Origin of the sequence: Streptomyces sp. WP-1, from assembly GCF_030450125.1 — a bacterium.
GTDB classification, from domain to species: Bacteria; Actinomycetota; Actinomycetes; order Streptomycetales; family Streptomycetaceae; genus Streptomyces; species Streptomyces incarnatus.
The window spans coordinates 1-56,727 of the sequence record NZ_CP123923.1 but is presented as its reverse complement, the minus strand read 5'-3'; the positions used below and the strand labels follow the sequence as shown (position 1 = coordinate 56,727).

Genomic DNA, 56,727 nt, shown 5'->3' with positions numbered 1-56,727 from the left:
GAGCTGGATTCGGGGGTCCCGCGAGCGGCGCCGGCTGTTGAAGGCGCGCAGTTCGGCGTAGCCGCCGGGCGGCCGGACGACGAGGGCGGGGTCCTGGCGGCTGACGTGGCTGGTCAGGACGGTGCTCCGGATGCCGGGGAAGACGCGTTCGGCGGCGGCGACGGCCTGTTCGGTGACGATGTCGTCGGGTGCGTCCCACCAGCGGTCCGTGAAGTCCTGGCGGGGATGGAGGGTCATGAGCCCGCGCCCGTCGTCGACCCGCCCGGTGATCTTGTTGTGGTGGAGTTCGACACCGACGAGTGCGGGGTGCTCCCGCTGGGAGAGGAACAGCGCGAACGCCCTCTCCGCGGGCGGGCGTTCCGTCGCGAGAGAGATGATCAGGGCTCGGGAGTAGGGGACGGAGGCGAGATAGGCGCCGTCCGCGCGGGGAAGGCCGGGCAGCAGAGCCGGAACCTGGGGAGCGGGTACCGCCACGACGGCGGCTTCGGCCTGTTCCGTGTGCGCGCGGCCGTCGGCGTCCTGCCATGTGACGCGGACGCCCTCGCCCTCCGGGCGGACGCGGCGGACGCGGGCGTCGAGCTGTACGGGAACCCGGTGGGCCAGTGTGCGGGTGAGGAGCCCGACCCCCTGGGGGCTGTTGATGTGCGGGACGAGGAGTTTCGCGGTGTAGAACAGCATGTCGGCGGCGGCCAGCCGGTCCGGTGAGGCGAGGACGATGCCCCCGCCGAAGAGCGGCTCGATCAGATAGTCGATCGCTTCCTGGGTGAGATGGCGGTGCGCGTACTCGGTGGCGCTGAGGCCGTCCAGGTAGGTGTTGCGGTCCATGCTGTCCCAGTCGAGACACCGGCGGTGGGCGAGAAACGTCGGCAGCGCGCGGAACACCGCCGCCTTGGTCCGCGCGCCGATCAGACGGGTGCGCAGCAGGTCGGTCCGCGCATGGGTGTGCAGCCGGTGGACGGCGTCACCGCGCTGGAACGCGCAGAGGGTGTTGGCGGGCCCGAACTGGCGGGTGAGGCCGAGTTCTTCGATGAGGCGGAGCATGCCGGTGTAGTTGCGGCCGAGGATGCTGGCACCGGTCTCGATCCGGAACCCGTGGTGGTCGATGGTGCGCATACGGCCGCCGGGCGCGCTGTCGCGTTCGAGGACGCGTACCGACACCCCGGCCTGCTGAAGGCGCCAGGCGGCGGTCAGCCCGGCGATGCCGGCTCCCACGACGATGACGGTGGGCGAAGTGGGCACAGTGATCAACCTGTTCTGTCGTATGGGTGGTCGGCGAGGAGGTGGTGCCAGTACGGCTCGACGGCCGCCGCGCTGCCCCGCACCCAGCCCGTGACGGCCTGGACGAAGCGGTGCTGGGCCTCGGTGAGCGTCATGTCGTCCGCCAGACGGGCCCGTTCGGTCTCGAAGCGGTGCTGGTGTGCCGCGTGGAGCACGACGGTGGCCCGGTACGCCTCGGGCAGGGGCAGCGCGTAGGCGCGGGCGAGGACCGTGACGGCGTTCACGGGGTCTCCGCGTTCGTGCTCGGCGGCGTGACCGAGGAGGTCGTTGGCGAGCGCGCCGAGCAGGAAGGCGAGTTCCGCGAGACCGGTGAGGGAGGCGGGCAGCGGCTCCGCGGCCGGTGGCATTCCGGGGGCGAGCAGGTGCAGGTACATCGGATGGCCGCCCGAGGTGTGGACCCGCTCGGCCAGATAGGTCTCCAGATCCGGGGGAGTACCCGTCGCACGCCACGGAGCCTCCCGCGCACAGCTCTCCACGTACCGGCGCAGTCCGTCCGCGAGCCGCGGGAGCAGCGCGGTGCCGCCCGCGGCCGTGATGCCGGCGCGCAAGGACTTCAGCGCGTTCAGGTGCGCACACGAGCGTGCCCCGGCCGGCAGCCGCCCGGTCAGCAGCACCCCGGGCGGGTCCCAGGAGCGGTGCGCCGCCAGCCGCCGCGTGTCCTCGGCGACCGTGTCGTCGAAGTGGAACACCCAGGCCAGCTGGCGTGCCGTCAACCGGGCCACCCCGAAGGGCACGTCCGGCATGCAGCGGCCGACGAGACGGCCGATCCTCCGGCGCTCCAGCCCCGCTCGCCCGCCGTCGGCCGTCAGACCCGCGCGTTCGGCCCAGGACCGTACGTCCGTCTCCAGCTCCCGGGCCATGGGGTGGTCCCCGGCCGGGGGAGACAGCCTGAGCAGATGGTGCCGGGCGAACGCGGCCAGCGCCCGCGCGTCGTTCCCTGCCGGACCGGTCATGCCCCGAACCTGCGCTGTCGGCGGGCGAACGAGGCGAGCATGGTGTCGAAGGACCTGCGGTCGAAGTCCGGCCACAGCTCCGGGCTGAAGTACAGCTCCGCGGGCGCGCTCTGCCACAGTAGGAAGCCCGACAGCCGCTGTTCGCCCGAGGCGCGCAGGATCAGGTCGCAGTCGGGCAGCCCCCACCGGGCGAGGCGGTCGCCGATCGCCGCGCTGTCGAGGCTCCCGGGCCCGGACTCGGCCAGTACGGCGCGTGCGGCCGCCACGACCTCCTCCCGGCCGTCGTACGCCACGGCCAGGTTGACCGTGAGCCGCCGTGCCGCTCCCGCCGGTCCGGGACTCCGGTCGAAGGAGTCGGGGGAGGGCAGCCCGGCGGCGGCCAGCCGCTCCGGTGATCCGACGACCCGGACGTCCCATGCGCCCGCGGCCCGAACCCGCTCCACGAGCGCGCCGATCGCGTCCAGCATGACGGGCAGTTCGGGACGCTTCACCATGTTCTCCAGCGACAGGGCCCAGACGGTGACCGTCTCCACCCCCGCCTCCTCGCACCACCGCAGCACCTGGACGGTCCGCTCCGCCCCGCGCGCGTACCCCGCCCGGACCGGAACGCCGCGCGCACGCGCCCAGCGCCGGTTGCCGTCCGGCACGATGCCCAGATGCCGGGGGACCGGCCCGCTCAACGCGCCACCGCCAGACGCCGGCCGGGCCCGAGCGGCGCCGGGGCCGTCCGGCCCGCCAGATGCCCCAGCGCCAGGACGGTGAAGACGTCGGCCAGGACGGGCACGGTGAAGACGAACGGCCGGGGCCCGATCGAATCGGAGAGCGCGCCCCGGACCCCGCCGTCGTGCTCGGCCGCCATCAGGAAGGAGACGGCGCCGCGCGCGGGCCCTGGATCGTCCTGCCCGCACACGGCGATCAGACCGTAGGCCGTGGACAGGACATCGCTCTCGTCGCCCTCCCGCATCCCCCAGCCCCCGTCGGGATTCTGGCGCGACAGGACGGCGCCCAGGGCGCGTTGCGCCATCCGCTCGACCCCGGGCGATCTTCCGCCGGGACCGCGGGAGGCGGCCAGCAGGACCCGGAAGACCGTGTGCAGGGTGCTGCTGCTCCAGTCGGGCGGGAAGAACCCGTCGGGGCACTGGAGTTCCGCCAGATAGTCGAGCCCCGCGCGGATCCGGACCTCGTGTCCGGCGGGCCGGAGGGTCAGGGCGTCGACGACGGCGGCGGTCATGCAGGGCTCCGACGGCGCCCCATGGCGGTACGTGGGGAAGCCGCCGTCCGGTCCCGCGACCGACGTCATCGACCGGATCCCCCGCGTGATCGCCTCCTCGTACCGGGCGGCGTCCAGGACATGGAGGAACTGCACGGCGACGGAGGTGTCGTCCACGTCCGCCTGACAGGACGCGTCGGTGTACGACCACCCCCCTCCGGGAAGCTGACGGCCCACCAGGTGGGAGGCCAGCCGGTGCAGCACGTCCCGTGGAGCGCCCGCGCTCGCCAGCGCGATCCCCGCCGTCGCGGTCACCCAGGTGTCGGTGTCGGTCACGAACGGGAGGCCGCCGTCGGCGCGTTGCTGCTCCAGCGCCGCGCGGACGCCATCGGTCACCACCCGGCCCGTACCGGGTAGACGGGACAGGGCGTGCAGCGCGGAGAGGTGCAGCAGCACATTGCCCTCCCACACACCGGTGCCGCGCTGGGTGTCGAGCAGGATCCGTACGTCCTCGTCGTCGACCGCGTGCGTGTTCCCGGTCGCGTGCGCCAGGATCACCTTGCTCGCGGTCATCTGGACGACGGCCCAGGCATGCAGGCCCGAACGGTCGAACGCCGCGCCGTCCCACCCGGGCAAAAACCTTTCGTCCACGGCCGTTGCGAACGCCTGCACGAGCGCCCGCTTGCGTCCGGCCGTGAAGTGCGGGGCGGCCGCCGCCACTTCCTCGACCAGCGCGTCCGTCACGGCGACCGTCCCGCCTTCCAGTACGGCGCGAGCCAGCGCCCGTTCCACCCCGGTGAGCGTGCCGGCTCGTGGCCCCTGCCGCAGGAACCCCCGCATCGCCCCCGACTCCGCCGGGTAGCCGCCGACGCGGTCCAACAGGGCCACGGCCAAGGCCGTTTCGAGCACACGGCTCTCACACGGGTCCCGCAAGGCTCCGTCCGGCCCCACCCGTGCGGCCAGGGCGGCGACCATACGGCCACGCGCCGACGCGCTTCCCGGAGGCATCTCAGAGGCAGGCCAGGTTCTCGCTCCCGACCGGTCCCTCATCCGCATCGACTGGTCCTTCCGTTGATCATTCCGACGGCGGTTCTCCAGTAGAGATCAAGAACAAGGACCGCGAACCGAAGTCGATCCGGTTCACCCGAAAGCGGTACTTGCGGAGGGAGAACGTGGGCCGGAGGGTGCATGATCTGAGGCGCCACGCGGAGAACGGCCGCCGCGGGGAGGCGGAGCCGAGCGGCCGGGACGGAGGCACCGGCACCGTGCGCCGCCGCTGATCCGTGCGGGACGGGGCCGGTGGCTGGAACTCGCTGGGCTCCAACAAGGAGTCGTCCAAGCAGTCGGGACCTGGGCTCATGCCCTGGCCGACAGCGCGCCGAGGACGCCCATGGCGAGGTTCAGGCCGGTGCCGCCGGACCGGGCACAGTGTGTTCGGCGCCGAGTCGATCAGGTCGTACGAGCCCTCCCAGCGGGAGCGCGCCTCGCCCCAGGCGGTGGGGATCTGCTCGGCCGACAGTCACCACCGCCGTCACCGAACCCCGACGCGTGTTGGCCACGGGCGTGGCCGCACCACAGGCGGCGAGGGCTCGGGCGGGGTTGTGCATGGCGGAGGAGGCGATCCCTCATCCGCTCGCGGTCAGGGTGCGGGGATGTACGCCAGGCCGTGGGCGCCGGATTCACCCTCGTGTTCGACCTCCAGGGTGGTGACGACCTTCATCTCCGCCAGGTCGACCACCGTCACCGTGCTGTCGAGGATGGCGGCGACGTAGCCGAGCCGGCCGTCCGGCGAGGAGGTGATGGTGAGGGGGAAGGCTCCGACGGGGAGTCGCCCGCGCGGCTCTCCCTCGGCGTCGGAGATGTGGAGCACGCCGCCTTGCTGCGCGCCGAGGGAGGCTCCGTCGGATCCGGCGGTCACCCGGAGTTCACCGGCCAGCAGCAGGCCCTGGGACGTCGTGTGCACGGGGAAGACCACGTTGTCGGTGGCGAGGGTCCGTACGGTCCGGCCGGTTGCCGTGTCGATGATCCGGACCCCCGCTCCGGGCACCGTCCCCGGGTGGTAGTCCCCCTTGGGCGCGGCGACGTACACGTGACGGCCGTCGGGTGAGATGTCGATGCCCTCGCTGCCCGGTACCGCGATCGGCTCCAGCGACTCGCCGGTCTCCAGGTCCGCGACGGAGACGAAGGGCGCTTCCTTGTTGGCGGAGTAGGCCCGGCGGCCGTCCGGGGTGAGCGCGAACCAGTGGGGCCCCGGGGCGTGCACCGGGACCCGCCGTACCCGCTCGCGCGTGTCGGCGTCCAGGGCGAGCAGGCCGCCCGTCTCCTCGGCGGTGGCCTCGACGCTGATCCAGATCAGGTCGCGCACCGGGTCCAGCCGGATGTCGTGCGGGGCGTGGTCGGGGGCGAGGTCCACCGTGTCCACGATCCGGCGGGCGTCCGCGTCGATGACCACCAGTTCCCGGGCCCGGCCGGCGTTCGCGTGGTAGTAGCCGGAACGGTAGGTGATGCTGGCGTAGAGCAGTCGCCTGGCCGGGTCGTAGCACAGCTCGTGCGGCTGGCTGGGGAGGGCAAGCGCGCCGAGCCGGCCGTGGCCGACGGCGTCGAAGAAGGTGACGGTGGAGCTGCCCTGGCTCACCACCGCGAGCATGTCGCCCGTCCTCGGCGACCGGGTCTCAGCGGCGGTGGCGGCGGCCGTGGCGGCCGAAGAGCGGGCTGTGTCAGGTGTGTTGGTCATGAACCCAAGCCTGGCAACGGACGTCGATTGACTCCAGTGCAAGGTACGCAAGGATGGCTTGCGTCAGACGCAAACGAGCTGGCGGGGGGCCGAGCCGACCCGCCGTTCAGTGAGAGGAGTCACACCGTGATCTCGGTCGTCCACTCGTCCGCCGACGTGCCGCATCCGGGTTCGCTCGACCTGAACCTCCTGGTCACGCTGGACGCGCTGCTGGAGGAGGGAAGCGTCACCGGCGCCGCCGAGCGGCTGCGGCTGTCGGCGCCCGCCGTGAGCCGTACGCTCGGCAGGATCCGCACGGTCCTGGGCGACGCCGTCCTGGTGCGGGCCGGCCGCAACCTGGTCCCCACGCCGTACGCCCTGGAACTGCGCCCGCGCGTACGGGTGTTGGTGGAGCAGGCCCGGACGGTCCTGGCACCGCAGCCGGCCGCCGACCCCGCCGAACTCACCCGGCGCTTCACTCTCCAGGCCAACGAGATGATCCTGACCGCCTTCGCCGCACAGCTGATCGGAACCGTCTCGCGCCACGCGCCCGGCGTCGTGCTGCGTTTCCTCCCCGAGGCATCGGAGGAGACCCCGGCGCTGCGGGACGGCCGTCTGGACCTGGAGATCGGAGTGCTCGCGCGCCCCGAGCCCGAGATCCTGGTCGAACCTCTCGGTGGGACGCGGCTGGTGGGCGTGGTCCGGCCCGGCCATCCCGTGCTGGAAGCGGTCGGGCAGGGCAAGCGCGCCTTGGCACGGGCGTTCGCCGCCGCCGACCACATCGGTGTGTCCCGGAAGGGCCGGGTGCACGGCCCGGTGGACGAGCGCCTGGCCGAACTGGGCCTGCGGCGGCGCGTGGTGGCGACCCTGCCGAGCTACACCGCCGCGCTGTTCCTGTGCCGGGAGACCGATCTGGTCTGCCTCACCCCCGTCGGCGCCGCCGAACACTGCCCGGCCGCATTGGGGCTGTGCACCTTCGAAGTCCCGGTGTCACTACCGCCCTTGGACATCGGTATGGCCTGGCACCCGCGTGACGACGCCGACCCGGCCCATCGGTGGCTGCGTGACCGGGTACGAGAGGTATGGCGGTCGGCGCCGGACCCCGCCGGGCGGCCGTAGGACCGCAGCCCACCGGGCCCGGGTACCTGCCACGGTTACGCCGTCATGCCGTCATGCCGTCATGCCGTTACGGCCGTACCGCCACGGCATCCACCTCGAACAGCATCCCCGGCAGAGCGAGCGAGGCCGCCCCGCTCAGTGTCTGGGCCGGCGGCCTGTCCCCGAACCGGGCGTGCAGTTCCTTGCCGAGGACGTTCAGCTTGTCCAGGTCGTGCTCCATCACGAAGGTGCCGAGGCGACCACATGCTGGTATCCGAGCCCCGTACCGGCCGGCGCCGACCGCAACCGGTCGAAGGCCAGGGCGACCTGAGCGGCGAAGTCCCCGCGGACAGGCACGGCCAAGGCCGACCACCAGTGCTTCGCCTACGACGGCAACCGGCGCCCGAGCGAGACTTGGTCCCCGAAGACGGGCGCGTCAGCCCAGGCCCCGTCTGATGGACCGGTCCGGCAGCGGCGGGGGACCCGCCGCGTGAGCACCGTGAGCCTGCCGAGGTGCTGGACCTCATGGCCGTACTCAATGGGGCCGAGCACGCCTCGCCCTCCCCGAATCAGTCACCGTGACCGCCCTGACGCGCGCGGCGCCGGATGCCATGTCCAGGTGCTCCCCGCGATACCGGCGTCTCACCTCTCACCTCTCACCAGAACTGCCGCAGATTGAAGCTCCGCAGAGAGACATGGCTCGCGGGCTCGGTCGAGCTTCTGGCGTACAGGAGCGGCATCGGCGCTCGGGCGGAGCCGTACGCGGCGCTCCAGGCCAGCCACTGGTACGCGTCCCATCCCCGTTCCATGCCGATCCCCACGCCGTCCTTCTCCAGCGTGGTCAGGGCCAGGCGGTGGTGGAAGGCGACGTCGTAACGGGCCCGGACGTCGAGCGATTGGCGTTGGTGCCGGTCGAACCAGTGGAGCGCCGACACACCGCGCTCACTGGGGGTCTCGGAGTCCTTGTGCCGCCTGAGCAGATGGTCGATGTCCAGCGGCGCGTCCCGCATGAACCGCGCCATCTTCCCCTTCGCGTCCTCGACGGCCGAGTCCAGCGTCCCCCCGCTTCTCCAGCGCGGATCGGTGGGCGCACCGGTCCAGCCCGGTCCGAACGCCTCCTCCATGTCCCGCTCCACCACCTCGCTGAACGGGTCGAGCGGGGTGAACCGGAAACACGTCGCCGAGACGGCGTTGTGCCGCGCCAGGACCGCCCGTATGTCGTCCGCGTGCTGGTCGAGGGTGCGGAGGAAGTGTTCCAGCTTTCCTTCGCGCGCGTAGTGCAGGAAGACGAGGGAGTTGACGGTGCCGGCGGCCCGGTCGGTCGCCGTCTGCTGGGAGACGCTGACCGTACGCCGCGTCGCCCGCGAGTTGTCCAGCAGCGCGGCCACGAACGCGACCATGCGGGTCGCGCCCGTCGGGCTGACGTGCTCCGGAAGGACCGGATTGCTCACGCCGGCCCGGTGCGCGCACAGTCCGATCTCCACATCGAGGGCCGGCCGCTCCTCCAGCAGCGCCGACAGGAAACGCGCGCCTTCCGGATAGCGGTTCGCCTCCGGGTTGAACGTCTGGCTCTGCCGGCTGAAGCGGAAGCCGGCGGTCATGGCGGGGACCAGCGCCAGCATGCGTGACACGGTGAGAGCGCTTCGATCGGGCTTCGGCAGCCGGTCCAGCAGCTCCCGCCCCTTGATGATCTCCTCCCGCAGGGCGATCTGCCCGCTGGAGGCGTAGATCATCGCGGCGATCGCCGCCTCCCACCGGCGCGGCCGCTTCAGTGCCAGGGGGTGGATTCCCACCATCTCGTCCGCGGACGGGAGTTCGGGATCGACGGCTTCGGTCTGGGCGCGGAGAGCGCACAACTCCGCGATCTCCCGCACGTCGATGCTCGAACCGTTGTAGCGGCTGAGCGCCTGCGACCTGGAGAAGTCCCAGAACGTGATCTCATCAGCCATCCCTGTGCATCCTTCTGCTCGTCGATCGTCCTGCTCGTCGATCGTCCTGGTCGTCGATCGTGCTGCTCGTCCATGCTGTTCGTCGGTCGTCCCGGCCGTCAGCCGTCGCGCCGTCCGCGCAGGACGAGGAAGTACCCTGCGGCCGCCAGCGCGCCAAGCGCCGCGCTCACGCCCCACAGGGTGGCCGGGCCCACGGTGTCCAAGGCGTATCCCGAGGCCGCCGGCGCGACGCACGCCGCCGCGGACCAGGCGAAGCTGTACATCCCCTGGTAGCGCCCGTGCGCGTGGCCCGGCACGAGGTCGGCCACGGCGGCCATGGCGGTCGGGGCCACCAGGATCTCGCCGACCGTCCACACCACGACGGTCAGGGCGTACGTCCACAGGGAGGCCGCCATGGCCGTCATCCCCAGCCCCCCGCCCAGCAGCAGCGTCCCGACGGCCAGGGGGCCCGCCGGACCGAGCCGCCCGAGGATCCGCCCCGCGGGCAGTTGCAGCGCCACCACGAGAAGGCCGTTGAGACTGATGACCAGGCCGTAGTCGCGTGCGCTGAGGCCCGCCCGTGTCATGGTGAGCGGCAGCGCGGTGCTGACCTCCTGCATCAGCAGCCCGACCAGGAAGGTCACGGCCACGAAGGCGAGGAAGCGTCGCCCTCGCGACAGTTCCCCCGCCTCCGTGCCCCGGTGGGTGTCCTCTCGGTGCCGGGCCGGATCGGGACGCGTCTCGGGCACCGCGAGGTACACGGTCAGCGCGCACACCACGGTCAGGGCCGCCTCACCGAGGAACAGCAGGGTGTATCCGCGCTGCGCCAGCACTCCGGCGAGCGCGGCGGAGACCGCCACGCCGATGTTGACGGCCCAGTAGACGAGGGAGAAGGCCCTGACACGTGCCTTCGCGGTGACCATGTCGGCCACCACGGCTTGGACGACCGGCCGGGAGGCGTTCCCCGCCAGGCCGACCAGGCACGCGGTGACCGCGAGCGCGGCCCGCCCCTGGGTGAACGCCAGCGTCCCGGTGCCGAGGGCGCTCAGGAGCTGAGCACCCAACAGCGTCTGCCGCCGGCCGAACCGGTCGGCGAGCAGGCCGCCGACGATCGAGCCGACGGCGCCGCCGACACCGTACAAAGTGGTGACGAGCCCCGCGAAGGACGCCGAGTAGCCCCGGTCGAGCGTGACGTACAGCGACAGGAACACGACGACGAAGCCGCCGAGCCGGTTGACGAGCGTGGCGGTCCACAGCCACCAGAACGCGCGCGGCAGCACCGGCCCGGCGGCAGTCGCCTCGCGTGCCGCACTCTGGGCATTCGCGGTCACGGTACGACGGACTCCTGCCGTCCGCCGCCGGGCCCGGCGACCCGCACCGGTCCGGCGGCGGATACGAGGTGGCCGGTGCTCATACGGCGGCCATCGCGTTGCCGATGTAGTTCGGCAGCTTGACGAGCCGCTGCCACAGGTCGTCGAGGCTGACCGGATAACGCTCCCGGTAGCGCCGCGTCACCGCCTCCACCTCGGCCCACGAAGCGGGCATGGCACCGCCGTTGTAGTCGGCCGCCAATTCGTCGTAGAGCGGGGTGCCGGGGCGCAGGAAGAGCTGGTTGAGCCCGAAGTATCCGGGCAGCGAGGCGGCCCAGTCGACCACTTCGCCGCTCAGGCAGGCCGGGTCACCGGGCAGGCCCAGCAGGATGAAGGCGAACGGTGTGATCCCGGCCGTCGAGAGCCGGCGGATCGCCGCGTCGATCTTCTCCGCCGGGACACGTTTGCCGACGCCGGTCTCCGCGACGGCCGGCGACTCGGCGCCCAGCCACATCCCGTTGCATCCCGCGGCGGCCCACAGGTCCACGTCCTGGCGCAGGACCACCTCGGCCCGGCTCTGCCCGCTCCAGCCCAGATCCAGACCCCGTCCGACGAGTCCGGTGCACAGCTCCTTGTAGAAGGTCGGGTGCAGACCGAAGACGTAGTCGAGGAAGAACAGCGAGTCGACGCCGCGTTCGCGCATCGCCGTGATCTCCGCGAGCGTGCGCTCCACGGGCTCCGGGCGCATCCGTGTGCCGAACGGAAGATGGCAGAACGTGCATCCATAGGTGCAGCCGCGCACGCCCAGCACCATGCCGCACGGCCCGCGCCTGACCCGCCCGCCGGTGAACGTCTCGGCCGTGTAGGCCGTCAGGTCCAGCAGGTCGTAGGCGGGCAGGGGCGCTGCGTCGAAGTCCAGCGGCGGATACGTCCCGCTCAGCGGCAGCTCGCCCAGCACCGGTTTGCCGCTCAGCAGCTCCCGTACGCCGTGCACCGCCGCCGCGTCCGCCTCGCCGCGTGCCACGTGGTCCACGCCCAGCTCGCGGAGCGTGGCCGTGGGCAGTTGGGTGGCGTGCGGGCCGACGGCGAGGACGGTGGCCCCCGGCCAGGTCCGCCGCACCTGTTCCACGGCGGTGCGCACCGGGCCCAGATCGAGGGGGTAGCACTGGGCGCGGTCCGCGATCGCCGTGACGACGACGGCCACGTCGACCGCGTCGACGCGGGGCGCCTCGCCGCTCAGACGACGGTCCCAGACGACGACGTCCACCCCGTCCCGTGCGAGGAAGGCGGCCGCGTTGGCCACATCCAGGGGAAGCTGCAGGAAGTCACGCTCGAACTCGTCGTCGGCGACGACGAAACTCACACTGGTCATGCCGGCTCCGGGGTCATGGGGGCGGATGGGGTGGGTGACGACTCAAAGACCGATGCCACCTGGGTGACGGCGCCGGTGCGCGCCGCCTCGTACACCGCGAGCACGGTCAGCAGGGCCCTGCGGCCCTCCTCGCCGTCGACGGCGGGAGTGCGGCCCTCGGCGATCGCGTCGCAGAGATCGAGGAGTTGGTCGCCGTGCGGCGAGGGGAGCAGTCCGCTGGCGTCCCGCTGCTCGGCGGGAGCGGCCGGTCGGCGCTCGGCGGCCTGGTTGCCCGCTCCGTAGGCACCGTAGGCGGAGGTGTCGTCCTGCGGTCCGGCGGCGTGGAACCAGGTGAGTTCGTCGTTGTCGATCAGGGCGCTTCCCCGGTCGCCGTGGACCGTCAGGCGCGTGGTGCGCCCCGGATACGCCGCGGTCGTCGCCAGCAGGGACGTCAGGGCACCGCTGGCATGCCGCAGACTCGCGGTGACGACGTCCTCGACCTCGATGCCGCGGTGCCCCTTGAGGGCGGTGTGCGCGGCCACCTCGACGACCGGGCCCATCAGCCACTGGACGAGGTCGACGGCGTGCACCCCTTGGTTGAGGAGCGCGCCACCGCCGTCCAGCGCCCGGCTGCCGCGCCAGCCGCCCGAGTCGTAGTACGACTGGCCCCGCCACAGGGGGACTTCCACCAGCCCGGACGTCAGCGTCCCGAACTCCCCGGCGTCCAGGGCGGTACGCAGCGTCCGGGAGGCGGGGTCGAAGCGGCGCTGGCTGATGACGGCCAGGGCGCGCCCGGCCTGTCGTGCGCCGGCGATCAGCCGGTCCGCCGCTCGGGCGGACACGTCGATGGGCTTCTCCACGACGACGTGCTTGCCCGCGGCCAGTGCCCGCAGCCCCAGCTCGGCGTGGAGGCCACTGGGGGTGCACACGCTGATGACATCGATATCAGAGCGCTCGATCAGGGCGGCGATGTCCGTCGCCTCGCTGCCGGTCTCCTCGGCCAGCCGGTGTGCGCGCTCGGGTGAGGGCGATGCGACGGCGACGAGCCGCGCCCGTTCGGCGAGCGGGGCGTAGGAGTTGAGCACCCGGGCGTGCAGACCGCCGATGACACCGCAGCCGATGACGCCGAAACGAAGCCTGCTCATACGGCGCCTCCGCTCAGCCGTCCGGCCGCCGCGGCGGCGGTCGCAGGAACGTGCCGGAAGTGGCCCGCCAAGGCGCTGATGCGGTGCACGGGCCGCAGGTCGACCGGGGGCAGCGGCAGGTCGCCCAGCAGCCGGGCCACCGCGGTGCGCAGGGCGTTGTCCATGGGGGAGTCGTTCACCAGCGTCTCCTGGCAGCCGCCCGGCAGCTCGGCCGTCAGCCGGTGGGTGTTACTGGGCAGCCGGCTGCCGTCCGGGAGCGCTACGGGGTCCATCTCCGCCGTGAACAGCGCCGGGCCGACCTGGAGTTGGGCGAGCCGTCGGCGGCCGCCGGTGGAGTGGCCGAAGGGACGGGCCCAGTCGGGGACGTCGGTGTCCTCCAGCGCGTCGCCGACGACCGACGAGTACAGCTCCAGCTCCACGCCGTCCGCCACCACGGCGCGTTCCCGGGCGGCCGTGACGAAGTAGTCCTCGTGGACGACGCCCCGTACGTCCTCGACCGGGCTCTCCACGTAGGCGCGGTAGACGTCGGACGGCAGCAGCCGGCTCGCCACCGCCAGCATGTGCGGCCACTCGTAGCCGAAGACGCCGTGGTCGCGGTCGACGAACCGGCCCGCCTCCATGTCGGGCCGCCGGTCCTTGCTGAAGGCGACGCGCACAGCCGTCACCGGGTGGTCCGGCATGTGATGGCGCCGCAGGTCGTCCAGCAGGCGCAGCGCGTGGGCGTGCCGGTACTGGTTCATCACGACCACGCGCGCCCCGGGATGCCGCTCCAGCAGGTCCAGGAGGCGGGGCACGTCCTGTACCCGGCAGGCCGGTTTCTCCATGATGACGCGGGCCCGCGGGTCACGCTCCAGGACCTGTGCCAGGACGTCGACGTGTGCCTGGGTGGGTGTGCAGAGCGACCACAGGTGCACGGGGCCCGCCATGTCCCGCACGGTGGCGCTGTGTTCGACGGGCTGCCGGCGGTGGACGCCGAGGGGCGTGCCGGTCAGGGCCGGGTCCACGGCGCACACGCGCAGACCGGCGGCTTCCAGGAGGCGGTGGTGCAGTTTGCCGGCCACTCCGTAGCCGACGACGCACACGCGGGGCAGGTCACTCATGCGCGTCCCCACCGTCCTCGACGCCGCCTTCGGCCGGCTGGGCGGTGTCGGCGAGATACGTGTCGTAGTACGCGTCGAACAGCCCCGCGCCGCGCACCACTTCGTCCACGATCCCGAGGTGGATGCCGGGCGCCAGGTCCGCGGCGGTCCGGCACAGGTGCTTGGCGGTGACCAGGGTGGCGGCGCGGTAGGCGTCATAGCCCCGGTTGGGGATGCCCTCGTAGGTGTAGAGGTTCAGGGACCGGCCGTCGCCGAGGAGGACGGCCGAGCGGCCCTCGGGCAACGTGTAGCGGACCCCCACGCCGGGGACGTCCGACGCCGTCGTGGCGACGCGGCGCTCGCTGAGCAGGCTGAAGTCCCGGGTGGCGAATCCGGCGAGGAGCACGCCGTCGGGCAGCAGTGCCAGGTCGGCCTCGGTGAGCGCGTCCTCGCCGGTGGTCCCGATGATCAGGAAGGGGCGGGCGCGCCGCAGCGCCTCATGGGCCGAGCGGCTGGTGTCGAAGCCCTCCTCGGCGGCGCGTACGAGGGCGAGGAGGTCGGTGTCCACGACGGTGACGCGGCATCCGGTCGCACGCAGGGCCCTTGCGACCCGGGCGCCCAGAGTGCCGAAGCCCAGGGTCAGCACCCGCCGGCCGACGAACTTTTCCCCCGGCACGATGGCGCGCAGCCGCCGCACGCAGGAATCGGCGATCTCGTTGTAGGCCAGGTGCGTCTTGACCTCGGAGCGCGCCATGTTGAGGACGGGCAGGCTCATGTCGGTGGCCGCCGATATGCGTTTGAGGCCGCTGACGGTCAACTCCAGTGCGGCGTCCGGCTGTTCGGTGACCAGTCGTTCGCTTGCGGAGCCGAGGGCGATGATGCCGCCGTCGTCGACCATGAGCACGCGCCGGCCCTCGGCGTGTGCCGCCCGGATGAAGGCGTCCACGTCGGAGCCCACCTCGCGCGCCCGGCGGACTTCCTCGTCGGTGGCGGTGCCGTTCACGACGGAGTTGTCGAGGGTCGCGCTGCGGTAGCCCCGGGACAGGAACCAACCGTGCACACGGTCCCGGCGCAACGTCTTGTCGCCCTTGTCCAGGGCGTAGATCCACTGCGGTGCGAACCCGGCGCGTTCGGCGGCCAGCAGGAAGCCGACGCTGTTCTCCACGTAATGGTCGCGGAATATCAGCGCCCAGTCGGCGAGAGCGCTCTCCTCGGTGGCATACCGGCGCAGCAGCGGCATCGCCTCCCACAGTCTCGCCACCTCGGCCTCGCTGAAGGCGGCGCCTTCGCTCCGCAGGGCCTCGGCCAGCGCCCGGGCGACCGCGGCCGGCGTCGGATCGTCCGGCCGGACGCTCTCCGTCAGCACGGCCGCGCGCCAGCGCGGGGTGGGCGGATCGCTGTGCTCCAGCGAGTGCGGCGCGGAGTCCGGCTCGGGCGTGAACTGCACCGTGACGAAGCCGGTGCCGGTGTCCACGGTGTGCGCGTAGCCGCCGTCGTCGAGGGCGACCACCTCATGGCCCTCCGGACGCGGCTCCGCCGAATCCGGCCATCGCCTCAGGTGCAGGCGCAGCAGGACGTCCGAGGACCAGTGGCCGCTGATCACGGCGTGGAGCCGCGCGGTGGCGCCGGCCCGCGGCAGTTCGTCGCCGTTCGGGGACGTGCCCATCAGAGCGTTGAACGTCATGTGCACACTCCTTCGTCACCCGCGTCCGGGCACACGGAATCGCGGGTGTCATAAGTGGGTAACGGATATGACGGCGAAATGAATTTCTTCAGCAGGTTCGCCCGAACACCACCTCTGCCGGGCAGAGGAGGGCCAACGGCCCGAAAGCCGCAGCTGGACGCGGAGCGCTGTCGGGTACCTTCCTTGAGCCTGGAATTCCCTCCCGGGCGGAGCTGATCTGGATGACGGGGCGGGCGAGGAAGACAGTCGCCGTACGCCCCTTGTTTCGGGACCGGGTGGGATCATGCGCCGTGATCCGCACTGCATGTTCACGACCTGATGCCGTGCGTGTCAACCACGAGACTGCACCGATCTCGCGTTCGTTTGGGGAAGGCAATTCAGGTATGTCCGGATGTAAGGGGTCGGTGCACCCCGGATTTCACCGCACCGAGGGAACGAAGTGTTCCGTTCCATGGAATGGCCGATTCTCATTCTCGCTGGCTCGTTCCAGTCCATCGAGTGCCCTCGCATGGTGAGTTCATTGAGGGCGCACCCCGCTCGGTCGCCACACGAAACGCCGGTTTCTCCGGTGCGCTGACGCTTCTCGTAGGGGTGGACGATCCCGGCGAATTAAATAACCTGTAACACAGTCGGCAACCACGGCTAAGACGCCGTTTCACTTGGCCAGGCGGACGCCGGTGTCTGCCACGTCTCCCACGAGCCTCGCTCGGAGAGGGTGCCCCGTTCGCGCGAAGGTGGTCCAGGGCCCGCCCGGGCCGCAGAGCCGAGGATGTCGTCGCGAGTGCGAGTGGGTGCCCCGAGTGCCAGCGGCCGGGTGAGGACGGCGATCGCATACCGCCGGCTGTCGGGAAGGTGGCCACGCCGACGTCGTTGCCGATGCCGCCCGGCACGGTGCCCGACTTGGATGGGACCAGCACTCCTGGCCCGAAGCCGGTGGAGATTCTCCGGGTGAGATGCTGCTGCCCTATCACCCGGCGCGGGTCCGGGCATGCTTCGTCCAGCCCGGCGGCCGGGACCATGAGCGTGGACGGCGGAGGAGAGGGGATGATGGCGGAGGACGTCGACGCCGCCGTCCGTTGCTCATGCTCGAAGGCCTCACCCCCGAGCGCGGCGCCGTGATTTGCGTCGGCTATCACTCGCGGGTCAGCGCGCTCGGCGTGCTGAGTCACAGCTCCATGGGGCAGGGGATCGAGGACAAGTAGCTGGACGGCCGGCCCGCGGGCGAGATCGGACTGGCCCACGCCGCCGCGGCCGCGATCGGTGTTCCGGTGGCCGTCCTCACCGGTGACGACTTCGCCTGCGCGGAGATGACGGAGCGGGACGCCTCGGTGAGGGCCGGGGCCGTGAAGTACGGGGATTCCCTGGGGCACCTCGTCGGTCACGCGGACCGTCCAGGCGCGGGCGACCTGCCCAGCCTTCATCGGCTGTTCGGCGTGTGGATACGAGTGGCAGCCTCCCTGGCCGACCAGCCACCGTACTGCTGACCGCCGTGGCATCGGCTGGTCGCTGACGCGACTCGCCCCATAACGGGGTTCGCGTCCTATCGTCCGCGAAGCGGAGAAAAAGTCTCCTTTTGTGGTTCATCGTGAGGGGAGCACGCCATGACGAGCGCGCTGGCTGTCCGGACCGTGATCGACGGCACGGAGTACACGCAGGACGACATCCGCCGATGGGAACTGGGCCGCTCCCGCGCGGCGCTCACCCTGCTCAAGGCGCGGGTCGGGGACGACCTGATGAGGGAGCTGCTCACCGGACATTCGTGAGTCGGACCAAGCGATGGCACCACTGCTCGACACCTCGGGCGGCGAGTGGCGATCCGCTGTAACCGAGATGGAGATCGACGGCATCGACGCGGACGAATTTCCTACCTGGTGGCAGGGCCGGCTCGCAGGCGCTGACCGAGCCGCTCTGCTCGCGGCCAACCCGGAGCACTACCTCGCCGACTCCACCGACGACACGGTCGAGATCATCGAGACCATCGGCTTCGGGCCACTGCGCTTCTTTCTCGCCTTCCACGACGGCGTGCCGATCGAGGGCGAGGGGCACGAAACCTACCCCGTCCGGATCGGCGGTACCGGTCGGCTCGCCGACGGCACCGAAGTCGCCCGTGTCATGCATGAGTTCGTGACGGCCGGCACGGGTTGCGTATCCGCCTGACGATCCAGATTCCCGCGAGTACCCCGGAGCACGTCTTCACCGGCCACAAGTGGCACTTCGCATGCGAGTTCCTGAACTGGCTGGAGGCCGCCGCACGCGGCTCAGTGACGACGACCGGACAGCGGTGGGGGTGTCCTCACATTCGGCTCCCACCGCCGCACTCCCTCCGGCGCGCACCACACACGACCGGGGCCATCCCCCCCCGGCGGCAGCGAGGGCATACCCTCCTTCGCTCCGACGCGGCGGCTGGCGGGGGAGGGGAGGGGAGATCCTGGCGTGCCCCTCTCCGCCGCCGTGAATGTGCGGTGTGATGGCGGCGGTTGGGTATCAGCGGGTATCTGTGCGCTGCCGACGGCGTCGGGGCGAAGCCGTACGAGCTCCTGCGCCTGGCCGCGCAGCGCGCAATCCCGGCATCGAGCCGTCGTCCCGGAGAAGACCGACCAGGCCGCCAATCGGAGGAGGAAGGGCTCAGGAGGCGGTCGGCCTGCGAGTCATGACGCCGAGCTCTACAAGGTGAGGAGCACCGTCTAGGGTCTGTTGTGAAAGTGCTGGTCACAGCCACTCGTTGATGGCTGCGACCAGCACGGTCGCTTCGTAGCGGACGGCGAGTTTGTCGTACCTTGTGGCGACGGCCCGGTGGCGCTTGAGCCGGTTGATCCCGCACTCGACCGCGTGCCGCTGCTTGTAGTCGTCCTTGTCGAACTTCGGCGGCCGCCCGCCATGCGATCCGCGCTTGAGGCGGTTGCGGACCCGGTCCGCCGGCACCGGGATGGTGGCCTTGATCCCGCGTCTGCGCAGGTAGGAGCGATTGCCGCGCGAGTCGTACGCCTTGTCGGCCCGGACCCGGTCCGGGCGCTTGCGCGGCCTGCCGGGCCCCAGGCGAGGGACCCGGATGGCCTCCAGGACCGGCTCGAACTGCGGGGAGTCACCCCGCTGCCCTGCCGTGATCACCACCGACAAGGGCTTCTGCCCCTGCTCGACCGCGAGATGGATTTTGCTGCTCAGTCCGCCGCGGGACCGTCCGAGACCGTGGTCGGCCGGCTCGACGAAGACCCCACCGGGCGACTCCTTCTGCAAGTCCCCCTTTTCACCGCCCCGGCGGCGTGCTGATGGGCCCGGCAGACCGTCGAGTCGACGTTCACGTCCCAGGTGATCAGGCCCTTCGCGTCCGCCTCGGCCTGGAGCTGAGTGAGGATCCTCGCCCAGGTGCCGTCCCGCTGCCAGCGCCGGAACAGGTCATAGACCCGGTCCCACGGCCCATAACGTTCGGGCACGTCCCGCCACGGAGCACCGGCCCGGGTCCGCCACCGTATGCCGTCTATCAGCTGCGGCCTCGACCACACCTGCGGCCGGCCCGGCTTGATGCCCGCGGCAGCAACGGCTCAAGCCGGGCCCACTGCCCATTCGTCAGATCCCCACGTCCCACAGAACGTGATCATCAACAAACAAGATCCACTTTCGCAACAGACCCTAAGCGTCTCAATGATCTGGACCAAAGACCGCACCCGAGCCGCCCATTGATCACAATCAGACAGGCGCCCTGGGGGTTGTCCGGCGACTTCAAGAAGTCGTCCCCGCGGGGGCGGGGGTCGCTCTCCGGTACCGCGGCCCGCACCTGCCGGCCCTCGGCGATCGCCTGCTGGTACATGTCGGGCACCGCGTTAGTTGTCGTCACCCAACCTGGGTCTCGGGCCTGTGGCTGACCCAGGAGGTCAAGGTCACTCGTAGTCAGGCAGTGTGAGCGCGCTGTATGTGGCGTGCTCGGGCTCGGCGGGGAGGGCCGAGAGCGTGCGGAGGGCCGCGTTGCGTTCCTGGAGGGACTCCTCGGTGGCGGGGAAGAGGGCCGTGTCGCCGCCGTTCGCGAGTTCCTGGTTGAGGGTCACGAACGGCCGCAGCACCCTGTCGTAGGCGTCGAACGCCTCGGCGTGGTCGGTGTGCGTGGCCAGCTCTCCGGCCAGGACATACGCGCCGACCAGGGCGAGGCTGGTGCCCTGCCCCGTCAGGAACGACGGGGCGTAGGCGGCGTCGCCGACCAGCGCGACCCGGCCCTGGGACCAGCTCGTCATCCGTATCTGGCTGATGGCGTCGAAGAACAGGTCCTCGGCGGCACGCATCCCGGCGACCATCCGCGGAATCTCCCAGCACTCGTCCGGGAAAGCGGCGGCGACCAGTTCGCGTTGCGCGTCCAGGTTGCGGAAGATGTCGAAGGGCAGGTCGGGGCGCCTGAAGGAGAGCAGCCCGAACACCTGCCCGCCGGAACCGGCGGCGTAGAGGGCGGCGCGCTGGCTGGGGGTGTTCCACAGCATGCCCTCGTGGGAGAGACCGAGGTGGTTGGGCACGGTGAAACCGGCGAAGCACGCGCCGAGGTAGTGGTGGAAGGGCTCCTCGGGGCCGAAGATCAGTCGGCGGGTGTGGGAGTGGATTCCGTCCGCCCCGATGACGATGTCGAAGGTGTGGCGGGCGCCGCTGCGGAAGGTCACCGCGATGCCGTCGGGGCGGTCGTCGAGGGTGGCGATGGAGTCGTTGAACATGAACGTGACGGATTCGCGGACGGCGTCGTAGATGGTCTCGGTCAGGTCACCGCGCTGTACCTCGAGGTCTCCGTCCGCGCCGATCGCCATACTCTCGGCGCTCAGGGCGGCGATGGTGCTGCCGTCGGTGTCCACGAACGTGATGCGATGCGTGTTGACATGGGCCTTCTGCAGCTGGGGCAGGATGTCCATGCGCCGCACGACCTCCAGGGCGGTGCCGCGGATGTCGATGGGGTAGCCGCCGCCGCGCACGGTGCCTGCCTTTTCGACGACGGTGACGTCGAAGCCGTGACGGTGCAGCCAGTAGGCGATCGCAGGGCCGGCGATACTCGCGCCGGAGACGAGGACGGAGCGGTTGCGGCGGGGGCGGTGTGTCTCGGTCACGTTCAGTCTTTCGGGTTTGTCGGTGTTTTCTGGAGGTGCGCCTTCGGCGGGACAAGCTTTTCGGGGTACTGCTCCGCGCGGGTCGTGTCGGCGAGCACTACAGCCCTGCCCTGCCGGTGGCCCAGTACGGCCTCGTGGTGATGGCGCGGCGCGACAGGTTCAGGCTGTCGGTGAGCACCCGCCGCTGGCGCTGGATCGACTGGGCGTGGCCCAGCAGCACGGCGCCGTCGAGGTTCCTGAACTCATCGTCGCCGACGGCCCGTTCGAGCCAGGACTGCAGTGCGTCGCCCGGCGCTCCCGCGGCGGCCAGGAAGCGGAACCGGGGCCGGCGGTCGGCGAGGGGCTCGACGGCGTCCGCCGGTACCTCGACGGCCACGATCGGTGCATCACTGCCTTGGGCGTAGGCGTCGAGGGTGCCGAGGGCGCAGCCGTCGCCGAGGTAGAGGCGGCGGGTTCCGTGCTCACGTAACGGCCGGTGGCGCCCGGCCAGCACCGTCGTGCGACTTCCGACGCGCAGTCGGCGTATCCACGCCGTGCCGGGCCCTTCGGCCTCGGTGGCGGCGAGGATGCCGATGCGCTCGGAGTCCGTGCCGCCCACTGTTTGCACGGTGTAGCGGCGCCCTTGGGTGGGGGTGGCGCGGACCTGTATCTCGTGGCCGGGATGCCAGCCGCCGGGCGGCGGCTCGGCGTGCAGTTCCAGCTTGAGGAAGCCGGGGGCGGGCTCACTGGCGTCGAGCAGATGAGCCGGCCGCCCCAGGACGGATTCGACGAGGTTGGCGATGACGGCGGGCGCTTGTGGCATGGGGGATTCCTCTTCAGGAGGTCCTGGCGGTGGTGCCGCGTCGAAACTACACCGTGCAGTGCAGTAAGTAAACTGTGCAGTGTAGAATGCCCTTCGGAGGTGGAAGTGAAATCTGTCGGTATGGAGAAGACGGTGCGCGAGGGGTCCTCGGAAAAGCGGAAGGCGATCCTCGCCGCCGCCCGGGACCTGTTCGTCCACGAGGGTGTGGACCGCGTCAGCATGGATGCCGTCGCGGCCCGGGCTGCCGTCTCGAAACGCACCGTGTACGACTACTTCGGCGACAAGCGGCGCCTCTTCCTGGCCATCCTCTCCGACGTGTCCGAATCACTACTGGCCACGGGGCGCCGGGCACTTGAGGAGCACCTCCCGGAAGACGCGCCGATCACGACGGTGCCGCAACTGGAGGCGGCGTTCACCGCGTTGGCGATCGACCTCGGCGTGACGGTCGTCGGCTCTGCCGACTACTCCGCCGGGTTCGCCCTCGTCGCCCAGGAGCGTCTGCGGACGCCGACGACCGAGGACGACATCGAGACGGCGCCGATGCAGGCAGCGCTCGCGGAACGCATCGCCCACTTTGTCGATGCCGGGCTCTTGGACACGGACAACCCGCGCCTGGCCGCCGATCACTTCGGCGCCCTGACTCTCCTGTTGGCCTATGAACGCCAACCGGTCCCCGCCAACGCCGACCCCGATCAGATCCGCCAGACCATGATCGACGGAGCCCACGCGTTCATCCGCGCGTACGCCACGCGCTGATTCGGCTAGGGGGGCGGAGTGTCGGCACTCGTGCAGGTCCCAGCCGGTGCCCGGCCCCCCGTGCGGCGGTGTGCTCATCGAGGAGGGCGCGGGCCTGGCCGTAGGAGAGGCGGCCCAGGCCGGTATCCGGGCACATGCCACGCGGGCTGACCACCTTCCCCGGTCCGGGGCGGTGGTGGGTGACGAAGACCGGGCTGCGGGCGCGGCCGCACAGGAGCCGGGCAGGGTCGGCGTCCCAGCAGACGGTCTCCAGGACGAAGTCCTCGCGCGCTCGACCGCGGCGGCAGACCTTGCTCCGCGCGCCCTTGGCCTTCACCGGGCGGCGAGGTCCAGGTCCTCGATGTTCACGTGGCCTGGGCCGTTTCGGTGGACTCCACGATCATGCGCGCTCACCAGCACGCGGCCGGAGCGCGCAAAAGGGGCGCCGATCTGTGAGCCGGACGACCACGCCATCGGCCGCTCCCGCGGCGGACTGACCACGAAGATCCACCTCGCGGCCGCCGGCCGGTGCCCGGCTACTCACGTTCGTCCTCACCGCCGGACAGGCCGGCGACGCACTCGCCTTCACGGACGTCATGGCCCGGCCGCGCGTTCCCCGCCGCCGTGGACGCCCCCGTACCAGGCCGGACATGATCCTGGCTGACAAGGGCGTACTCCTCTTGCGAGATCCGGTACCACCACCTGCGCAGACGCGGTATCAGCGCGGTGATCCCGGAACGGGCCGATCAGCGGATCAACCGGATGCGGCGCGGACGGGCCGGCGGCAGCCCGTCTGCCTTCGACCAAGCGGCGTACGAACACGCAGCACCGTGGAGCGGTGCATCAACCGCTTGAAGCAGTGGCGCGGCGTCGCCACCCGCTACGAGAAGACCGCGACCGTTTACCTGGCCGGACTCCATATCGCTGGCACCTTCCTCTGGTCCGCGCGCTGACCCAAACGAAACCGCCTATAGGCCTGGCCCCCAGACCGCCACCATTTTCTGCGGATCGGAGCGTGCGATCGTCAGTTGCGCTGTCATATCCAGGCCCGGAGCTTCCCAGAGAGGTCTGACAGACGGCCCACTGTTCGTAACAGGCCCTCAGGCGTCGACTGGGCAGCGTCGATGGCCATGCCTGCCCTGCAGGCTCCGGCTTGGGCCGTCGCTGACTCCGCCACCGAGTTGCCCTGTCGGCCGGACAGATCCCGCAGCTTCGCAGGCCCTCCGTACGACCCACCGTGCCGTGTTGCGGTGTGAGTGGTTCTTTGGAGTGATGAAACCGGGCGTGTGAGGTCTTACTGATCGTTTCAAGATGAAGCTTGGAGTCGTCTCAAACAGGTGATGCTGCAGGCGAGTTGGAGCAGGTTGAGGTGGATGTCCGCGCGTACGGATGACGCTCGCTCGCGCCGTGCCCGCGCTGGTCGACCGCGACGACCCGATACCGGGCAATCAGCCGCGAGGCCACCACCTCCCGCTCACCCGCATGACCGGCCAAGCCGTGCAACAGCACGACGGGCTCCCCCGGCCCGCCCCGGTCCCGGCGGACAAGCCGTACCCCGTCGCGCACCACCACACGCTCGGACCACACCACGACCGCCCCCAGGAATCGTCTCGCCCCGATCAGCCCCGCTAGCCACGAGCCGCGCTCAAGGCCGCTCTTCTCCAAGGAGCGTCGCCATGACAAACCGGACACGTCTGCGGCGACGGTGCCCTGCAACCGCAGCGGGCCGACTGCCACTGTCAGACCCAGGTGGCAGCATCACCGAAGTGAACGCCCTGAGGCGTCCTCAACTCACCTCCGTCGCGAACGAAGAGGAGCATTCCCCTTGCGACTGCATCGCGTAGCGCCCGGCATCGCCGCGGGCATCGTTGCCCCGGCTCTCCTGCTCGCCACCCCATCCTTCGCCGCCACGGCGGAACCGACCGCAATGACGGTGCCCGCGGTGTCCTCGTCCGCGGACGAGCCGGACGCCGACGACCTGAGGGTGGCCATAGTCCGGATCCTCGCTGCCCCGGACAGCGGCCGGCGTGTGACACGAGAAGCCAACGCCCTCCTGGACGCCAACGACCCCGAGGTGATGCGCGCCTGGCTGGAGACCGGCTACGGCATCGCCCAGGCCGAGGACGACCGAGTCGCCATCGCCCGCATCCTCGCTGATTCGTCCATCAGCCCGGCCCTGCGCGCGGCAGCCAACGCTGCCCTGGACGACAACATACCCGAGGCGCTGCGCCACTTCCTGGAAGTCGGCAGGTACCAGGTCGCCTGACCAGCACGGCGCCGCACCACAGCGCGTCGCCCGGGTGGCACCCCCTGCCGCACGCCCGGTCGCCGGAACGCCGAGAATCCGGGCGGGGGCGCCTGCACCTCTGTGTGCCGGCGGCACCGCCCGGCAGGCCCTGTGTCGGCTCGGTTCCCTCCGCAGAGCTCTGTGGTCTCGCCGCCCGGTGCGGCATGGGCCACTGACACCTCCGACAGTAGAAAGCACATTCTTCGATGACCACACAACTCGTACGCACCGAGCGCAGCGGTCCACAGACCGCTTCCGTCGTGACCGACCTGCCGTTCAAGCCTCAGCTCGTCAAAGCGGTGTTCAGGGACGTGACCTCGTTGCACGTCTCCCGGTCGGCTGCGTGGGCCGCCGCGTCAGTGACGCGGACCGTGCTGACGGAGATCATCGAGGGCGCGAGAAGCGCGGCGGCTGAGGAGGCCAGGAAGAGGCTGATCCCCAAGGACCTCATCTCGGCGATCGACCGGAACATCGAGGTGGAGGTGGGATCGGCGTGGTACCTGCACAGCCCGACCTTCCACGGCCTGATGGGCGAGGTGCGCAACGCCGATGGTGCGCTCGCGTCTCTTCGTGAGCGCCGCGGGGCGCGTACACCGAGTGGTGTGGCTGGCGCCCACCGGTTCGAGGCCGGAGTGAGAAGGCTGCTGGTGAGCCGGGGGGTGAGGGCGGTCCCGGCGATGGTCCGCGACCTGGACGGAATCGCGAGCGTGTTCCTGACGGCCCTGGCCCGGGACGCGGCCGAGGTCGTCCGCGAGGGCGGGGTCAAGCGGTTCGGGACGGTAAGGCTGGCGGTGCCGGGCGAGCCAGCCCCGGCCCCGCTGCTCAAGGACCCCCTCCTCGCCCTGTCCACCCGTCGCGGGGACGGACGGACTGTTGGCGGGGACGACGTCCTGGCCGCCGTCACGATGCAGCTGTTCGGCGATCTCAGACAACGCGCCATTACCGAGGCGGCCGAGATGACACGGAACACGTCGGCCGACTGATCGAGCCCGCCCCTGTGCTCTGCCCACTGCGCACGGTTCCCACGTGTGCGCGGCTCCCGGAATCTGCCGCACGCATTCGGCTCCGGTCGGCTCGCGAAAACGGGCTCGTCGCATGGGCGCTGACCGCCGGCCGCAGGCACCCCACGGGGAAGATCTCCCTTACTGATCAGTTCAGGATGAGTTTTGGTTCAGGGGCTCGGCAGTTGGGCTGGTGGGCGGCAGAGTTCCGGTGGAAGCCCCCGACCAGCCTCGCCGCGGAGCGCCGCTCGGGTTTTTACATCGAACTGGCACGTGCCCAGCTTGGGCGGCATGCCCGACGGCGCGCTCGAGTCGCTGATGGTCGCTCGCAAGATCGCACCTCAGTACACCCGTGACCATTCCCGGGTCAGGGAAGACGCTTCGACACTCCGGTGCCTGCGCCGCGCCGACTCGGAGACACTGGCGTCCTTCGCGGAGTGGCGCGCCGCAACCTGAACACCAGCGGCTCCCAAGTGCCCCTCACCGGGGTACTTGGGACGTTCTCTCAGCCCCAACATGAGTGCCGCGCGCAGGCACCAAAGATGGGCACGGAGATGCAGGAAGTACGTTCGCTCACTTCAGCGGTCGTCGACCGTCGTGTGAGCATCGTCCGCCTCCACGGCGAGTCATGCTTCGACTGCGGAGCCGTGAACCGTCCTCTGCGCGCGGCGGGCGAAGTCGTCGTCTCCGGCGCTCCCCGAGTCTGGCAGATCCGCTCATGCGGCCGGCCTCGGACGGCGCCGCGACGACCGCACCCGGAAGGTGCCACGCAGGGCCCGGCGACCGCGCGAACGGCCCCAGGTATGGCCAGCGCTCATACCAGCGAAGGAGCGTCGACATGACGAACGGTACCGCTCTGCCCGATGCCCAGCGCACGGGGCGGGAGAATGGCGATGCGGGTCTACACCGTGGACCGCTGCGGCACGATCACCCAGGACTGCGGCACGGTCACCGGGGCCGTCGACAGCAAGCTGCCGCCGCTGCCCCAGGCGGACCGCTCCCCGCCGTGCGGCTGCCCGCTCCACCGCGCTGGACAGGCGGTAGCCCGGTGAGCGCCCCCGTGAAGCAGACCACCGGCACGGAGCCCGTGGACACCACCATCATGCGCGAGACCGCTGCCCGAGTGCTCGGGCCCGAGAGCGAGACCGACGCGCCGCTCCCGGCGCACGAGAGCCTTGACATCCTCATCGGCCAACTGCGCGACTTGGAGCTGCTCATCCCCGAGGTGGAGAAGATGCCCATTCGGATGTCGAAGGAGGGCACCGCCCGGTACTGCGCGAGCGCCTGCGCCGGCGGGGCCCGCGGCAAGCTCACGGCGCGGCCGGGCCGCGGACCCGACGGCGAGGTGGGGTACGGCCGGCGCTTGGCCCGCGTCGTGCAGGCGCTCCTCGACCACTCCGAGAACAAGGCGGCGCCGCCGTCGTGTGGGTGATCACCGGCCTGTCCGTGTTCGTGGCCGTCGTGCCCGCCCCCGCCCTCGTCCTGGTGCTCACGAGGGCCTCGCGCCGACGCACCCCCACGGCGGCCGTCTCGGGTCAGGGCCGCACCCACAGCCCCGCCCGCTGGAAGGCAACTGCTCGCCTTCCACCACCGCAGCATGCCGGGGAAACGCGCATGTGGTGTGCGGCTGGCGCCCCGACCGCGTTACGTCGTCTGGACGGAATGCCGCTCGACAGGGGCCTACGCGCCTGCACGCCGTGCGTCAAGGCGCGGGTCATGAAGGTGATGACATACATCGTGTGGCACTGGCACATTGAGGGCTGCGGCAGCTGTCAGCTCAATGGCCGATGCCTCGGCGCCCTCAATCCAGCCCCTCAACGCGCTCGTGCTGTTCAAGACCCGTTCCATGGACGCCGCCCTCGCCCGGCTCAGCAGCAAAAAATTGGAGATCCCTGACGAGGCCGTCGCCCGACTGTCGGCCATTCTTGCACCACCACATCAACGTGCCGGGCCGGAAATCCTCCCAGTGTCCCGACCTGACCGGCAAAGTGCGGCCCCTGCGCGACGGGAACGCCTCCTACGAGGATCCCGCGGCTCACCGAGGGAAGAACCTCATCGGCCCTTCCCTCGGATTCACCTCTCACCGTTCGCCCGCACAGAGCGGTGCGAGCCGACGCGTACGCAGTGTCAGCCGCACAGGGGCGCGTGGAACTCGGGGAAGTTCTCAGCCTTGTAACTCCAGTAGCGGGATCCGTCCTCCGAGCTCATACGGCACGCATCGTCGGACACCGGCAGTGACACTGATGAGTTCGGTGCAACGTCGCCCAGGGCGCACTCCGTGTTGCCCCAGTGGTTCAGCTTGCAGCGCCGGTCGTCAGACAGCTTCGCTGCACCCCCGGCGTTTTGGGGACTAGAGAGGGTGACCACCACTGCCTTCGCGGTCTGGTCGCCCTTGTTCATGACTGTCAGCGTCGACTTCGAGCTGTCGGACGGCCCGTTGGCGCCGAGCAGGTGCGGGCCGTTGGTGAAAGGCGTGTCGAAGGTGACGGTGCGGACATGTCGGCCACTGACACGGAGGTTGGGCGACGAGCTGCCGGCGGAGCGCCCTTCCGCCACGATGTACATGTCCAGTTCATAGGTGCCTGGGCCCGGGTAAGGCGCTTCGCCCCCCGACACGACGGCCTCCCCATTCTTCCGGAGTGTCCAATTCCCGGTGGCGGAGCAGCGTTCGTACGTGCCCAGCGCGTAGTAGCAGGCCGCGTGTGCGGTGATGTTAAGCGTCTTTCCGTCGGTCTTCATGCACGCCCACACATCGGCGTACTGGCCCCACCCACCGCCCTTCCACGACTCGCCCTCGGTGCAGTGCGGCGCTCCTGCGGCTGTCGCGCCGGCCGTCGGGGTGGCAGCCGCGGTGCTGCCCATGCCCGCGACAGGAACCGCTCCAAGGGCGAATGCCGCCACTGCGGCGATGCGTGCCGACGAGAACCTGTTCACAGAAATCCTGCTCCTCAACGCCATGGTGTTCACGGCTGAAGTCGGTACGGCGATCAAACGAGCAAGGCCCGCACGTCGTGGGACGGCCTGCAGGGTCGTCCGGCTCGCCGAGTGACGAGCGTGTCCCATCCCGGTTGATCATTCTGAGGTGCCGTCCGCTGATCGCACCGCGCGTGGGCTGATGAGTCACCTGGACAGGTGAACCTGGGCCGATGCCGATGCCGATGCCGATGCCGATGCCGATGCCGATGCCGCGTCCGAGGTCACCGACGGCCGTGAGCCGGACCTGCTGCCCTGCGAGGCCGTCACCGATATCCCCGTCCGGCCGTGCACTATCAGCGACCGGTGACCCACCGGCTGACGATGTGTGACCCAATCGCCGCTCATGCCGTGCTCGCCCAGGACGCCAAGACGGAGGCGTTCTTCATCGACCCGCTCACCGACATGCCCGTCCTGCGCACCCCCGGCGACGGCGGCAAGCAGGTGTGGCGGTTCTACGCACCGCTGTCTCTCCCGGCCGGCGGTGCGGAACTCGTCTCGCTCGTCCCGCACCACACCCTGTGGGGGATCACCAGCGACGGCCGTGTCCACCCCGCGCCTGCACGTCGGCCGAACACCTGCGGTGGGGCGACCGCCCTGACGAAGCCGCAGCCGTCGTCGACCAACTCCTTGACCGGGCGGCTCGTTGTTGGGCATCTCCACGGCGGCGGGCCGACATCGCGTCGGCGCCTGCGGCCGCCCGGCGGCCCTCCGCGTTCGGTAGGGCGGTGTTTGCGGGCCGTGGCACGCGTACGGGTTGGGGAAAGGCCCCGCTGCCGCGGTGTGTCGGGGCGGGGCCTCATGCGTGCATCCGCGGGGGATCGGACTCGGCGCACGCGCCGTGCACAACGCGTGCGGCCGCCGATCGGTCACGGCGATGGTGGGCCGGACAGCCTTGTACTCGTGCAAGTCGGGGGTGCCAGAATGGTCATATGAGCGAGGAGCATGTTCTCGTGTCGGCCGGGACTCGTGGCGTGAACTTGAGATCATCCATGCCGACCTCGATGACCCTCCCGCTCATCTGATCGTCCTGCGCGGCATACCCTCCGTCTGGGACGTCGACTGCGCCCGTCTCAACGCCGCCTTCGCCCGCGCCGGCTGCCGCGACCTCGTCGTCGATGTCGGCGGTCTGCGCTACTGCGACGAGGATCTCCTGGTGGTGCTGCTGCATGCCCATGCCTGTCACCGGTTCGTTCTCGTCGGCCCCCTGTGTGCGATCATGCGGCTCCGGCTGGATATGACCGGCACCTCCGCCGTCTTCACCGTCCGGTTCAATCTCGCCGACGCCCTCGCCCACCTCCGCTCTGACCCTGTCGCGGGACCGGCTGAGAAGTCCTGGTGACCCGTCGCGCATCTGCCGTTCACTCGATCGGATCCTCGAACCTGGGCAGGGCCCCCGCCATCCCTTGATCGTTTAGCGCGCCATATGCGACGCGGCGAACTGTCGACGGCGGCCGTCCGGCAAGGCGGCGGGTGCGCGAAGGGATTGACATGACAGCGGTGAAGATCGATGTCTCCAGGACCAAGTTCGGATCGTCAGCGACGTTCGAGGGCGAGGTGGAGCCGGACGGGCCCGCCGGGTACACGTTTTTGGGGACGCTGAGGGCGAGCATGGGACTGGACCGTTCCAACGCGGGGTTTGACAACACGGTCGCGCTCGGCTCCGGCGGAACCTCGGGCGACTTCACGTATCTGGAGTTCGAGCTCGTCGACGGCCAGAGCACATTCCCCGCCAAGGGGGCCGGGGGCGCGCGAAGAACGAGACGGTCAACTTCCGCATTCTGGCGGGGCAGGTCGGTGAACAGGTCGCGGACGAGACGGTCCGGTGCCCAGCGGGTGACGACGGTGTCCTGGCGGGTGGTGGCCATGACGTGGAAGATGTCGGCTTGTTCGTGTTCGGTCCACCAGCTCTTGCTGTAGCCGTAACCGGCGTCCGCCGTCACCCACCGGAACGGGATCTTCTCGGTGACCGCCCGGCGGAGCATCTCCCGGGCGATGGCGACCTTGGTGGCGAAGGCGAGTGTCCTCGATGCCGGCGCGGCGGCATCTTCGGCGGTCCTCGGTCCAAGAGGCGGGCAGGTAAAGGCGCCGGTCGATCAGCGTCCGCCCGCGGTTGGCGGCGTAGGCGAGAAAGACGCCGACCTGGCAGTTCTCCGTGTGTCCGGCAGTTCCGGAGTACTGATGCCGGACACCGGCCGACCGGTCGCCCTTCTTCAGGAAACCGGTGCCGTCGACGATCAGGACCGCGTCCTGGTTTCCGAGATGCTCGACCACATAGCTCCGGACGTCGTCGAGGACCAGGTCGGCATCTCACCCGATCCGGTCAGCAACCGGTGCAGCCGGTCCGGGCCTGTATGGTTGGCTTCCTCCGCAAGTGTCCAGCCGTTCTTCCGCTCCAGCGGGGCTATCAGCCCTCACATGAAAGCCAGAGCCGACTCTCGCGGCTCAGTCCGGCTGAAACGACGAGCGAAACGGCCATGCAGAGCATCCAGTTCACCGGCCCATGTCCAAGCCTCGGCAAGGTCCCCACCCATGCCCAGGCCAACGACGGACCCGGCCGCCCGTTACGGGACACCCTTTAGGGCTGCCGCTCGCAGTCGGCAGAACCGTGGACGATTTGCTGTACTCGTGTCCGCGAGAGTCGTATGAGCGCAGACCGTTCGATTTGGTGTTGTTCGTGCTGGTCAGTGAAGCTGAGGCCGAGCCATGGGGACGATGGATATGCGACCGGGCGTGGAATTTCGACACCGAACGTGTGCATGGCCAGGGCGCGTATGTCGCGATCGCCAGGCAGCTGTGCCGGATTGCCGGCCGTTCGGATGCTCTGGCCGATCTGCGGGACCATGTTGACACCGGCTCGGGGGAGGCGTGGATCGAGTATTCGATCGGTGGCCGGCGACGCCGCTGGAGCGTCGAGGTCAGGGACGACTGGGCCGACCTGATGGTGGTCGGTTATCTCATGGACGATCTGGAGCACGACGGTGAGCGGTTCTACGTGAGGCGCAACGGTCAGGCCATGACTCTCTTCTTCCTCGACGACGCCAGAGCCGGACGGCTCAACACGTTGGTCGGCGACCGGTTGGTTACGCCGTTCCTGGTGCAGTGGCGACGAGGATCCACAGGGCCGGTCTCGCCGGCTGGCAGAAAAGCACATCGACGGATTGATCACGCTGCGAGGAGAGACAGCCCCCCAGCGGATGCCTTTCTCGCCGCACATACGGGCACGCTCACGGCGTTGGGCGGCCAGCACATCGGGGTGGCGGGCGTTGGCGTCGCGCCGGCGCAGGTAGCGGTGGACCGCACGGGTCTGGACGGTGTGACGGGGGTGCTCGGAGTTGGCAAGTGCGAACTGTCAGGGTGGTCCGAAGCGGGCCTCGACCGGGTTGGCCCAGGAGGCGTTGGTCGAGGACGAGTACGTCATCTCCAGCGACGGAAGACCTCGATGCAGGCCCGCTGCCGCCCGGCCCTGGCCTCGGGGCACGACTGCACGGAACTGACCCAGGTGGAAGTTCAACCCGCTGACCTAAACGACCTGCTGGCCCAACTCGACCGACACGCCCTCGCCGACCGACAAGAAGCGCCCTCCGTCACCGTGGCTGCATCAAGCCCGGAGGACTTCGCGAACCGACAGTTTAGGCGTGGTGGTTGCCGTGGGGCTCGTTCTCCTGGCCGTACCGCTCGGGGCGAGGCGCGTGCGGCGGCGGTCATGGTGGTCAGTGGGCCGCAGTGCGGGTTTCGTGGTCCGGTGGCAGCAGTGCGTCGAGGAGGTGGTCGATCGATCGTCGCAGACGGGTGGTGAGGTCGTCGGCCGGGGCGCGGGCCATGCAGACGCGCACGATGTCCATGTACATCGTCGCGTAGACGGCGTGCGCGGTCCGGTCGAGATCACGCGCGAGACGGAAGGCGGTTCGGCCGCGCAGGATCTCCTCGATCGCGGACTCGATCCGGGCCACCTGGGCGGCGGCGGTCTCGCGTTCCGGGCCGGTGCCGAAGAGTGTCTCGCGTTGGTAGACCGCGGTGTTCTCGGGGTGCCGGGAGCTGGCGTCCACGAGTGGTGTGACCAGAGCGAGGATCGCGTCGGTGGGCTCGGCCCCGGAGCGGGCGAGTGTGATGCCCCGCTCGACGCCCAGCCGGAGCTGTTCGTTCATGACCAGCATGAGCAGTCCCGCCTTGGACCCGGCGTGGCGGAAGAGGGTGCCGATGCCGACATCCGCCGCCTCTGCGATCTCCTGCGTGGTCACGGCCGAGTAGCCCTGTTCGGTGAACAGCTCGGTGGCCGCTTCCAGGATGCGGTGAAGTTTGTCCTGTTTATTGCGCTCCCGTCGGCCGAACGGGCGGTCGGCCGGGACCGTCGCGTGCTCCGGCTGCGAAGTCCTGGACGACATGAGCGCCTTCCCGTCAGAGGGCCGTCCCCGAGGGCCGGACGGCTCTGATCCAGTGAGCGAAGGGGGGCCGAAGGTCCTGTGTTTGTTCAGGATAGAACGAGAAACCGGAAACCGGAGTACGTTCGAAAAGGAGTCCAGTCCGAAAAGAGGGTATTGACAATGAGCGACGACAACCGGCAGCTGTGGATCGTCGGCGGCGGGATCGCGGGCATGGCGGCCGCGGCCTTCGCCATCCGGGACGCCGGCATGTCCGGCGAGCAGATCCACATCCTGGAGGAACTGAACGTCCAGGGCGGTTCCCTGGACGGCGCCGAGTCCCCGGCGCACCGCGACGCCTACGTGACACGGGGCGGGCGCATGCTGGAGGAAGAGGCGTATCAGTGCGTGTGGGACCTCTTCGGCTCCATACCGTCCCGGGACGACGTGGACACCAGCGTCACCGACGAGATCCGGGCGTTCAACGAGAAGATCAGGACACATGCCAAGGCCCGCCTCATCGACGGCGGACACAACGTCCTCGATGCCTCCGACTTCGGTTTCTCCGTCCGGGACCGCACCGAACTGTCCCGCCTCATGGGCACCCCGGAGAAGCTGCTCGGCAGCAAGCGCATCGACGAGGTGTTCGGCCCGCACTTCTTCACCACCAACTTCTGGCAGATGTGGCGCACCACCTTCGCCTTCCAGCGCTGGCACTCGGCAGCCGAACTGCGCCGCTACTTCCTGCGGTTCATCCAGGAGTTCCCACGCATCCACACCCTGTCCGGAGTGCGCCGCACCGTCTACAACCAGTACGACTCCATGGTCGTACCGCTTCAGCGCTGGCTGACGGCGCAGGGCGTCGATGTGCGCTTCGGCACCCGCGTCCTGGACGTCGACTTCAGCGGCACCCCGGCGACCGGCCGCCGCGCCACCTGCCTGCACATCCAGGACTCCGACGGCACCGGCCGCATCGACCTCGGCCCGGCGGACTACGCCCTGCTCACCCTCGGCTCCATCACCGCGGACTCCACGTACGGCGGGAACGACACCGTGCCGGAACTCGTCCGGGACCGCCGCGACCAGGGCTGGTCCCTGTGGGAGACCATCGCCCGTAAGGCCGACGACTTCGGACGCCCCATGTCCTTCTACGGCAACGTCGACGAACACAAGTGGGAGTCGTTCACCCTCACCATGCGCGACGACGCCCTGCTGAAGCGCATCACCGCCTACACCGGCAACGAACCGGGAACGGGCGCGCTGATGACCTGGGTCGAGTCGGGCTGGCACCTGTCCGTCGTGGTCCCGTACCAGCCGCACTTCCCCGACATGCCCGAGAACACTTACACCCTGTGGGGCTACGGCTTCGAGATCGACCGGCAGGGCGACTACGTCCGCAAGCCCATGGCGCAGGCGACGGGCAAGGAGATCCTCACCGAACTCATCCACCAGCTCGGCTTCGACGACCTCCTTGAGCACGTACTCGAGACCACGGACGTCACCACGGTGATGATGCCGTACGCCTCGGCCCTCTTCGCCTGCCGCGCGCCGGGGGACCGGCCCCAGGTCGTCCCCGACGGCGCCCGTAACTTCGCCTTCGCCGGCCAGTTCGTCGAGATGCCCGACGACGTCGTCTTCACCGTGGAGTACTCCGTCCACGCCGCGATGCAGGCCATGTACACCCTGTTCGGCGTCGACCGTCCCATCCCGCCCGTCTACCAGGGCATGCGCGACCCCCAGGTCGCCGCCCGCGCCACCCGCACCCTCCTCCAAGGCCGGGGCAACGACTGACCCCGCCGGTGACCGCCCCGCGCGCCAGCAGCACACAGCAGCGTCCCTTAGCTTGTTGTTCAACGTCCATGTCAGGGGAAGGCCGTCGCGGATTCACGCGCCTCCGTCGCCGGCTGCTGCGCAGCCGGCAGGGGGTGCTGATGGCCTCTAGCGAATGTTCTTACCCGACCGACGCAACCTGCGACGGTCTCTCGCTACGACGCGGGGCTGGTGTGGAGTGGACTCCCTGCCACCTGTCCGAGGTGCGGTATGCGGTGCTGTGGTGTTGCGGTGAGCGTTCCGTCCTGAAGGCGGTGACGAACGGCATCAGCGCCCGGCTCTCCTCTGTGAGCAGGACGGAACATCTGTCCAAGGGGGACCGGTGTGCCTTCGCTGCCGGGACAGGAGCGCGGATGACGCGGTCGCCCGATCGTTCCAGCGTGGGGGCGACGCGTTTGATGATCCGCGCCCAGCCGCGGGGACCGAACACAGAACGACGCTATTCCACGGCCTCCGGCCAGGAAGTCGAGCTGGCAGGCATCCTTGCCGACCTTCTCGCCAGGCGAGTTCGGCATGCGACTTGTTGATCTGCGGCTCCTAGAGATTCGGCTTGTCCACGCCAGTCTTCAAGTCGTCCGGCACCGGACGCCGAGGAACCACCGAAGAAACGGAACGCTTCCACGTGCGCGAGGGTCCAGGGTGTGCTGGTTCATGGGCACCACCGGGCGTACGAACATGTGTCGCGAGGTGGGCGGCTCCATCACGAGCGCCCAGATCCGGTGCCGCTTTCCGCGGCCGGGTTGATCCACTGCCGCAGGAAGCCGTAGTCGATCTGGGCCTGCGAGCCTGGCTCAGCCCGTCCCGCTCATGGGCGGCCCGCCCGGGGTAACCCCGGCCGCCTCCGCCGGCCTTTCGGCTCGCAGACCGAGGGGCCGCGACGACTCCGAGAGATCGAAGCCCCCAACCCGGCACCGGCATGTCGATGGGAGACCCGACAGGACAGCGCATCAGCCGATCACGACCAGCGGCACCCCCGATGGTCAGCATCCCGGTGGGAAGTCGTGAACGCCGGAGTGGGGAATTGCGTGACCGCCGACACGCGGCTTCCACGCCATGGACGAACGCGCGGTGAGCACCCGGCCGGGCCAGTGGCCAGCGCCCCGAACAGAGAGGCGCCCGCACCGGGCAAGGCGTGCGGTGAAGGAGCGGCGCCGCCGGTTACGGCCCCATCGACAAGACCCGGGAGGTCAGCGCCAAGTGTAGGCATCGGCGATTCACTCAACCCCGTCAGGCGCGGCGGCCGCACCTCCGACCGGACATGCGGCAGCCACATGGAATGCCGTCGCGTCCAGGCCGGTGTTGCGGTCATCGGGTGCATTGCTGCCACCACCAGGCGATATCCGGGTAGGGCGGCGGGGTGAGATCACTCTGGTCCCACAGGAACGGGGTGTCGGACATGGTGATGGCGGGCGGGGTGAACGAGACCTTTCGGGTTTCGAGGTAGCGGGCGCTGTTGGCCGAGAAGTCAATGGTGGAGGGGATCCATTGTGGAAGCTCTGCCGCGTATCGGGCGACTGCGGGCCGAGGATCGACGAGCAGCCGTTGCTGAAGGCGCAGCATCACCCCGACCATGCGCTCGTACAACTCCCAGACCCTGAAGAGCGCGTCCGGAAGGCCCAGACCGCCTTCGGTGGCCACAGCGGTCAGTATGTTGACCTGGCGTTGGCCGGGGCTCTCCTCCTTGAACAGGCTCATCAGATCGTTGATGATCGTGCAGGGGTGGAAGACGCTCAAGGTGAAGGCCCGTACCGCGGGGTCGTAGAGCTCGGCCGGCGAGAGCAGGTAACCGGCTCCCGGCGCGGTGTATGCCGCGAGCGGCCCGGCACCGCACTTGGGCCAGCGCATGCGCAAGTACTCACCTACCGAGGGCGGTGCGGTGCGCTGCTGCATGGCCAGTTTCCATAGCTGGGCGCCCATCCACTGGGTGTTTTCCGATCGGACCATCTCCATGCCGTCCGGAGACAGGCAGCGTTCCATCACGCCGCGCAGGTCGCGCAGACTGGTCAACCACTTGTCGTCCGACAGCGGCGCTGCGGCGGGCTCGTACATCACGCGGTTGGCCTCCGCGGTCAACTCGATCACCGGGGCGAGGTTCCCCGCGAAGGAGTCGAGGTGGTCGTCCCACAGCAGTGCCCAATAGGTGTAGTAGGCCATCGCCAGGCCCGCTTCACCGGTGATGTGGGGCATGCCGGCCGCGATGAACCGGCCGAATCCTGCCCGGGTCATGCGCGAACCTGGAGCGCACAGCTGGTGCCCGACGGCCCACCGCGCAGCTGGCTCCTCGTACGCACTGGGCCCCGAGGGGTGGAAGGTCAGCGGGATCGGGCAGAAGATCGCGAGATGGTCCGGGAACAGCCCATCCAGGTCCTGGAGGGGGCTGAACTGCTGCTGTGGCATGGCCTGTCTTTCGGTAGGAGAGCTGCGTTCGCGATCGCCCGCGGTCCGTGATGACGGGGAGGAGGCATATGGCAGCGCGAGTCGTCACCCGTGGCCGGTGATCGTTGGGGGCTGGGCAACGGGGGGACTGGGCCCTCATCCAGTGCGCTTGGCCGCGGTGTGGGCAAGAGCGCGCAGCCCTTGCAGGCCAACGGGCTGAAAGTCGGATGTATCCAAGGCATCGAGGGCTTGGGCGGTCTTCTCGGCGATGGACCGTTCAACGGCGGATCGGGCACCGGTGGCGGTCAGGACGTCGCGGAGCTGTTCGGCCTGCGAGTCGGTGAGACAGGGGTCGCCGAAGTACCGTGTCAGGCACTGCTGCTGGGGCACGGTCGCGCGCTCACGGGCGATGGCGTACAGGACCGTGTGTTTGCCTTCTCGCAGGTCGTCCAAGCGTGACTTACCGGTCGCCGCGCAGTTACCGTAGACACCCAGAAGGTCGTCGCGCAGTTGGAAGGCTTCGCCGAGCGGAAGTGCGTAGGCCGACAGGACTCGTAGTTGAGGGTCTGTGGCGGCGGCGAGGCCGGCACCGATGTGCAGGGGGCGTTCGATGGTGTACTTGGCGGTCTTGTAGCGGACGATGCGCCAAGCGGTGCCCGTGTCGGAAGCGGGGTTCCGGGCGGCAGCCAGATCGAGGTACTGGCCGACCAGCGTCTCCACGCGCAGTGCGTCGAACAGCGGCAAGATCCGTGCAATTTGCTCGGGTGCGGTGTCCAAGTCTTGAAGGATCTCGTACGACCAGCCCAGAGCCAGGTCACCAAGGAGGATCGCGGCGTTGCTTCCTAGCGCGGCAGCGTCGGCGTGGTGTGTATGCCCGGCGGCGAGGATGCGGTGGGCACTGGGACGGCCGCGACGCGTGTCGGAGTGATCCATGATGTCGTCATGAATGAGGGCAAAGGCGTGGAACAGTTCAAGCGAGGCGGCCGCGCGGAAGACCGCAGTGGTCGGCAACTGCTCGGTGATGGCACACCAGCCTGTGACGCATAGGAGAGGGCGGATGCGCTTACCCCCGGCGTTGAACATGTCGTGCAGCATGCCGGTAAACAAAGATAACTCGGGTAAATAAGGTCTCATTCGCTGCTGCTCGTTCAGGAAGCCGTGAAGCAGCCGGTCCACGGCTGCGCGGATCATGGCCGGGTCCAGTGGAGCGCGGGGAGCGGAGCCGATACTCACGACAGCCGGCCCGAAGACAGAATGAAGACGACCGATGTCACTGCCGCACCTCCATGTTGAGGCTCAGGGAATCGGGGCGTGCCGTGCTGCAGCCAGTAGCCCCGCAGATGAGGCCGATCGGTCGGCTCCGTCCAGGCGCTGAGCGGCCTTCCCGCAGCCGACTTTGTAAAGGCGCACTCGACCGGAATTTGACGCTGGCCTGTCCGCCTGTTTATTTCCGTGAATGAGCTCTTCCCGGCCTGGCGAATTGGACGGTAAGTTGCGCTGACAGACAAGTGAAGCCCCTGGTAGGTGGGGCTTCGACCAAGAAATCCGACTCCACCACAGGCTTCGTGTGCTTGTCTACCCATCGGGTATCGACGTGTCCAGTTCTGCCCCCGCGCTTCCTGCCCGCCAAGCTCCGTCGGCGCCGCCGGGATCTCGGTACCCGGTGGCGGCGCCTGCGTGCCGACCGCGAGGCCCTGCTTACCCTTGCCCATCTCCGACGGCGGCGGTCGCCCGTATGCGCAGCTCGCGGCGGGGTGCGGCATCCGGACCACGACGGCGTACCGGTACATCGGAGAGGTCCGTTGAGGTCTTGCCTGCTCTCGCGCCGACCCTCGCGGAGACGGCGCGGACTGCATCGTCGAAGGCGTCCGCGCTGTTGGACGGGACCCTGCTGCCGATCGACCGGATCGCAGCGGACCGGACCTACTTCCGAGGGGAAGCACGAGAGACACGGGATGACCGTACAAGTCCTCGCCGATCTCTTCGGTCGACCGTTGTGCGCCTCACCGGCACTTCCCGTAGCCGTCCACGATGTCGGCGCGGCTCGCGAACACGACATCATCGACGCCCTTGCGCTCGCCGAGCAGGCCAGGGCGACCCTCAAATCCTGGCGACTCCTTCGCAAGCTCCGGTGCGTCACCACCCGGCTCACCGGCCTCGTCCAGGCCGTCCTCACCCTGCATTCGGCCAACTCGGACCGAAGATGGAAAAGGCTCAGTGGGTGCTTCTGCGCCGATGTGCAGTGAGCTGTACTCGGGGAGATGATTCGGACGACGGAACGGGCCGGAGGTCGACCGCGAGTCCGGGGACGAGGAAGACCGACGCTCGGCTGGCCGGAAGTGTGCCGGATTCCCCGGCCAACTAGGTGTGACGCCATGCCTGGCGAGACGCCTGGTCATTAGCGTGACGGCGGCCCGAGGCGATCAGGGTCTCGGAGTACTGGATGAGCCGTTCGTAGTCTCTTGCGTGCCGGGCTGAGCCTGAATATGCCCGTCACCGAGCACCTGGCGAAGCTGGTGCCGGCCCTGGACGCCGGCTGGAAGCAGATGGCCGAGTGCCTGAAGTCCGTCGGCAAGGACGCGAACGTGTCGCTCGACGTCCTGCCGAACGGTCGGCTGACGCTGAACGGAAGGTCGGGTCCATCAGGGCTCCTGGATGACCGTGGGCCGCCCCCACCGCGTCTGCGGCAGCCCGCTGCGGTGGCTCAAGGATTACTCGTTGGTCTTGGCGGTCTTTCGCCGCCGCGGCGACGGCGACTCGGCCGTCAGCTCGGTGTCGGCGCCCGGCTCCGGCTCGTCACCGGAGCCGGCGCCGTGCCTCCCGGGCGTGCGGGTTGGTGATCTCGGCAGCCAGGTCCTCGTCCGGCTCGTATCCCGGCTCCAGCACCACCCGCTCGTGCGAGACGGATGTCGGACGCGCACCGCGGCAGCGAGTCGGCGCCCCATCGGACACCTTGGCCACGAGGTGAGTGTCCGGCGTGTGCAGTGCGGGCATGCCGACAGCTGCGCCCTTGGTGCAGATCCGAACGAGATCGTCCTGGGCACCACGGGTGATCATGGTGCCCGGCCGGTCTCCTTCGTGATCTGCGGGTTCATACCGCGCGACAGGGCCAGGCCCTCGGCGGTCACACCGAAGATCGTGTGCGCGCGAGCGGATGGCCTCAGCGTGTCGCTCGGTGTCGTCGTACAACAGGTCGAGCAGCCGGTCTTCTTCCGCGCCGGGGGACGTCCCTCCAGCAGGATCTGCTCCTGCTCAGCGACGAGCAGCTTCTGCACACGCTGGCTCGACTTGCTGCAGATGCAGGACCAGCTCGGTGCGGCTGCCCGTGCTTGTGGATGATCCGTTGTCTGGACGCCGCCACCGTCTGGCTGCGGGTGCTGCGGTCCGAAGAGCGAAAGTACGACGTGTCGGGCGACGCCGAGGGCTGCCCCGGCCTCGGCCGGCATCGGTCCACTTGGCGGTTGGACTCGGTGAACCGCTTGACGCCGCCGGGGACGTCTCGGCAGTCCCGGCCCGGGAGAACGCCCGCAGAATGTACGGATAGGCGGATAACCGTTCTGGGGCCGCTGGGCCGCTGGGCCGCTGGGCCGCTGGGGCCGTGGCGGAAAGGATCACTCCCCGAGCCCGCCGCTCGCGCCGAACAGATGGCTGTCAGGGGCGAACCGCCTCTTGGCGGCGCGCAGGATGCCGGTCGGATCGGCGATGACCCGGCCGGAGAGCTTGATCAGCTCGGCGATCTCGTCCATGTCTTCCAGCGGCGCCAGGTCGGACTCGATGTCGGGCGCAGATCTGTGATGCTGCGGAGATCCATGCGTCCTTGTCCATGGCGTGAAGAGTGCCCGATGTCCTTCCCCTCCCTCAGACGGCCTGCGGCTGGCGATCGCGGGGCGTGATCGGCTTTTTCGGTGGATGCTGCAAGCGCGGGGTCGGCAGACGCGGGGCGGCGTGCCCTCGGACGGAGCAGAGGGCATGATCGGAGGGTGAGCCGCGGCGATCCACGTGCGGCCGGCCAGGTGCCGGGCCTGCGGGGCCTCGAAGGGGCGGTGACCGGCGCCGGGCTGGTCACAGGCCCCCCGTTCCGGCTGCGGGAACGCACCGGCGTCTTCACCGAGCTGTTCGGATTCTGGGGATTGGGCCAGCAGGCCGATGCCGTCCTCACGCCGCGGTGGGCCCGTCCCCTCCGGAAGGTGTTGCGCCGGGTCTGGGCGGCGGGAGGGAGCGCCCATGTCAGCCTGTCATACCCGACCGACGGACCGGACGAGGATGGCATGTGCCTCGTGAGCTGCTCGTTGGTGAGCAGCTTCCAGGAGCCCGCTCTGCTGATCCTCGTAGCGTGGACCGCTCCGCCCGCCGTCTTGGCACAGGCCGGGGGAGCGATGGACGACCGGCGCCTTCTCAGCCGGTACGAGGCACTCTTGTCCGCTGCCCCCCAGGTCGTCTGGGTGATGACGAAGGACGGGACGGTGACTCCGCTGGCGAACAGGGCGGGACGGACACCGGAGGGGTTGTGGCGCCCTGACGGTGAGGCGACGTGGAGTGACGCCGTGCACCCGAAGGACCGGGGCTGGTTCGGACGGGTGTGGCAGGAAGCCACCCGGAAGCAGTCCGTCATCGATATCGTCGTACGCGTACGGCTGCGGAGCGATCCGGAACGCTATCGGCACGTCAAGGTCATCGCGGCGCCCGTCCTGGACGGCAGCGGGGAACCGGAATGGGTCGGTACCATCACCGACGCGGAGGATCACTGGCGCACCCGTATGCGGGAACGTTTGCTTGCCTGCATGGCGGCGGTACCGGCCGCACGGGACCTGACCGAGGCGTTCATGACGACCGCGTCGGCTGTCGTACCCGACCTGGTCGACTGCATCGCCATTTTCCAGGTTCACCACCCCACCGATGTCGGCTTCCGGGCCGTCGAGGGCGCACTGAGCGCGGCTCCCACGGCACGCGTGGCGCTGGCACCCGGTCTGCCGCCCCTGCCGCCCCTGACGGAGGACTTCGCGCTGGGATCTGCCGCGAAGGAGGTGATGGACAACCAGGTCACAAAGCAGCTCACCTTCCCGGCCGGCAGGCCCCCCGAGGGCCCGATCTCGGACGCCTCCGTGCGGTGGCTGCGCCAGGCCGGAGCGACAAGCCTGGTCCTGCTGCCCGTCGTGGTGGAGGGCCGGACCGTGGCGCTGGCGAGTGCGGCGAACTGCCGGGGCAACCCGCCCCCGGACGAGACGGATCTCGCGCTCTTGCACGACGTCTTGCAGCAGATGAGCGGTCCTCTGCGCCGGACCCTGGAGCTCCAGGGTGTACGCGGTATGGCCCTCGCCCTTCAGCAGTCCTTCCTCGCTGCCCCGCCTGCCGTCGAAGGGGCGGTCGTCACGGCGGTCTACCACCCGGCGGACTCGACCGCGGAAGTGGGCGGCGACTGGTACGACGCGATCAACCTCTCCGGCGGCGCCGTCGCTCTGACCATCGGTGACATCGCCGGTCACGACATGGACGCCGCCACCACCATGGGCCGCGTCAACAGCATGCTTCGGGGGCTCGCGTACGACAGCGGACCGACCGCGAGCCCGGCGGCCACCCTCGGCCGCCTCGACCGCATCGTGCAGGCGCTCGACACCCCCTCGCTGGTCACCGTGGTGCATGCCGTTCTGAACCCGGCCCCGCCCGATGGCTGGCACCTCGTTCTGTCCAACGCGGGTCACCCGCCGCCCCTGTTGATCCCGGCCGACGCACCGCCCAGGTATCTGCACGAACTCTCCGCCCCCGACCCACCCCTGTGTGTCTCCGACGACGTACCGCGCACCGACCTGCAGGCGTTCCTGCGAGAGGGCGACACCCTGGTGCTCTACACCGACGGACTCGTGGAAGTACCGGGGAGGGACATCACCCACAGCCTCGAAAACCTGCGCGTACACGCCGAGACACTGGTCCGACGAGGACTGACCCTGTCCACGCTGGTTCAGAGCCTTCTGCCACCCGTACAGGAACGCCGGGACGACATCGCCGTCATCGCCCTTCAAGTAAGAAGGAAGAGATGAGGCGCACGAGGTGACGCTGATAGGTGTGGAAGCCCAGGCCGAGCGGGGCGCTTTGGAGTATGGCCCGGGTGAACAGCGGGCGGGCGCGGTCGATGCCCAGCAGGGCGGCGACGGAGTGCGCTCCGGCCGATTGCCCTGAGACGGTGACGCGGCCCGGATCGCCGCCGAATGCCGCGATGTTGTCCCGGACCCATTCGAGGGCCGCTATCTGGTCGAGCAGACCCAGATTGCCCGGTGCGACACCGGGGGCCCGCAGGTATCCGAGCACACCGAGCCGGTAGCTCACCGACACCACCACGATGCCCGTCTCGCGCACCAGCCGGGTGGCGTCGTACAGGTTCCACTCGCCGCTGCCGCCCAGGTAGGCCCCGCCGTGCAGCCATACCAGCACCGGCGCCGGACCGGTGCCGCTGTCCGGGACTGTCACGGGGCGGTTCGCGCCGTGGCGGGGCGAAGCGGGCCGCGTGTGCGTAGGGGATGCCGTGGAAGATCACGGCTCCCTCGTTCTGCCTGCCGCTCCAGCGCCCCGACGGGGCCGAGACCGTGCGCATGCCACCTCCGGCTGTATCGCGAATATTCTTGCGATAGCCGCACCGTAGCCCGCAGGACCACATAACGCAAAGTTCTTTGCGATGATGGGGAGCATGGCAGGTCAGACCAATGAAGAACGGCGCGTCGCGGTACGCGGCGCCAAGCTCCGTGCCCTCGTCCTGGACGCGACGATCACGAGGATCGCCGAAGTCGGCATCGACCAGGTGCGCTTCGCGGACGTGGCCGCCGAGGCCGGGGTGCACGAAAGCTCCCTCTACCGTCGCTGGCGCACCGTGCCCCGGCTCATCGTGGACGCGTTGACGGACCGCACGGAGAGCGAGGTGCCCGTCCCGGACACCGGGAGCGTGCGCAGGGACCTGGAGCTGTTCACCTCCGACCTGGCGCGTTTCGCCCGGACCCCGATCGGCACCGCTCTGATCTGCTTCACCGTCGTCCTGGACGAGGATCCCGGGATCGAGGAGGCGCGCGGCGAGTTCTGGCGCCAACGGCTCGTGGCGGCGGAGGAGATCGTCGAACGGGGCAAGAGGCGCGGCGAGGTCGCCGAGGGCGTCGACGCGCGGCTCGTTGTCCTCACCCTCGGCGGACTGATCCACCTGCACGTGACCCACCTGGGCGCGGCTGTCCCCGAGACCCTGGCTGACCAGGCGGTGGCCCTGCTCATGCCGGGCCTGGCGCAAGGGCCGGCCGGACGGACGGACGACGGGGCGGGGGTGGCAGCGGGCGACGACACCGAGGCCGACTTCGCCTGACGGCGCGGCGGCTGTCGCCCGGCGCCCGGCTTCCGGTCGGCGGCGAAGCCGGTGCGGCGGCCGGCCGCCCGGCTGTAGTCGGTGAACCGCTGGACAGAAAATAGGTCATGCGACCTATAATCAGGCTGTGATCGACGAACTGATATCTGATCCGGCCGGTCCGGTGCTCATCACCGGCGGTTACGGGACGGTGGGTGCCGAACTCGCCCGGATGACCGCCGCCGCAGGACTGCCCCTTCTGCTGACCGGACGTAACCCTGAGCGAGGGCAGGCCCTCGCCGACGAGTTGGGCGGCGAGGCGCGGGCCTGGGACCTGGCCTCCGCGACACCGTTCCGCGCCGCCGTGCGGGCCGTGGTGAGTGCCGTCAACGACCCGGACGACCGGGTACTGCGTGCCGCCGCGCACGCCGGAGTGCCCCAGGTCGACATCACCCGGTGGACGGCCCGGCTCCAACGGGCGGTCACCATAGCCACGTTGGCGCGGCCGACCGCCCCCGTCCTGCTGTCGTCCGGCTGGATGGGCGGGGTCACCAGCCTGGTCACCGCCGCCCTCGCCCGGGAACTGGGCGGAGCGGAGCGGGTGGAGACCGCTGTCCGCTGGGACATGGCCGACCGGGCGGGCGCGGACTCGGTGGAGTTCATGGACCGCCTCGGCATCGACTTCGAGGTCGTGGAGGACGGCAGGCGACGCCTCGCCGCACCGCTGAGCGACGGCCGTACGGTGCGCATCGGCGAGGACTCGGTGCGGGTCGCCCGCATCGACACACCCGAGCAGTACACCTTGCCGCTCACCATGGGCACCGCCACGGCCGCCACCCGGATCGGCTTCAGTTCCCCGGCCGCCACCCGGATGCTCCTCGCACTGCGCGGCGCGGGCTTCTTCCGCTGGGCGGACGGCGAACGCTGGACCCGGGCCCGCCGCGCGGTGATCCATTCCCCCGGCACCGGCGGAACCGCCCGGCTCCGTATCGACGTGGCCCACCGGGCCGAGACCCGTACCGCCACCGTCACCGACCCGGCCGGACAGAGCCATCTCACCGCCGCAGGAGGCTACTTGGGCCTGCTGCGCGTGCTCGGCGCCGACGGCTCGCCCGCCCCGAGCGGCGTGGTCTTTCCCGAGCAGCACCCCGACCCCGCGGCAGCCGTGCGGCTGCTGACCGGCCTGGGGGTGCGCCTCGACGTCGAACGGGCCGGAACGACCGACCAGCGAGGGGCCGCCGCATGAGCGCCGCGACCACCGGAGCGGGCCCGACCGCCAAGGGACTGCGCCGCAGGAACGAACTGCTCGACGCCGCCGAACGGCTGCTCTCCGCCACCGGGGAGGCACTCACCCTGCGCGCCGTCGCCGACGAGGCCGGTGTCCGACTGGGCCATCTCCAGCACTACTTCCCGACCCGCGCCGATCTGCTGGCCGCACTGCTCGACCGGGTGCTGACCACGTCGCTGGAACGGATCGCCGAACGCACTGAGCCGGCCGGAGAGGCGGCCGCACCCGCCGTCGTGCTGGACAGCGTGCTCGGTGACCACGACGAACCGTCCCTGGTGAGCCTGTTCACCAAGGTGTGGTCGATGGCGGCGCACGACGAGCCCGCCGCCGAGGCTCTCCGTTCCTTCTACGCCGACTACGCCGGACATGTCATCGCGATCGTGCGCCGGCACCTGCCGGAACTGGACGAGGCGGAGGCCCGCGCACGTGCCGAGGTGTTCGTGATGGTCGTGGAAGGGGCCGCGATCTTCCGTTCCGGGATCGCCGGACGCCGTACCCCGCGCACCGACGACGTGCTCCGCCGCACGTTGCTCACCCTGCTCACCGGCACCACGGTTTCCTGAGTCCACCGATCTCTCCTCCCCGCCCCCACTCGTTGAGAGCCGAGGCTTTCCCGCATGCGCCCCGCATCCGTCGCCGTCACCCTGGCGGCCGTCTTCCTTCTCGCCACCGCCTGCTCCGGCACCGACGCGTCCGGCCGCCACGCCGCCCGCCCGGCCCTGTCCCCGGCGGCGAAGCCGACGGCGGAGCTGGAAGCGGCTGTCCGGGCCTACTCGCAGGCGAACTTCGCACCGGACGCCGACACGGCGTACGGCATGCTCTCGCGGAGGTGCGCCGCCGTAGTGAGCCGGGACGTCCTCGGCAGACTCCTCGACGCAGCCGCCGCGTCATACGGTCACCCGGCCCTTCGCACCGTCACCATCGACCGGATACGGGGCACCAGCGCCCAGGTCAGCTACACCTACGACGACCCGGCGCTCTCACAGACCGGGCAGGACTGGCTGCGGGAGAACGGCCGGTGGAAGGCGGACATGTGCCCCCGCAAGTCCCAGCCGTGACAGGCGCATCCGCGGGCTGCGAAGGATTCGGCGGCGGCGTGTTCGTGTCGGAGGCAGCCAGAGCCCTGTCCGGCGCGGGCCGTACCGAGGAACCGGTCGGGGCGGCGAGGCCATGGCGAGTCCGGGCCCGCTGAGCGCCTGAGACGGCAGCCGTCCGGAAACGGCCCCGGAAACCGCGTCGGAGCCGTCTCCGGTCTCCAGGAGGAGCGGGCCGGGGCCCGCTCCTCGGCGGGGTCAGAGCTTGACTGTCGGGTGGTGGATGTCGAACCACGCTCCCAGGTCGAGGGTCCGTTCCAGGAGCATCCGTTGCTGCTGGTTCAGCTCGGTGGCGGGGAGGCGGGTGGCTTCGATGAGGCGTTCGCGGTTGACCAGGTCCGTGGCTGTGTGCCCGGTCCGCAGCAGGTCGGCTCCCTGGGACTGGATGGCCTGGACGTAGGTGGGATCGAAGGTGCCGGGGTATCCGCTTTTCTTGCGGTTGGCGACCGACTCGGGCAGGACGTCGCGGGTGGCGGCGCGCAGCAGGCTCTTCTCGCGGCCGTCGAAGGTTTTCAGGGACCAGGGGGTGTTGAAGACGTACTGCACGAGGCGGTGGTCGCAGAAGGGGACGCGGACCTCCAGGCCGACAGCCATGCTCATCCGGTCCTTGCGGTCCAGGAGGGTCTGCACCATGCGGGTCAGATGGAGGTAGCTGACGACCCGCATACGCTGGTCCAGTCCGGTTTCACCGTCCAGAGCGGGGGTCTCCGCGACGGCCGTGCGGTAACTCTCGGCGATGAAGTCGCCCAGGTCGAGCACGGGTTTGAGGTCTTCGCTGATCTGGCTGCTCGATTCGACCAGCGAATGCCGGCCCGCGAGCCAGGGGAAGGTCTCGGTGTACCGCCGTTCGTCGTGGAACCACGGGTAGCCGCCGAACACCTCGTCCGCCGACTCGCCGGACAGCGCCACGGTGGAGTGCCGGCGGATCGCGGCGAAGAGCAGGTAGAGGGAGTTGTCGCGGTCGCCGATGCCGATCGGCAGGTCGCGGGCGCCGACCGCCGCGCGACGGACCTCCGGGGCGGACAGGGCCGCCCCGTCCAGGACGATGTCCTGGTGGTCGCAGCCCACGTGTTCGGCGACGGCGTGGACGTAGGGGGTGTCCTGGGTGGGCGAGACGTCGATGGCCTGGAAGTGCTTGTCCTGGTCGGGGAAGTCGACGGCGAAGCTGCGCACCGTCTCACCCTGGGGCGCGAGGTGGATCTGCGAGAGGGAGGTGAGCGCGGAGGAGTCGAGGCCGCCGGAGAGCAGCGTGCAGCGGGGCACGTCGGCGACGAGCTGGCGCCGGACGATGTCGTCGAGCAGTTCGCGTACGTGCGCGACCGTCTCGTCCTTGCTGTCGGTGTGCGGTTCGGAACGCAGCCGCCAGTAGGTGTGGCGGCGCATACCCCCGTGGTCGAGGACGATGATCTCACCGGGACGCACCTCGCGCATGCCCTCCCACACCGCGGCGCCGGGGGTCTTGGCGCCGGCGAAGAGCTCACGCAGTCCGTCGGGGCCGACGACGGGGGCGGCGGTGGGGTTGGCCAGGATCGCCTTGGGCTCCGAGCCGAAGACGACGCCGTCCTCGGTCTCGTAGTAGTAGAACGGCTTGATGCCCATACGGTCGCGGATCATCACCAGGCGCTCGGTGCGGGCGTCCCAGATGGCGAAGGCGTACATGCCGTTGAGGTGTTCCACGAGCTTCTCGCCCCACACGAGGTAGCCGCGCAGCACCACCTCGGTGTCCGAGTCGGTGTCGAACCGCTGTCCGGCCCGGCGTAGTTCCGAGCGCAGCTCGGTGAAGTTGTACGCCTCACCGGAGTAGACCATGGCGACCGCTCCCTCGGGAGTCTCCACGGTCATCGGCTGAGCACCGCCCGGCAGGTCGATCACGGCAAGCCGCCTGTGTCCCAGGGCGACGTGAGGTGCCACCCACACGCCTGCGGCGTCGGGACCGCGGCACGACATGGTCTGCGTCATGGCGTCGATGTCGTCGCGGTGCTGCGTCAGGTCACGCCGGTAGGAGACCCATCCGGTGATTCCGCACATGCGAACCTCGATCCGGTCGAAGAAGGTTGCCCTGGGTGATTGCTGCCCTGTACACGCAGTTGACCCACGCGGAGCCGCCGCTCTCCTGTGTGGCGTTTCTTACAGGTAAATTTGTGTTAACGGGATGTTTCGTCGCGGAGCGAGAGCAGTCCGTGGTTCACCGACCGAACGCGTCCTGGCGGCTGATCCGTTGAGAACGTCGGCGGCGGTGGTGTTCAGGTCGATCGGCTGACCAGGGCACGAGTTGCTGCTCCGGTGCGCCGCCGTAGCGGAAGGTGTCCCAGTCGAGGGTGAGTTCGCCGACGGCGGGGTGGGTGATGCGCTTGCTGCCGAAGTCCTGGTGTGTGACGCGGTGTTCGGCCTACCAGACCCGGAACTGCTGGTCGGACACGGACAGTTCGCTCACGAGAGCCGTGAGAGCTGGATCAGCGGGGTTGGTACCGCTTCCATCTTCAGGACCTCGCGGCACGTGCGAGCCACGTCCTCCCACTCGGAGCAGATCTCGCGCATCACGGGGTCGGTGAAGACCATGCGAGCGTAGTTGCGTTCGGCTTCGGGCACGGACGCGAAGTCGCGCAGCAACCGCGCCGCCAGCGGGTTCCACTCGAGGATGTCGAGCCGTGGCCCGAAGACGATGGCGGGTGTGTCGGTGAGCTGTCCGAGCGACCGCGTGGGGTGCGGGTGCACACCGGGGCGGTGACCCGTGGATTCTCCGAGAAGGCGGTGGCCGGCAGCCCCGGCAACGCCGAGCTGTTCCTCGTCGAGGGCGCCGCCCACGTCGACCTGTACGACCGCGACCAGTACGTGGCGTCCGCAGCCGCCGAGTTCGTCGGGTTCTTCAGGAAGCACCTTGCCTGAGCCGGTATGCCGGGCAGGCCGCGCCACTCGTCGATGGCCGCGACCAGCGCGATGAGCCTAGGCTACCCGCGCGTCCTGCTCGCGTGGAGCTGAGCTGGTAACGCCGCCGCCACCCGTTGGCGGCCGCCGGGGGTCGTCGCGTCGGTCCGTCGGGGTCAGGGCCGAGGCTTTTCCGTCGAGGCGCGGATGGCACGCATGACGGGGGCGACGTCGGTGGCTGTGAAGCCGGTCTTGGTGTTGGTGCCGTCGCCTTTGATGACGAGGGTGACGGCACCGGCCGTGGTCGGGGTGAACCAGGAGCACGTGGTGGCCGCGGTGGCGAGCATCGTGTTCTCGATCATGTAGGTGTCGCAGATCGCGCGGCCGCCGTGGGGACCGGGGTCGGTGTCGGCGGCGCTGGTGGTGACCCGGTCGCCGGCGCCGTCCTCCTTGACGGCCGGGGGCTGGTCGAGGGCGTCGTGCAGGCGGTCGGGGTCGAAGCCGGAGCCGTTGACGCCGCTGTAGAAGATCCACGCGCCGTCCGCGCGGTCGTCGTAGTAGGCGTGCACCGGCGTACCGGACACGTCGAGCCGCTTGGCGGACTGCTGGAGGTCGCTGTTCACCCGCTGCACCAGGTCGGCCGAGGGCTGCCCCTGCGGGTATCCGGCCGCGGTCTGCGGAGCGGTGAGCACGTACGAGGTGCCGCCGCCGGCAGTGCCGTGTGCGCCTGTCCCGCCTTGTGCGGCGGCGCCGTGCTCGGCGGCGCCGTGCTGGGCGGCGCCGTGCTGGGCGGCCGAGGTGGCGGGGGCGTCGGCCCCGGGGTGAGCGGGGCCGCAGGCCGACAGCAGCGCGCAGGCCGAGGCCAGGACGACAGCGGCCGATGTTCGTGTGCGCGGCGGGACGGTACGTGCCATGTGCGGCCTCCTCGGAGTACGGACCCCCGTTTCCGGGGGCGGGACCAGGACGGCTGCCGGCGAAGCCCTGGGGACGCGGGCAAGTCTGGCAGCCGCGGACCCGGGTGGTAGCCCCCTCGTACAGCAGCGCTTTCCACCCCCTGGTAGCAGAGCTGGTGCCGGGCGCACCCGCGTGGCACGATGCCGGGACGCGGGGGCACGAAGGACGCGAAGGAGGGCGGCGGATGGACCTCGATCCCAGGCGCCTGCTGGTTCTGCACGCGATAGCGGAACACGGCGGGCTCGCCCCGGCGGCCCGGGCCCTCGGCCACACGCGCTCGGCGGTGTCGCAGCAACTGGCCACTCTGGAGAGGGAAGCCGGGCTCGTATTGGTGGACCGCTCGGGCGTACGGCTGGAACTCACCGCGGCCGGACGGCTCCTGGCCGCCACCGGCGGCCGCATCGCCCACGAACTGACCTCCGTCGCCGAGCAGTTGGGCACCGCGAACCGCCACCTCGTACAGGGCCCGGTGGTGATCGGCGCGCCGTCCGCAGTGCTCGCGCGGATCGCGGTCCTGGCGCTGCGGCTGCTCGAACGATGGTTCCCGCACGTCGAGCCGAGGCTCACCGAGACCTCCCTTCCCGAAGGCCTGCAGCAGCTGCGGCTGGGCGAGTTGGACGTCCTGGTCGTCGTCGACGACCGGGACACGGCGGTGCCGCTGCCGCCCGCGGTGCGCGCGCAGATCCTGAGCGAGGACGAGTACCGCGTGGTCGTCCCGGTCACGTGGGGCACGCCGACCGCGGCCGAACTCTCCGGCCGCCCCTGGATCACCGCCCCGGCCCACTCCGCGCGAGGCCGCGCCTTCGCCCGCTTCGCCGACGCCCACGGGATCACGCCGTCGGTCGAGCATCTTGCCGACCACGTGAGTGTCGTCCAGGCGATGCTGGCCGGGCAGGTCGGAGCGGCGGTGCTGCCCTCGTACCTCGCCGCGCGGCTCGATCAGGTCACGGTGACCGGACTGCCCGTGACCGGCAGCCAGATCACGCGGACGCTCTGGCGCACCGGCCACGGTGACGGCGCCACTGCGGCCAAGGCGGCGGTCGACGCGCTCCAGCAGGCGGCCCGCGATCACGCCGAGGCCCTCAGCGTGGTCGACCACAGCAGCGACGACATCATCATCCGCCCCCTGCGCGACCCGACCGACCCTCCCCGAACGCCGGCTCCCCGACGCAAGCCCGGCGCGGTCCCCGCGTCCGGACCACTCGGCGGGCGCGACGAATCACACCACGACAGGACCGACCTCGACCGCTCTCAGATCTGAGTCCGAGGATGTCGTCGCAGCAGGCCCGGTCGTTGGTCGGGGCGCTGGGGGCGGCTGCGTCGAGTATGGGGTGAGCCGAAGCAACTGGGTGGCGGTCCTTGAGCGGATGCTGTGCTGCCGTCTGCTCCTGGTCGAGCTGGACGCGCCGGTTGGGAGTCGGCCCGCGGAGTTCGCCGTTGCCCTCGACCACTACCGGGACGCCGAGGAGCAGTACATCAGGCACGAGTGGCGCTCGGCGGTTGAAGCGCTCCGTCAGACCTTCGCGGCGCTCGTCGGCAAGAAGGCTGACGAGGTGGATGTGCCCGCGATACCGGCGTCCTCGTCTCCGCCCGGAGATCCGGGCGGTCCGCCGGATCATGCGGGCCGCTGGCGTTCACGACGCTCCGTCCCGGGCTCGTCGCGATTGTCCGGTGCCCGGTAGCCGGTGGCGCCTCCTGCCGCTCTGCCTGCGTGGCCAGAGCGTCCTGGGCCGTGTTCGCGGTGTCCAGCTCTTGGTGCAGATCGGCGACTCGACCAGCAGGAGCGCGAACCGGTGAAGAGCCGCAGCCCAGGGCGCGGAGGCTGCCCTGGGCTGCGGGTTTGTCGCTGTTGGTCAGAGTCCGACGGGGTTGATGTAGGTGCCGGGGTGGGTGGCGCCGTCCTGCTTGAGGATCTGGCCGCCGAACGGCCAGTCCAGGGTGAAGTGCGTCGTCTCGTCGGGCGGGGTGACGAGGAACTTCGCCGGGACGAACTTCTCCTTCTGCGCGGTGGACTTGGCGACGGGGAGCAGCGTGATGCTGAAGTCGACCGTGCTGCCCTGCTGGAGGGTCATCTTCGGGGGCTTCTTGGCGGAGCGCACGAGGGACCATGTGCCGTCGGTCTTCTGGGCCCCGACCATGTCGACGCCTGCGAAGCCGGTCAGGGTACAGGCGTGGTTGCTCTTGTTGGTGAACCAGATGAACGCCTGCGTCTGCTTCTCGGTCTGTCCCATTTCCGGCGTGGCGTCGCCCCCCGTGGCGAACCCGGCCTTCAGGTCGGCGGTGTGGCAGCGCGTCGGCGCGGCGGGGACGGCGGAGGCGGGGACGGCGGCAGCGGCGGTGCCGGCGACGGCGACGGCTGCCAGGGCCAGGGCGGTCAGCTTGTGCTTCATGAAGTTTCGGGTCCCCTTCGGCTGTGGATCGACGCGCGAGGTCAGCGCGCGTCTGCGCACTTGAAGACGCGCGAAGTCCGGGGATGGTTCGGTGGGGAGTGGAGTGAGCCTTCGCCGATTTGAAACTGCCGTTGAAAGGGCTCGTTCGAAGGGCTGGTGTGCCCGGATCTGCCGATGCTCCGGGCGAGTTGGCGGCGAACGCGTTGTCAGGGGCTGCGCCCGGGGCGACGGGGCGGTCGTCTGCGTTGCGCGGGGCCTGGCAGTGGGTCGGGTGGGGGCTGTCACCGCCGGCGTTCCACTGCCTGTTCTGGCGCCGGCCGTCCATGCACTGCTGTGGGGTGCCGCCGTCGCCGCCGTGTTCGTCCCTGTCCCTGCGGGTCTCGGAGAAGCGTGCGTGGGCGGAGCGGGCGACCGCTATGTGGAGGCGGGCTGGGCGGTTGCCGCCCAGCCGGCTTCGATGAACCGGAATGTGACGTCGATGATCTGTTCGGCGTCGTCGAGTGAGCGGATGGAGGGGATGATTCCCAGGGCGGTGCGGGCGACGAGGCCGCACGCGGTGTCGGGGGAGTGCAGGCCGATCTCGGCGGCGATGACGTCGGCGAGGGCCTGTTCGTGGCGCAGCCACATCTTGGCCGAGTAGTCCCGCAGGGCGGGGGCGCTCTCGATCAGCGCGTGGAACTGGACCAGTGCGGGTTCCGTGCGCGCTGTTTCGGCCATCCGCAGGAGCCAGCGGCGCAGCGCCTCGGGGATGGAGACGCCGCTGGGGCGCTCGCGGACGGCGGCGAGGAGCATCTGCTCCTGCTCGTCGTCCTGGTCGAAGACGAGGGCTTCTTTGGACGGGAAGTGGGCGAACAGGGTCGCGGTGGCGAGGTCTGCCTCCTGGGCGACCTCGCGTACGCCGACGTTGTCGTAGCCGCGTTCGAGGAACAGCCGCAGGGCCGTGTCCGCGATCAGCTTGCGGGTCTGTGCCTTCTTGCGCTCGCGACGGCCGCCGAGCTGGTCGTTCGTCCCCATGGCGAGAACCATACCAGTTGTAAAGTCAGAACAGTTCTGTTTATAGTCTCGTTCTGGAAAATGCTTCTGGAGGCGTCGCCCCCAGCCCATCGCCGTGCGGGAGGACGCCGTGCAGGACACGCTCGAACTCGCCCTCGCCAGGGGCTCTCGCACGTCTCCTCCGCGCCGGGCGTCGGCGGCGGTGGTCGTCTGTCTGACGCTGCTGGACTCGCCCGGGACGACCGTGGTGTTCCCGGCCCTGCCGTTCGTCACATTCGAGTACGTCCACGAGGGCTCACCGGCCTTGTGGGTCGGTGTGCTGGAGTGGGTGAACGCGCACTGCGCCTTCCTGGTGGCGCTGCCGCTCGGCGCTCTGTCCGGCCGGCTCGGGCGGCGCCCGATGCTGGTCAGCGGCGCGTTCGGTGCCGCAGCCGGCTGCGCGCTGCTCTGTGTCGGCGGCGCGCTGTGGGTCCTGGTCGCCGCGCGGGCGGTGCAGGGTCGCGCGGCGGGCGACATGCCGGCGGTCTTCGCCCGCGTCGCTGACATCACCCCGGCCAGGGACCGCACCAAGTGCTACGGCCTGCTCGGTGCGGTCCCTGGCCGGAGTCGGCATGGCGATCGGCCCCGCGATCGGCTGCGTCCTGTCCGGGATCAGCCTGGACGCGCCGGTCTGCACGACCGCGCTGATCGCCGTCCCGTTCTGCTTCTACGTCGACAACCTCTGCGTGCTCGGCGAGGACGGCGTCGGCTGGGTCCCGGCTCTGTCTCGACGCACCCCAACTCCTGGCCGTGGCTGCCTTGTTGTTCGTCTCTGGTCAGGGTGCCGTGACGTGGCGCTGGACGGGCTGATGTCGAATGCGGTCGGCGCGGACGAACAGGGGCGGCTGGCCGGCGGGATCTCCTCGGTCGGCTCTGCGATCCAGATGGCCGCGCCGCTGCTCGCCGGTCGGCTGCATGCGAGCACGGGGCCACGCCACCCCGTACACCCTCGGCTTCCTCCTGATCGTTGTTGCCGCTGTGCTGCTGCCGCGCTGCTGTTTCGCGCCGGGGCCGGCGTTGCCCGCCAACCAGTCGCCAGCGCATAAGCGCCCGTATCCGCGGGCTTCCTCTCGTCGAAAGGACTTTCTGTCATGTCGAATCCCACCCCTCGTATCGCGATCGTCGGCGCAGGTTTGGGCGGTCTGTTGTGTGCTGTGGTGCTGCGTCGTCACGGCATCCGTGCCACCGTGTTCGAGCGTGATGCCGGTGCTGGCCATCGTGGTCAGGGCGGGAGCCTGGATCTGCATGAGGACACCGGGCAGGCGGCTTTGCGTACTGCGGGTGTGTACGACGCTTTTCTGGACCTGTCCCGTCCCGAGGGGCAGGAGATGCGCGAGTACGATCATGCGGGCACTCTGGTCGCCCACGAGGACGGTACGGGGGAGCCGGCGCGTCCGGAGATCGACCGGGCGGTCCTGCGTGATCTGCTGCTCGATGGCCTTGGGGCGGACGGTGTGCGGTGGGGTACTCCGGTCCGGCGGGTGGGGCTGGTTGCCGGTGGGCGGGCGCGGCTTGTGCTCGGTGACGGGGCCGTGGAGGACTATGACCTTGTCGTCGGGGCTGATGGTGCGTGGTCGAGGGTGCGTGCTGTCGTGTCCGGGGCTGTTCCGTTCTATACGGGCAGTACTTTGGTCGAGACCTGGTTCACCGATGTGGACAGGCGGTATCCGGTGTTGGCCGGGATGGTCGGCAACGGCATGATGCTCGCCACCGAGGCAAGTGATCCCACCCGTCTGCTTATCGGTCAGCGGGGTGGTGACGGGAGTGTCCGTGTCTGGATCGGTCTCAGGTGCCCGCTGGACTGGGCTGAGCGGGTGGGTGTCGATCTGGCGGACACCGAGGCCGTTCGTGTTCATTTCCTGGCGGTGTTCGCGGGCTGGCACGAGGATCTGCTCCGTGTGCTGCGTGAGAGTGAGGGGCCGTTCGTGAGCCGGCCCGTCTACCGTCTGCCCTGTCCCCACACCTGGCAGCACACTGCGGGTGTCACTCTGCTCGGTGATGCGGCCCATCTCATGCCTCCGGCGGGTCAGGGCGCGAACCTCGCTCTCATCGACGCGGCCGATCTCGCCACGGCTGTCGCCGGTGCGGTGGCGGAAGGCTCCGGTCTCGACGCGGCGGTGCGGGGTTACGAGCGGATCATGCATCCGCGCGGAGCGGCCGCTGCCGAGGAGTCCGTTCGCGCTCTGGAGCAGTGAGCCGGTGAACGCCCCTCCCGTGAGCCGCCGTTGCTCCTCTCTGCTTCGGCGTCCCGGGGAGGCCCGGCGCGGTCCGGCCCTCCTCCTGCCGCTGCCGCTTCGTCGGCCGGCCGGTCCCGGAGATCGCGCCGACGGGGCTGACGCGGTGTCGGCCGGCGTGTGCGGGGGCGGGTGCCTTGACTCGCCGCCCCGGGCTGCTCCCTGACTCCTGCCGGGGTGCTCGGCGAGGGCCTGTGGTGTTGTCGGGTTGCCGTGTGGGGGAGGTCTTCGTCGGCTTGGCCACCGGCACCGGCACCGGCACCGGTTCGACCACCGGCGCCGGTGCTGTTTCGTTCGTGGTGCGGGGTCCTGCCGGCTGGGGCTGTGGTTTCCGGCCGGTTGGTCGTCCCCCAGCCGGTTGTCCCGGGT

Annotated in this window: 46 protein-coding genes and 9 pseudogenes (1 of these 55 only partly in view); 22 read left to right on the top strand and 33 right to left on the bottom strand. The window is 70.0% G+C overall.

Annotated elements, in window-relative coordinates; translation table 11 throughout:
• The 5 genes from QHG49_RS00285 to QHG49_RS00265 form a co-directional block, all read right to left on the bottom strand.
• Window positions 1-1,239, bottom strand: the 5' portion of a protein-coding gene (locus QHG49_RS00285) for an NAD(P)/FAD-dependent oxidoreductase (protein WP_301486629.1). Its footprint begins 147 nt before the window's first position; only the first 1,239 of its 1,386 coding nucleotides appear in the window; its start codon is at window positions 1,237-1,239; its stop codon lies off the left edge, out of view.
• A 5-nt stretch (window positions 1,240-1,244) separates the two neighbouring features.
• Entirely contained in the window at window positions 1,245-2,231 is a 987-nt protein-coding gene (locus QHG49_RS00280) for a terpene synthase family protein (protein ID WP_301486627.1), read from the bottom strand.
• Window positions 2,228-2,911: a polyprenyl diphosphate synthase gene (gene uppS / locus QHG49_RS00275; RefSeq protein ID WP_159697510.1), complete on the bottom strand. Its 684-nt coding sequence runs from the start codon at window positions 2,909-2,911 to the stop codon at window positions 2,228-2,230. Before uppS ends, QHG49_RS00280 begins: the two co-directional genes overlap by 4 nt.
• Window positions 2,908-4,329 carry a prenyltransferase/squalene oxidase repeat-containing protein gene (locus QHG49_RS00270; protein ID WP_301486623.1) on the bottom strand — a complete coding sequence of 474 codons (1,422 nt, stop codon included), beginning with the start codon at window positions 4,327-4,329 and terminating at the stop codon, window positions 2,908-2,910. Before QHG49_RS00270 ends, uppS begins: the two co-directional genes overlap by 4 nt.
• A 751-nt stretch (window positions 4,330-5,080) precedes the next feature.
• Window positions 5,081-6,175, bottom strand: coding sequence for a YncE family protein (locus tag QHG49_RS00265; RefSeq protein ID WP_301486621.1), 1,095 nt, complete (start codon window positions 6,173-6,175; stop codon window positions 5,081-5,083).
• A 126-nt stretch (window positions 6,176-6,301) separates the two neighbouring features.
• Between QHG49_RS00265 and QHG49_RS00260 the strand changes: the two genes are divergently transcribed.
• Complete coding sequence (locus tag QHG49_RS00260; protein WP_301486619.1) at window positions 6,302-7,273, top strand: LysR family transcriptional regulator; 972 nt, start codon at window positions 6,302-6,304, stop codon at window positions 7,271-7,273.
• A gap of 67 nt (window positions 7,274-7,340) precedes the next feature.
• Here the strand turns inward: QHG49_RS00260 and QHG49_RS00255 are convergent.
• The 7 genes and pseudogenes from QHG49_RS00255 to QHG49_RS00225 form a co-directional block, all read right to left on the bottom strand.
• Window positions 7,341-7,606, bottom strand: a pseudogene (locus QHG49_RS00255) (RidA family protein); the annotation flags it as partial.
• Between the two features lie 302 nt (window positions 7,607-7,908).
• Window positions 7,909-9,201 carry a hypothetical protein gene (locus tag QHG49_RS00250; RefSeq protein ID WP_301486617.1) on the bottom strand — a complete coding sequence of 431 codons (1,293 nt, stop codon included), beginning with the start codon at window positions 9,199-9,201 and terminating at the stop codon, window positions 7,909-7,911.
• 98 nt (window positions 9,202-9,299) lie between these two features.
• Window positions 9,300-10,511, bottom strand: a complete 1,212-nt coding sequence (locus QHG49_RS00245; protein WP_301486615.1) for an MFS transporter — start codon at window positions 10,509-10,511, stop codon at window positions 9,300-9,302.
• Between the two features lie 79 nt (window positions 10,512-10,590).
• Window positions 10,591-11,862 (bottom strand): radical SAM protein, encoded by a 1,272-nt coding sequence (locus tag QHG49_RS00240; protein WP_301486613.1) that lies wholly within the window; start codon window positions 11,860-11,862, stop codon window positions 10,591-10,593.
• Window positions 11,859-12,986 (bottom strand): Gfo/Idh/MocA family protein, encoded by a 1,128-nt coding sequence (locus QHG49_RS00235; RefSeq protein ID WP_301486611.1) that lies wholly within the window; start codon window positions 12,984-12,986, stop codon window positions 11,859-11,861. Before QHG49_RS00235 ends, QHG49_RS00240 begins: the two co-directional genes overlap by 4 nt.
• The gene (locus tag QHG49_RS00230; protein ID WP_236576139.1) at window positions 12,983-14,086 is read right to left on the bottom strand and encodes a Gfo/Idh/MocA family oxidoreductase; all 1,104 of its coding nucleotides are present in this window, start codon (window positions 14,084-14,086) and stop codon (window positions 12,983-12,985) included. Before QHG49_RS00230 ends, QHG49_RS00235 begins: the two co-directional genes overlap by 4 nt.
• Window positions 14,079-15,749 (bottom strand): hypothetical protein, encoded by a 1,671-nt coding sequence (locus QHG49_RS00225; protein ID WP_244320390.1) that lies wholly within the window; start codon window positions 15,747-15,749, stop codon window positions 14,079-14,081. The genes QHG49_RS00230 and QHG49_RS00225 overlap by 8 nt, the downstream gene beginning before the upstream one ends.
• 953 nt (window positions 15,750-16,702) lie before the next feature.
• On the opposite strand from QHG49_RS00225, the pseudogene QHG49_RS00220 reads away from it, so the two are divergent.
• The 4 genes and pseudogenes from QHG49_RS00220 to QHG49_RS00205 all read left to right on the top strand — a co-directional run.
• Window positions 16,703-17,233 (top strand): annotated as a pseudogene (locus tag QHG49_RS00220) (M55 family metallopeptidase).
• A gap of 117 nt (window positions 17,234-17,350) precedes the next feature.
• Entirely contained in the window at window positions 17,351-17,512 is a 162-nt protein-coding gene (locus QHG49_RS00215; RefSeq protein ID WP_159697496.1) for a hypothetical protein, read from the top strand.
• Between the two features lie 13 nt (window positions 17,513-17,525).
• A complete protein-coding gene (locus QHG49_RS00210) occupies window positions 17,526-17,906 on the top strand; it encodes a hypothetical protein (protein WP_145490980.1) in 381 nt (126 codons plus the stop codon).
• 417 nt (window positions 17,907-18,323) lie between these two features.
• Window positions 18,324-18,434, top strand: a pseudogene (locus QHG49_RS00205) (IS5/IS1182 family transposase); the annotation flags it as partial.
• 24 nt (window positions 18,435-18,458) lie between these two features.
• Here QHG49_RS00205 and QHG49_RS00200 read toward each other — a convergent pair.
• The 3 genes and pseudogenes from QHG49_RS00200 to QHG49_RS00190 all read right to left on the bottom strand — a co-directional run bounded on the left by QHG49_RS00200 (window position 18,459) and on the right by QHG49_RS00190 (window position 21,623).
• Window positions 18,459-19,332: pseudogene (locus QHG49_RS00200) on the bottom strand (IS5 family transposase).
• 292 nt (window positions 19,333-19,624) lie between these two features.
• Window positions 19,625-20,821 (bottom strand): FAD-dependent monooxygenase, encoded by a 1,197-nt coding sequence (locus QHG49_RS00195; RefSeq protein WP_301486603.1) that lies wholly within the window; start codon window positions 20,819-20,821, stop codon window positions 19,625-19,627.
• 97 nt (window positions 20,822-20,918) lie between these two features.
• A complete protein-coding gene (locus QHG49_RS00190) occupies window positions 20,919-21,623 on the bottom strand; it encodes a hypothetical protein (RefSeq protein WP_301486601.1) in 705 nt (234 codons plus the stop codon).
• A 120-nt stretch (window positions 21,624-21,743) separates the two neighbouring features.
• On the opposite strand from QHG49_RS00190, the gene QHG49_RS00185 reads away from it, so the two are divergent.
• Together QHG49_RS00185 and QHG49_RS00175 are read left to right on the top strand one after the other, a co-directional pair.
• Complete coding sequence (locus QHG49_RS00185; protein ID WP_145490987.1) at window positions 21,744-22,379, top strand: TetR/AcrR family transcriptional regulator; 636 nt, start codon at window positions 21,744-21,746, stop codon at window positions 22,377-22,379.
• A gap of 348 nt (window positions 22,380-22,727) precedes the next feature.
• Window positions 22,728-23,311: pseudogene (locus tag QHG49_RS00175) on the top strand (IS5 family transposase); the annotation flags it as partial.
• Window positions 23,312-23,744: 433 nt separating this feature from the next.
• Here the strand turns inward: QHG49_RS00175 and QHG49_RS00170 are convergent.
• Window positions 23,745-23,948 (bottom strand): annotated as a pseudogene (locus QHG49_RS00170) (alpha/beta fold hydrolase); the annotation flags it as partial.
• Between the two features lie 235 nt (window positions 23,949-24,183).
• On the opposite strand from QHG49_RS00170, the gene QHG49_RS00165 reads away from it, so the two are divergent.
• The 4 genes from QHG49_RS00165 (at window position 24,184) to QHG49_RS00145 (ending at window position 27,078) form a co-directional block, all read left to right on the top strand.
• Window positions 24,184-24,624 (top strand): ALF repeat-containing protein, encoded by a 441-nt coding sequence (locus tag QHG49_RS00165; RefSeq protein ID WP_301486596.1) that lies wholly within the window; start codon window positions 24,184-24,186, stop codon window positions 24,622-24,624.
• A 227-nt stretch (window positions 24,625-24,851) separates the two neighbouring features.
• Window positions 24,852-25,628 (top strand): hypothetical protein, encoded by a 777-nt coding sequence (locus QHG49_RS00160; protein ID WP_301486594.1) that lies wholly within the window; start codon window positions 24,852-24,854, stop codon window positions 25,626-25,628.
• A gap of 911 nt (window positions 25,629-26,539) precedes the next feature.
• Window positions 26,540-26,698 carry a hypothetical protein gene (locus QHG49_RS00150; protein ID WP_301486592.1) on the top strand — a complete coding sequence of 53 codons (159 nt, stop codon included), beginning with the start codon at window positions 26,540-26,542 and terminating at the stop codon, window positions 26,696-26,698.
• An 8-nt stretch (window positions 26,699-26,706) separates the two neighbouring features.
• Window positions 26,707-27,078: a DUF6415 family natural product biosynthesis protein gene (locus tag QHG49_RS00145; protein ID WP_301486590.1), complete on the top strand. Its 372-nt coding sequence runs from the start codon at window positions 26,707-26,709 to the stop codon at window positions 27,076-27,078.
• Window positions 27,079-27,773: 695 nt separating this feature from the next.
• On the opposite strand, the gene QHG49_RS00140 is transcribed toward QHG49_RS00145, so the two are convergent.
• The 5 genes and pseudogenes from QHG49_RS00140 to QHG49_RS00120 form a co-directional block, all read right to left on the bottom strand.
• Complete coding sequence (locus tag QHG49_RS00140; RefSeq protein WP_301486588.1) at window positions 27,774-28,613, bottom strand: hypothetical protein; 840 nt, start codon at window positions 28,611-28,613, stop codon at window positions 27,774-27,776.
• Between the two features lie 934 nt (window positions 28,614-29,547).
• The gene (locus QHG49_RS00135) at window positions 29,548-29,916 is read right to left on the bottom strand and encodes a hypothetical protein (RefSeq protein WP_301486586.1); all 369 of its coding nucleotides are present in this window, start codon (window positions 29,914-29,916) and stop codon (window positions 29,548-29,550) included.
• A gap of 64 nt (window positions 29,917-29,980) precedes the next feature.
• A pseudogene (locus QHG49_RS00130) lies at window positions 29,981-30,893 on the bottom strand (transposase).
• 913 nt (window positions 30,894-31,806) lie between these two features.
• Window positions 31,807-32,022: pseudogene (locus QHG49_RS00125) on the bottom strand (IS630 family transposase); the annotation flags it as partial.
• Between the two features lie 310 nt (window positions 32,023-32,332).
• Window positions 32,333-33,004 (bottom strand): TetR/AcrR family transcriptional regulator, encoded by a 672-nt coding sequence (locus QHG49_RS00120; protein WP_301486584.1) that lies wholly within the window; start codon window positions 33,002-33,004, stop codon window positions 32,333-32,335.
• A 159-nt stretch (window positions 33,005-33,163) separates the two neighbouring features.
• Here QHG49_RS00120 and QHG49_RS00115 point away from each other — a divergent pair, with 159 nt between their 5' ends.
• Window positions 33,164-34,771: an oleate hydratase gene (locus QHG49_RS00115; protein ID WP_301486582.1), complete on the top strand. Its 1,608-nt coding sequence runs from the start codon at window positions 33,164-33,166 to the stop codon at window positions 34,769-34,771.
• Between the two features lie 1,344 nt (window positions 34,772-36,115).
• Here QHG49_RS00115 and QHG49_RS00110 read toward each other — a convergent pair.
• Complete coding sequence (locus QHG49_RS00110) at window positions 36,116-37,207, bottom strand: hypothetical protein (RefSeq protein WP_301486580.1); 1,092 nt, start codon at window positions 37,205-37,207, stop codon at window positions 36,116-36,118.
• Window positions 37,208-37,342: 135 nt separating this feature from the next.
• Window positions 37,343-38,377, bottom strand: a complete 1,035-nt coding sequence (locus QHG49_RS00105; RefSeq protein WP_301486578.1) for a polyprenyl synthetase family protein — start codon at window positions 38,375-38,377, stop codon at window positions 37,343-37,345.
• Between the two features lie 376 nt (window positions 38,378-38,753).
• Between QHG49_RS00105 and QHG49_RS00100 the strand changes: the two are divergent.
• Window positions 38,754-39,432, top strand: a pseudogene (locus QHG49_RS00100) (transposase family protein).
• A gap of 550 nt (window positions 39,433-39,982) precedes the next feature.
• Here the strand turns inward: QHG49_RS00100 and QHG49_RS00095 are convergent.
• The 3 genes from QHG49_RS00095 to QHG49_RS00085 all read right to left on the bottom strand — a co-directional run bounded on the left by QHG49_RS00095 (window position 39,983) and on the right by QHG49_RS00085 (window position 40,932).
• Window positions 39,983-40,243: a hypothetical protein gene (locus QHG49_RS00095; protein ID WP_159697466.1), complete on the bottom strand. Its 261-nt coding sequence runs from the start codon at window positions 40,241-40,243 to the stop codon at window positions 39,983-39,985.
• A complete protein-coding gene (locus QHG49_RS00090) occupies window positions 40,240-40,461 on the bottom strand; it encodes a hypothetical protein (protein ID WP_301486575.1) in 222 nt (73 codons plus the stop codon). The genes QHG49_RS00095 and QHG49_RS00090 overlap by 4 nt, the downstream gene beginning before the upstream one ends.
• 336 nt (window positions 40,462-40,797) lie before the next feature.
• On the bottom strand, window positions 40,798-40,932 hold the full coding sequence (locus tag QHG49_RS00085) for a hypothetical protein (RefSeq protein ID WP_301486573.1): 135 nt from the start codon (window positions 40,930-40,932) through the stop codon (window positions 40,798-40,800).
• Window positions 40,933-41,562: 630 nt separating this feature from the next.
• Between QHG49_RS00085 and QHG49_RS00080 the strand changes: the two genes are divergently transcribed.
• Window positions 41,563-43,221: a SpoIIE family protein phosphatase gene (locus QHG49_RS00080; RefSeq protein ID WP_301492645.1), complete on the top strand. Its 1,659-nt coding sequence runs from the start codon at window positions 41,563-41,565 to the stop codon at window positions 43,219-43,221.
• On the opposite strand, the gene QHG49_RS00075 is transcribed toward QHG49_RS00080, so the two are convergent.
• Window positions 43,190-43,648 carry a carboxylesterase family protein gene (locus QHG49_RS00075; protein ID WP_370530402.1) on the bottom strand — a complete coding sequence of 153 codons (459 nt, stop codon included), beginning with the start codon at window positions 43,646-43,648 and terminating at the stop codon, window positions 43,190-43,192. The two genes, QHG49_RS00080 and QHG49_RS00075, sit on opposite strands and share 32 nt — an antisense overlap.
• A gap of 217 nt (window positions 43,649-43,865) precedes the next feature.
• Here QHG49_RS00075 and QHG49_RS00070 point away from each other — a divergent pair, with 217 nt between their 5' ends.
• The 4 genes from QHG49_RS00070 to QHG49_RS00055 all read left to right on the top strand — a co-directional run bounded on the left by QHG49_RS00070 (window position 43,866) and on the right by QHG49_RS00055 (window position 46,847).
• The gene (locus tag QHG49_RS00070; RefSeq protein ID WP_301486571.1) at window positions 43,866-44,522 is read left to right on the top strand and encodes a TetR/AcrR family transcriptional regulator; all 657 of its coding nucleotides are present in this window, start codon (window positions 43,866-43,868) and stop codon (window positions 44,520-44,522) included.
• A 127-nt stretch (window positions 44,523-44,649) separates the two neighbouring features.
• Entirely contained in the window at window positions 44,650-45,747 is a 1,098-nt protein-coding gene (locus QHG49_RS00065; protein WP_301486569.1) for a saccharopine dehydrogenase, read from the top strand.
• On the top strand, window positions 45,744-46,352 hold the full coding sequence (locus QHG49_RS00060; RefSeq protein WP_301486567.1) for a TetR/AcrR family transcriptional regulator: 609 nt from the start codon (window positions 45,744-45,746) through the stop codon (window positions 46,350-46,352). Before QHG49_RS00065 ends, QHG49_RS00060 begins: the two co-directional genes overlap by 4 nt.
• A 54-nt stretch (window positions 46,353-46,406) precedes the next feature.
• Window positions 46,407-46,847 (top strand): hypothetical protein, encoded by a 441-nt coding sequence (locus tag QHG49_RS00055; protein WP_301486565.1) that lies wholly within the window; start codon window positions 46,407-46,409, stop codon window positions 46,845-46,847.
• Between the two features lie 234 nt (window positions 46,848-47,081).
• On the opposite strand, the gene asnB is transcribed toward QHG49_RS00055, so the two are convergent.
• From asnB to QHG49_RS00040, 3 genes are all read right to left on the bottom strand, one after another.
• Window positions 47,082-48,911 (bottom strand): asparagine synthase (glutamine-hydrolyzing), encoded by a 1,830-nt coding sequence (asnB, locus tag QHG49_RS00050; RefSeq protein WP_301486563.1) that lies wholly within the window; start codon window positions 48,909-48,911, stop codon window positions 47,082-47,084.
• A 157-nt stretch (window positions 48,912-49,068) separates the two neighbouring features.
• On the bottom strand, window positions 49,069-49,230 hold the full coding sequence (locus QHG49_RS00045) for a hypothetical protein (RefSeq protein ID WP_268982835.1): 162 nt from the start codon (window positions 49,228-49,230) through the stop codon (window positions 49,069-49,071).
• 83 nt (window positions 49,231-49,313) lie between these two features.
• The gene (locus QHG49_RS00040) at window positions 49,314-49,598 is read right to left on the bottom strand and encodes a hypothetical protein (protein WP_301486561.1); all 285 of its coding nucleotides are present in this window, start codon (window positions 49,596-49,598) and stop codon (window positions 49,314-49,316) included.
• 9 nt (window positions 49,599-49,607) lie between these two features.
• Here QHG49_RS00040 and QHG49_RS00035 point away from each other — a divergent pair, with 9 nt between their 5' ends.
• Complete coding sequence (locus tag QHG49_RS00035) at window positions 49,608-49,769, top strand: hypothetical protein (protein WP_301486559.1); 162 nt, start codon at window positions 49,608-49,610, stop codon at window positions 49,767-49,769.
• A gap of 155 nt (window positions 49,770-49,924) precedes the next feature.
• Here the strand turns inward: QHG49_RS00035 and QHG49_RS00030 are convergent, their stop codons facing one another.
• Entirely contained in the window at window positions 49,925-50,662 is a 738-nt protein-coding gene (locus tag QHG49_RS00030) for a hypothetical protein (protein WP_301486557.1), read from the bottom strand.
• Window positions 50,663-50,886: 224 nt separating this feature from the next.
• Here QHG49_RS00030 and QHG49_RS00025 point away from each other — a divergent pair, with 224 nt between their 5' ends.
• Window positions 50,887-51,963 carry a LysR family transcriptional regulator gene (locus tag QHG49_RS00025; protein WP_301486555.1) on the top strand — a complete coding sequence of 359 codons (1,077 nt, stop codon included), beginning with the start codon at window positions 50,887-50,889 and terminating at the stop codon, window positions 51,961-51,963.
• 592 nt (window positions 51,964-52,555) lie between these two features.
• On the opposite strand, the gene QHG49_RS00020 is transcribed toward QHG49_RS00025, so the two are convergent.
• Window positions 52,556-53,092: a DUF4232 domain-containing protein gene (locus QHG49_RS00020; protein WP_301486553.1), complete on the bottom strand. Its 537-nt coding sequence runs from the start codon at window positions 53,090-53,092 to the stop codon at window positions 52,556-52,558.
• A 414-nt stretch (window positions 53,093-53,506) separates the two neighbouring features.
• Window positions 53,507-54,106 carry a TetR/AcrR family transcriptional regulator gene (locus tag QHG49_RS00015; RefSeq protein WP_159697448.1) on the bottom strand — a complete coding sequence of 200 codons (600 nt, stop codon included), beginning with the start codon at window positions 54,104-54,106 and terminating at the stop codon, window positions 53,507-53,509.
• A gap of 109 nt (window positions 54,107-54,215) precedes the next feature.
• Between QHG49_RS00015 and QHG49_RS00010 the strand changes: the two genes are divergently transcribed.
• On the top strand, window positions 54,216-54,914 hold the full coding sequence (locus QHG49_RS00010) for an MFS transporter (protein ID WP_301486549.1): 699 nt from the start codon (window positions 54,216-54,218) through the stop codon (window positions 54,912-54,914).
• Between the two features lie 301 nt (window positions 54,915-55,215).
• Window positions 55,216-56,319 carry an NAD(P)/FAD-dependent oxidoreductase gene (locus QHG49_RS00005; RefSeq protein ID WP_301486547.1) on the top strand — a complete coding sequence of 368 codons (1,104 nt, stop codon included), beginning with the start codon at window positions 55,216-55,218 and terminating at the stop codon, window positions 56,317-56,319.
• The last annotated feature ends 408 nt before the right edge of the window (window positions 56,320-56,727 follow it).

What these genes read in the sequence shown, in the direction of transcription:
- QHG49_RS00280 (WP_301486627.1), bottom strand. Translation starts at nt 2,231, where the DNA reads ATGACCGGTCCGGCAGGGAACGACGCGCGGGCGCTGGCCGCGTTCGCC.
- QHG49_RS00265 (WP_301486621.1), bottom strand. Translation starts at nt 6,175, where the DNA reads ATGACCAACACACCTGACACAGCCCGCTCTTCGGCCGCCACGGCCGCC.
- QHG49_RS00250 (WP_301486617.1), bottom strand. Translation starts at nt 9,201, where the DNA reads ATGGCTGATGAGATCACGTTCTGGGACTTCTCCAGGTCGCAGGCGCTC.
- QHG49_RS00240 (WP_301486613.1), bottom strand. Translation starts at nt 11,862, where the DNA reads ATGACCAGTGTGAGTTTCGTCGTCGCCGACGACGAGTTCGAGCGTGAC.
- QHG49_RS00235 (WP_301486611.1), bottom strand. Translation starts at nt 12,986, where the DNA reads ATGAGCAGGCTTCGTTTCGGCGTCATCGGCTGCGGTGTCATCGGCGGT.
- QHG49_RS00230 (WP_236576139.1), bottom strand. Translation starts at nt 14,086, where the DNA reads ATGAGTGACCTGCCCCGCGTGTGCGTCGTCGGCTACGGAGTGGCCGGC.
- QHG49_RS00225 (WP_244320390.1), bottom strand. Translation starts at nt 15,749, where the DNA reads ATGACGTTCAACGCTCTGATGGGCACGTCCCCGAACGGCGACGAACTG.
- QHG49_RS00215 (WP_159697496.1), top strand. Translation starts at nt 17,351, where the DNA reads ATGACGAGCGCGCTGGCTGTCCGGACCGTGATCGACGGCACGGAGTAC.
- QHG49_RS00210 (WP_145490980.1), top strand. Translation starts at nt 17,526, where the DNA reads ATGGCACCACTGCTCGACACCTCGGGCGGCGAGTGGCGATCCGCTGTA.
- QHG49_RS00190 (WP_301486601.1), bottom strand. Translation starts at nt 21,623, where the DNA reads ATGCCACAAGCGCCCGCCGTCATCGCCAACCTCGTCGAATCCGTCCTG.
- QHG49_RS00185 (WP_145490987.1), top strand. Translation starts at nt 21,744, where the DNA reads ATGGAGAAGACGGTGCGCGAGGGGTCCTCGGAAAAGCGGAAGGCGATC.
- QHG49_RS00160 (WP_301486594.1), top strand. Translation starts at nt 24,852, where the DNA reads ATGACCACACAACTCGTACGCACCGAGCGCAGCGGTCCACAGACCGCT.
- QHG49_RS00150 (WP_301486592.1), top strand. Translation starts at nt 26,540, where the DNA reads ATGCGGGTCTACACCGTGGACCGCTGCGGCACGATCACCCAGGACTGC.
- QHG49_RS00120 (WP_301486584.1), bottom strand. Translation starts at nt 33,004, where the DNA reads ATGTCGTCCAGGACTTCGCAGCCGGAGCACGCGACGGTCCCGGCCGAC.
- QHG49_RS00115 (WP_301486582.1), top strand. Translation starts at nt 33,164, where the DNA reads ATGAGCGACGACAACCGGCAGCTGTGGATCGTCGGCGGCGGGATCGCG.
- QHG49_RS00110 (WP_301486580.1), bottom strand. Translation starts at nt 37,207, where the DNA reads ATGCCACAGCAGCAGTTCAGCCCCCTCCAGGACCTGGATGGGCTGTTC.
- QHG49_RS00105 (WP_301486578.1), bottom strand. Translation starts at nt 38,377, where the DNA reads ATGATCCGCGCAGCCGTGGACCGGCTGCTTCACGGCTTCCTGAACGAG.
- QHG49_RS00095 (WP_159697466.1), bottom strand. Translation starts at nt 40,243, where the DNA reads ATGATCACCCGTGGTGCCCAGGACGATCTCGTTCGGATCTGCACCAAG.
- QHG49_RS00085 (WP_301486573.1), bottom strand. Translation starts at nt 40,932, where the DNA reads ATGGACGAGATCGCCGAGCTGATCAAGCTCTCCGGCCGGGTCATCGCC.
- QHG49_RS00080 (WP_301492645.1), top strand. Translation starts at nt 41,563, where the DNA reads ATGGACGACCGGCGCCTTCTCAGCCGGTACGAGGCACTCTTGTCCGCT.
- QHG49_RS00070 (WP_301486571.1), top strand. Translation starts at nt 43,866, where the DNA reads ATGGCAGGTCAGACCAATGAAGAACGGCGCGTCGCGGTACGCGGCGCC.
- QHG49_RS00060 (WP_301486567.1), top strand. Translation starts at nt 45,744, where the DNA reads ATGAGCGCCGCGACCACCGGAGCGGGCCCGACCGCCAAGGGACTGCGC.
- QHG49_RS00055 (WP_301486565.1), top strand. Translation starts at nt 46,407, where the DNA reads ATGCGCCCCGCATCCGTCGCCGTCACCCTGGCGGCCGTCTTCCTTCTC.
- asnB (WP_301486563.1), bottom strand. Translation starts at nt 48,911, where the DNA reads ATGTGCGGAATCACCGGATGGGTCTCCTACCGGCGTGACCTGACGCAG.
- QHG49_RS00030 (WP_301486557.1), bottom strand. Translation starts at nt 50,662, where the DNA reads ATGGCACGTACCGTCCCGCCGCGCACACGAACATCGGCCGCTGTCGTC.
- QHG49_RS00025 (WP_301486555.1), top strand. Translation starts at nt 50,887, where the DNA reads ATGGACCTCGATCCCAGGCGCCTGCTGGTTCTGCACGCGATAGCGGAA.
- QHG49_RS00020 (WP_301486553.1), bottom strand. Translation starts at nt 53,092, where the DNA reads ATGAAGCACAAGCTGACCGCCCTGGCCCTGGCAGCCGTCGCCGTCGCC.
- QHG49_RS00015 (WP_159697448.1), bottom strand. Translation starts at nt 54,106, where the DNA reads ATGGGGACGAACGACCAGCTCGGCGGCCGTCGCGAGCGCAAGAAGGCA.
- QHG49_RS00005 (WP_301486547.1), top strand. Translation starts at nt 55,216, where the DNA reads ATGTCGAATCCCACCCCTCGTATCGCGATCGTCGGCGCAGGTTTGGGC.